The organism is Collinsella aerofaciens (assembly GCF_018785245.1).
GTDB lineage: Bacteria > Actinomycetota > Coriobacteriia > Coriobacteriales > Coriobacteriaceae > Collinsella > Collinsella aerofaciens_AD.
This window is the reverse complement of record NZ_WQPL01000033.1, coordinates 92,228-147,917: the sequence shown is the minus strand read 5'-3', so window position 1 is coordinate 147,917 and position 55,690 is coordinate 92,228. Positions and strand designations below refer to the sequence as shown.

Genomic DNA, 55,690 nt, shown 5'->3' with positions numbered 1-55,690 from the left:
TTCAGATTCGACAAGGGGCGACCATTGTGCAATCGCAAGAAGATGACGGGGCGGAATGTCAATCCTGGTCTAACAGAGCCATCGACAATCGCCTGCTTCACGGCATCATCGTGACGCAGTGGGCCCCGGTGTCGGGCGCGACCCGAGTCATGGTCATCGACGACAAGGTCGCCGGCGACGAGGTCCTGAAGTCCACCATGAGGATGGCGCGCCCCGCGGGCATGGCCGTCTCGATCATCTCCGAGCAGACCGCGCTCAAGAACTTCGCGGCGGGCAAGTACGACCGCGAGAAGGTCTTTGTCATCGCCAAGGAGCCCGAGACGATCCTTCACCTGGTCGAGTCGGGCATCGAGCTCCCGTCGCTGATCGTCGGCGGCTCTCTTGTCAAGGAGGGCGGCGTCCAGCTCACCCAGCGCGCCTATGCCTCCGCCGAGAACGTCCAGAGCTACAAGGCGCTCATCGCCCGCGGCGTCAAGGTGACGGCACAGTTCGTGCCCGCCGACAAGCCCGTCTCCGTCGCCGACCTCATCTAAGGAGGGATCATGGTCAACTTCACTATCCTGCAGGTCGTCCTTTTGACCCTGCTGGCCTTCATCAAGCACGTGGACTACTACGGCATCCCGATGATCTTCGTCAACTATGCCGTCTTCTGGGGCCTCATCACCGGCGTCGTCATGGGCGACTGGAGGACCGGCCTTGTCATCGGCGGTACCATTCAGCTCATGCAGCTCGGCGTCGCGGGCTTCGGCGGCTCGTCGATTCCCGACTACGGCACGATGGCCATCATCGCCACCGCCTACGGCGTGACCCTGGGCGCGGACACGGGCCTCGCCATCGGCCTGCCGGTCGGCATGCTCGGCATCCAGCTCGACGTCATCGTCAAGATCCTCAACGGCTTCGTCGTCGAGAAGTCCCAGAAGTTCTGCGACGAGGGCAAGTTCAAGCAGATGAACGCCATCCTGTGGGTCTGCCCCGTGCTCTTCGGCCTGTGCGCCGCCCTGCCCGTCTTTGTCTCCGTGACCCTCGGCCAGCCCGCCGTCAACTGGCTCCTCGAGGTTATGCCCCAGTGGTTCCTTTCCGGTCTCACCCTCGCCGGCAAGATGCTCCCGGCCGTCGGCATCGCGATGCTGCTGCGTTACATGCCCACTGGCAAGTACTTCCAGTACCTGCTCGCCGGTTTCTTCCTCTCGGCCTTCCTGAACGTGCCCATCATCGGCGCCGCCATCGTCGGCGTTGCCCTCGCGATCGCGTTCTACCAGCGTGCCGAGAGGGACACCGAGCTCGCCGCCCACGCTTCCGCAGACGCCTTCATCGGAGAGGATGAGTAACCATGGAAAACGAGAACATCACCGCCGTCGCCGAGGGCAAGCCCTCCGGCTACAAGGTCACCAAGAAGGACCTGCGCAACGCGAACTGGCGCTGGCTCATGAGCGTGTGCACCTTCAACTACCAGACCCAGCAGGGCGCCTCAGTCGCCTACGCCCTCTCGCCGGTCCTGAGGAAGATCTACACGAACGACGAGGACTATAAGCAAGCGCTCAACAACCACTTCCGCTACTACAACACCCAGCCTTGGCTCGCCGCCATCATCCTCGGCGCCTGCGTGGCCATGGAGGAGCGTGACGGCCTCGCGGCGGCGGACGCCGTCCAAGACCTGAAGATCGGCACCATGGGACCGCTCGCCGGCGTCGGCGACTCCCTGCTCATGACCATGATCCCGACCATCATGGGCTCCATCGCCGCCTATATGGCCATCGAGGGCAACCCCGTGGGAGCCGGCATCTGGTTCGCGCTTATCCTGGCCATCTTCTGGGTCCGCATGCACGCCCTCGAGTTCGGCTACAAGCAGGGTGTGAAGCTCGTCACCGACTTCAGCGAGAAGCTTCCCAACCTCACTGCCGCCGCCTCCGTGCTCGGCCTCACCGTGGTCGGCTGCCTCATCGCCTCGGTCATCGGCGTTACCTGCCCGATTAGCTTCAGCTTCGGCGACGTCTCGATGGAGATTCAGCCGCTGCTCGACAAGATCCTGCCTGCCATGATCCCCGCCGCCATCACGGGAAGCGCGTACTACCTTCTTACCAAGAAGAATGCGAGCATGACGGCCCTCATCCTCGTGGTGATCGTCCTCGCGATGGTCGCCTCCGCCGCCGGCATCCTTGCCTAGCTTCGACCCAAGAGATTGGTGAATCAATGAGAAAGATAGTTGTGGCGAGCCATTCCCTTCTCGCCCAGGGCTTCAAGGACACCCTCGAGTTCCTTACGGGTAAGAGCGACGCCGTCAACGCCGTGTGCGCCTACGTGAACGACAACGGCGAGGGGCTCGACGCGGCGGTCGAGGCGGCTCTTTCGGGCACTGACGAGGTCGTCGTCCTCACCGACGCGCTCGGCGGCAGCGTGAACCAGCGCTTCTCCCGCTTCGCCTCCGACCGGATCCACGTGATTGCGGGTGTCAACCTCCCGCTCGCCATGACGGTCGTGCTCGCGCGCCCCGACGAGAAACTCGACTTCGACGCCCTCGTCAACGAGGCGCGCCAGCAGATCGTCTACGTGAACGGTGCCAGTTCCGCCGAGTGCGAAGACGACGAATAGAGGAGGTCGACGATGAGAGAGTTCCTTAAGGACGTGTGGATGCACGGCGGTGAGGAAAGCCGCGCCATCACCCCCGAGAACATCACAGGCGAGAAGGGCCGCGCCGCCATGTCGGCCAGCCACCTCGGCGTCGGCCGCAAGGGCTCGTGCTGCGTGCCCCTTGAGTCCGGCGAGACCATCACGCTCGCGGACATCGAGGGCCCCGGCATCATCCGCCACATCTGGATGACCGTCCCCGACAAGACCGCCGCCGGCAGCTTCGTCATGCGCGACCTTGTGCTGCGCTTCTACTGGGACGACGAGGAGACCCCCTCGGTCGAGTGCCCTGTCGGCGACTTCTTCTGCAACGGCTTCGGTGAGCGCGCCATCGTCAACTCGATGCCCATCTGCGTGAACCCGACGGGCGGCATGAACTGCTACTTCGAGATGCCCTTCAGGAAGCACGCCAAGGTCACGCTTACGAGCGAGCACCCCGGGTTCATTAAGTACATCTTCTACACGTTCAACTACGCGCTCACCGACGTGCCGGACGACGCCATGTACTTCCACGCCCGCTTTAACCGCGAGCGCAGCACTCGCAGGGGCGTCGACTACACCGTGCTCGACGGCGTGCGCGGCAAGGGCTACTACGTCGGCACCTACATGGCCCTGTGCGCCCTGGAGCGCTATTGGTGGGGCGAGGGCGAGATGAAGTTCTTCCTCGACGGCGACGAGGAGTTCCCCACGGTCACCTCGACGGGAGCCGAGGACTACTTCGGCGGTGCCTGGGCCTTCCTCGACAGGCCGCCCCACGCGCTGCCCGAGGCGCAGTGCTTCAACACGCTGTTCGCCGGCTACCCGTACCGCTCGACGCGCGACGCCACGCGCGACCGCTTCAGCGCGGGCAAGCCGAACCCGAACCCGATGCTCGCGACCAACGACGACGCGCTGCCCAGGCACGGCCTCTACAGGTGGCACCTTCCCGACCCGATCTCGTTCAAGGAGGACCTGCGCGTGACGTTCCAGGACCTCGGCAACGACGACATCAAGCTCTACGAGCGCGAGGACGACATCTCCACCGTCGCCTACTGGTACCAAAGCGAGCCGCACGCCGTGCTCGCCCCGTTTGCCGCAAGGCAGGACCGCGTGCCCAGGTAGGGTCGCCTCGAAACAAGCCAACGTTATGGGCGCCCGCGGTTGACCATGACTGCGGGCGTCCCTTTGTAAGGAGGATCACATGAGCGAAAAGCAAATGAGGCTCGGCGCCCTCGAGGCCGGCGGGACCAAGATGGTCTGTGCCGTGGTGTCCGGCGACGGCGAGGTCCTCGACCGTATGGAGACCCCGACGCTTACGCCCGCCGAGACCGTCCCGCAGATGATCGAGTGGTTCACCGTCCGTGATGTGGACGCGTTGGGTATCGGCGCCTTCGGCCCGACCTGCGTCGACCCCAACGACGAGCGCTACGGCTCCATCCTCCAGACGCCCAAGCTCGCGTGGCGAGGCCATGGTCTTCGCGCCGCGTTCGCCGACGCCCTCGGGATTCCGGTGGCCTACGACACGGACGTGAACGTTGCCTGCCTCGGCGAAGTGGTCTTCGGCTGCTGCAAGGGGCTCGAGGACGCCGTCTACGTGACCATCGGCACCGGCGTGGGCGCGGGCGTCATGTGCGCGGGCAGGCTCCTTCACGGCATGCTGCACCCCGAGGCCGGCCACATGCTGGTAAGGACCCGTCCCACCGAGGAGGGACGCTGCGTCTGCCCGAGCCACGCGAGCTGTCTCGAGGGCCTCGCCTCCGGCCCCGCCATTGCCGCGCGCTGGGGAAAGCCCGCGGCCGAGCTCGCGGACAACGATGAGGTGTGGGCGCTCGAGGGGGATTATCTGGGGCAGATGTGCGCGAACCTCGTGCTCATGTACTCGCCTCGCCGCATCGTCCTCGGCGGCGGCGTGATGCACCAGGAGCAGCTCTACGGCATCGTCCGCAAGAAAACCCTCGAATATCTGGGTGGCTACATCCAGACCGCCGAGCTTAAGGACATGGAGCGCTACATCTGCGCCCCGGGCTGCGGCGGCGACCAAGGAATCCTCGGCGCGGCCGAGCTGGCAAGCAGGGCGCTCGCGTAACTTGCGCTCTCTCCGCCATACAACGCGTTAAGAAAAGACGAGCGCTTCTTGCCAATTGGGCGGCAAGAAGCGCTCGTCTTTTGCATTTTTGTCTCTCAAAATCTTATTTTCACGATTTGCATTTTCATCCCGTTGTCACCGACCCTTGCGAGAAACCGGAAAAAGCCGCTGACAGAAGGGTCTCTCAAATCGTTATAACCCAGCATATAGCCGCGACTTGTGACCTGCAGACGGCTGTCCCACGTGCCGATTTCCTTGGCGGCATCCGAAACCGCAAAATATGCCCCCACATCCTTGATTTTTGCAGTCTTAAGCCATGTTTTTGCGATCATCTTTACTGCTGTCCGATTGGCAGCATCAAAGACCAGCACACCGCCGGGGAAAGCGTCCGCCATCTCCCGCACCAGTTCCCGGACCTGCTGGGTCAGAAAGTAATAGAACACCCCGGAGGCAAAGAACACCGCCCCGCCGGAGGCATCGATTTTGCTAAACCATGTGGTGTCTTTCAGGTCGCAGGGGATATTTTGTTCTCGATCCCCGGCGGGCAGTAGCTGCTGTCGCAAGGCAATCACATCCGGGAAGTCCAGATTGTAAATCTTGCATCTTCCGTTGTCGCAGGTTCTGCCGGTGTTGTCCAGTCCGCAGCCCAGATTGACCACCGCCGCATTGGGGTGGCCTTTCAGGTAATCCTGTACCTCGAAAGCAAGATCACCCTGCCGCATGGCCACCTCCAGCGCACCAAAACGCTGCATCAGGCTGCGGGAGCTTTTCGCTGCCTCTGAAAAGTCGTAGTCGATTTGGTCGAGCAGACGAACCGCTGTTTCATCCCTATAAAGGTTCGGGTACAGCTCCGTACACAGCTTCCGGGAATACAGCGGGAGGATCAGCGTCTCCTGAACGGTGTTTTTCTCAATTTTACATTTCATAGGTTTCTTCCTCAGTGAATAAAAACTGTCATAATTGCCGCCAGCACAGCCGCTATGACCGTCATGCCTATCGCCATGTGCAGGATGGATGCAAAAACACCCGTGCTTGATGCCCTTACTTCCGCGCCGTGACGCAGAGCCACTTTTTCTTTTTGCGTATCTGCACCTCGTGAAAACCCGCCTGCTCCAGACAAGCTTTTAATTCAATGTCCTTGTAGATGGTCATGCCGCCGATGATCTGCGTCCACCTCTCGTCCTTGTCCGTATCGCCATTGCTCTCGTTGCAGATAAGAATTGTCCCGCCTGGCTTCAGCGTCCGCCAGACCTCACGGAAGCATCGGGGCAAATCGGGCCAATAATAGACGGTCTCAAAGGCCGTGACTGCATCGAAGTAGCTATCCTCAAACGCCATATCCGCCACACTGCCTTGCAGAACGGCGCAACGCCCCTCCTGAATTGCAGTTCGGTTGAGCTTTCTGGCCTTCTCCACGCTGACGGGCGAATAGTCGATGCCCTTGACGACGCCATGCGGGCATTTTTTCAGCAGCCGTTTTATGCCCGCCCCGCCGCCGCAGCCGCAATCCAGCACCTTGGCATTTGGTGCAAGTCGTAGAAATCGAAGTCCCCACCGCGCCACAGGGCTGTGGCCCAGATTCATCATGGCAACCATTAGTTTTCCGCTGAGGCCCACGGGCTTGCGGGTGTTTTCAAAGAACGACATCTGGCCCCTCCGATTTCGTGCATTCCGCATAGGTCAACGGGAACGAGGCCTTCAGCACCGCGCTTTTCCGCACCGCCCAGCCGTTTTGATGCAGGAAACGTAGGTATTCCTCGCTTGTCCACTTGCTGTGGAGGGGGAATCCTGCAATACTCATGAAAAAGGCTTTTGCCTTGCCGGAAACCGAGCTCCCCGCGTGGGTGAAGGTTGGCGCGATGAGCACGCCGTCGTCCTTCAGCACCCGCCTGATTTCTTGCAGGGCCTTTTCCGGATGCGGCACTATGTGAAGCGCGTTGGACGCGATCACCACATCAAAGGACTTCTGTGCATAGGGCAGGCGGAACATATCTTGTACGGAAAAGTGCAGCTTTGCGGATTTATTGTCCCGCTTTGCTTCAAGGATCATCTTTGCAGAAGCGTCCGTAGCCTCGATGTGCGCCGCCGCATTTACGATGCTCTTTGCGATAAGCCCCGTGCCGGTAGCAACTTCCAGTACGGTTTTTGCTTTCACCACCGGCCAGATCAGCTCATACATCTTCTCATACGCCGTCCGGTCCTTTCGCATGAAACGGTCGTACCGACCGGCATTCTTGTCCCAGAAGCCCTTGCGTTCGTGCATTGCTATCGCCCCCAAATAGTTAGAGACATCTAACTATAACATACGAATCATGCAGTAAGTCCTTGTGTCCGTTCATGAGGGGCTCGGAGTGGAACGGGATGTTGGGGAGGTCAGCCCTGGCAAGCTTGACCTCATAGCCCTTGACCGCTTCGGCGATGCTGTCTGCCTGGTCGTGGAAGACGAGTGTGAGCAGGTAGTAGCGAGCCTTGCCGCCGCCGAATAACGCGTTGGTCGATGCGATGGGCCTCACCTGGCTCCTGCTAATGCTTTTGGTCATGGTCGTCCTCGAGCTCCTCTCGTCTCGAGGTTCCCTCGCGTGCCCGGCCGCGGGCGGCTCCCGGGGCGGTCGCCGCCGTCATTTCCTCCCGCTCCTCGACTCGATGTAGGCGTCCACTGACGCCCTCGAAACCAGGAGCTTCCTTCCGAGCCTGTACGAGTTGATCTCGCCCGACCAGATGAGGTTGTATGCCTTGTTTCGGCTCGCCCTCATGTACTCCTGCATCTCGATCACCGTCATCCATTCGTCCCGATCTTGGCTTCCCTCGGGCGCGGCGCATTCGGCTGTGCATGCCATGGTTCCTCCAATCTTCCCGTGCGGCACCGCGCGAGGACACCGCACGACACCGTGTGCCTTTTCGTCTGCGCGACGATTGAACCGCCTGATGGCGATTAGTGAGCACGGCGCGAGTGGAGATGGGTCGAGGTGGGTCGAGCTGGCCGGGCCTTCACGAAACGGCCATGAGCCGCACGCCTTAGCAGGCAGCTAAGTCCCTGAAAAGTAAAAGGCGCCCATGCGGGCGCCTGCCTAGTAGCTGGAGTTGTTCGGTTGTGGTTGGAATGCTTCTCTTCCGCGGTGCTGTCGTCCAGGGTCCGGCATCTGTCGTTCGCCTCTTTTGTCGTGTTTGGTGTTGCGTGTTCTGCGAGTGGCTTTGCGCAGGTTTTTTCAGCCCGTTGTCCCAGGTGCACACGGGTAAATGGTACCCATCCGTTGGGACGCGGCCTATTGAAAGAGGTGATTGTGCGACAAGGAGATAGACGAGCGGCAGCTCGTCGGCTCCCGAGATAGGCCGCGAAACGTCTGTAGGAGTCCTCTGACAGGCAGTGCTCTATGCGGCAGGCCTCCGCCGAGGCGGTCTCGGCGTCCACGCCTGACTCGACGAGCAGCCGCTCGAAGAAGCGATGACGTTCGAGCGTCGCCGATGCGGCGCGCTCGCCCTCCTCTGTAAGGCGCACGTCATGGCCGAACATGCGGACGAGGACGGCAGCGCCGAGGTCCGAGAGCGCCTTGGTGACGCCCATACGCTCCGCGATGTCGACATTGCGGCAGAACCCGCGCTCGGTGCGGATGACGAGGATTGCCTCGTCATCCGCGTCTGCTCATCTGCCCGTCAGAACATTGTCGGCACCGCTCCCGTCGGCGGGAGCGGTCCACGACGAGCTTTCCTGCTGGAGCCTCCACAGCCTCGCGTACAGTCCGTCTTCGGCAAGCAGCGTCTTGTGGTTCCCCTCCTCCGCCACGCGCCCGTCGTCGAGAACGACGATCTTATCCGCATTGGCGACGGTTCTCATTCGATGGGCGATGACGACTACCGTTTTGCCTGCGCACAGGGTTCCGACCGCTCCCTGGATAAGCGTCTCGTTCTCGGGGTCGAGCGAGGCGGTCGCCTCGTCGAGGAGCACCACGGGCGCGTCTTTCAGAAGGGCCCTCGCAATGGAGAGGCGCTGACGCTCCCCGCCCGAGAGAGAGGCGCCGTTCTCGCCCAGCATCGTGTCGAACCCCTGGGGAAGCTTCTCGATGAACTCCAGGCAGTGCGCCGTCCTTGCAGCCTCGGCCACCTCTTCGTCAGAAGCTCCCTCGCGACCAATCCGGATGTTGTTCGCGACCGTGTCGTCGAAAAGAATCACGTCCTGGAAGACTATGGAGACGTGCGCGAGCCACGATTCCTCGGAGAACCCGGCGATGTCCTTGCCCGAGCAGAGGATCCTGCCGCTGTCAGGCTCCCAGAATTTCGCCGCCAGCTGGGCGCAGGTCGACTTGCCCGAGCCGCTCGGCCCGACAAGGGCGGTGACTTTTCCTTCCTGCGCGTCGAAGCTGATGCCGTGGAGGACTTCCTCGTCGCCGTACCCGAACCGGACGTTTTGGAAAGACAGGCTATGGCCGGAGACATCCGCCGGGGCAGAGCCCTTCGCTTCAGGCTCGTCCATGACCGCCTTGATCCGGGCTGTCTTGGTCGACAGGTTGAGAAGGTTAGGCAGCTGGGACACAAGGGCGAGAATGGGGCTGTACACACGCGAAACGATGAGCAGGAACATGAGCAGAACCATGAAGTCAACGCCGCCGGAAGCGAGAAGCATCGCGCCGGCGCAGGCGGTCAGCCCGACTCCAGAGCGAAGGATGGCGCTCGCAAGGGAGACGGAGACGTCGACGGCGAGCTCGACCCGCATCGTCACCCTCTTGAGCTCGAGCATCGCCTGCTCCATGGCGGCGGAGTCCTTGCCCACCGCCCTGCAGGCCCTTATGTCCTTGATGCCCTCGAGGTAGTCCTGCACGCGCGCCAGCGCATCCAGGCGGACGCGGTTCTGCCTTTCGAAAAGGCGCGACTGATGGCGTCGGCTCAAGGCGATGACCCCCGCCGAAAGCGGAAGCGTGACCATAACGCAGCAGGCGAGCCTCCAATCGAAGAATGCCAACATCACGCAGATGACCACGGTCGACACGATTCCAGCGATGAGCTGCGGGAGCGTCGAGGAGAGCATGGACTCCTGTGCCGTCACGTCCCCCATGATGCGGTCGGCAACGTCGGTCGTGTCCCGGCGGTTGAAGAAGCTCATGGGCAGCTTCCTCAGGTGGTCGGCGAGGCGCAAGCGGGTGCCTTCGGACTCGGTGTACGCGGCCACGTAGGTTTTCTCGTAGTCGTTTCTCGAAGCGACGAAGACCACCGCCATCCCCGCAAGCCCCACGGCGAAGATAGCCCAGAGCGTGGCGGCGTCGAACGGCTCGCCCGCAAGGGTCCCTACGAGAGCCGCGAACGCCGCGACCGTGCAGACGAAGGGGATCATGAGCGCCAGATCGCTCAAGGTGCACGCGAGGGCCGAGCGCTTGAGTCCGGCGTAGCCCTCGCCGGAAAGGTTGAACGCCCTCTGAAGCCATGGCGCCCTGCCGTTCGACGGCTTGCCGGATTTCTCCGCAGGGTCGTGCTCGCCGGCGGAAGCATCCTGCGCCACATGCGGGGCGGCCGCTTCGGAGGATTGGGCTTCGTCGCCGCCCGGAGCTGATTCGACGCCCCATTCGACCGCCTCAGTGTACTGGCTCCACATCTTCGCGTATGTCCCTGATGTGGCGAGGAGCTCTTCATGGGTGCCCTCCTCGACTTTGCGCCCGCCGTCAAGCACGACTATCTTGTCGGCGCCGACGACGGTGGAGAGCCTGTGGGCGATCATGATCACGGTCTTGCCGGCCATGAGCCTCTCGAATGCCTTCTGGATCAAATGCTCGTTCTCGGGGTCAGAGAACGCGGTCGCCTCGTCCAGCACCACGATGGGCGCGTCCGAGATGATCGAGCGCGCGATGGCTATCCGCTGCTGCTCTCCACCGGACAGGTGCACGCCCTCGGAGCCTATTACCGTGGCGTAGCCGTGGGGAAGGCTGTTGATGAACGCGTCCGCCTGGGCGGCCTTCGCGGCCTCGACCACCTCGTCGTCGGTCGCCCCCGGCTTGCCGCGCCTGATGTTGTCCGCGATGCTCTCGCGGAACAGGTGGGAATCCTGGAACACCAGGCTGAGGCTGCCCATCAATTCGTCCTGGCCCATCTCGCGGACGTTTACGCCGCCGACGAGAACCTGGCCCGAATCGACGTCCCAGAAGCGTGCAACGAGGTTCGCCAGCGTCGATTTGCCCGAGCCGCTCGGCCCCACGACCGCGCATACCGTGCCGGCGGGGATTTCCAGCGAGACGTCGCGCAACGCCGGCTCCGCTTCGTCCTCGTAGGAGAAAGTTACGCCCCGAAGGGACACCGAGGCGTCCTTCGGGGTTTTCGGCGCCTCGGGATAAGAGAGCTCCTCGATGCCGAGCACCGAGTCGATGCGGTCGATGTTCGCCTGGGCGAGCATCCCGTCCTCGCTCACGTAGAGAATCTTCGCGAACACGCTCGATATCGAATGCACGAACAGGAGGTAGAAGACGAGCGAGAGCACGAACGTCGGCCAGTCCTGCGCGCCCGGGGCGAGGAGTATGCCGACGGGCAGGACGAACAGGTACGCGTTGTTGATGATCGCCGTGAAGCCCGGCATGGAGTTCCGGAAGAAGAGCGTGACGTCGAGGGAAAGCCCCGTGTAGTCCTTGATCGCGTCTGCGAGCCGCTTGAACGATCTCGCCGTCTGGCCGAAGGCCTTCACGACGCGCATGCCGCGAACGTACTCAACAGCGGCGTTGCCCATCTGCTCTTTCACTTCCTGGTAGCGCCCCATGCTCGCCATGACGCGCTTGTCGGCGTAGCCGGAGAACTGAACGATGCATGCGACGGCGACCGCCGCCAACGTGGCGACGCCGAAGCGCCAGTCGAAGACGAAAAGCAGCGCCACCAAGACGACGGGCGCTGCAGCGGTGGCCGCCAGGTCCGGGACGGAGTGGCCGATGAACTGCTCGATTCCGCCGACGCTCTCGTCCATGACCTTCGAGATCCTGCCTGTGCCGAGCCTGGCGACGTGCCCGAGGGGGATTCGCCCGAGGTGGGCGGCGATCCCGAGCTTCGTGCGGTACTGCGCGTCGAATGCCGCGGCGTGGGAGCACAGAAGCGCGGCAAGATAGCACCCCACGTCAACGACTATGCCCGCCACCGCCAAGCCCGCGTAGCCTGTCATCGCCGAAACGTCGACGGCGGCCAGGTTCGGATAGACCCCGACCGCATCCCTGATCATGAAGTAGATCGCCACGTATGGGACGAAGGACGCCGCCGCGGATAGGACCGCCAGCGCCATGGAGGCGAACACGAGGGGCTTTCTTCTCCCCGCAAACTGCAGGCAGCGGGAAAGGGCCCCCGGCTTCCTTCCTTTGCTTTCCTTGCTCATCAAATACCTCTTCTCTCATATTACTTTGAAAAAGGGCGCTAGGCGATTCCCGCGCGCTCGAAGTGCTTCTTGAACACCGCCCGTCCGACCAGCGAGCCGATGATGCCGCCCGCGAAGGTCACGACCGCGATGATCGCGAACGTCTCGGGGGTCACCGTGGACAGAAGGGCTTCCATGTAGGCCGGGTCGATGCTGTTGGACCCCATCAGCTCGCGGTAGTAGTCCTGGGAGGCGAACATGGGGACGAAAAGGCCCGCCGCCCAGCAGGTCTCGAAAAGCGCGTATCCCACGGCGACGCCCGCGAACCTCCCGTACCCGAGCGCTTTCCGCACCAGCTCGGAGACGACGCCGCCGACGGCGAGGCCGAGCGCAACGGGCCACCCCGACCCGATGACGAAGACGATTACGGCGAAGACGAGGGCCATGATCAGCGAGGTTCCCGCGCGCGGCACGCGCGTATGCATGTAGACCCAGACGATCCCGGCGGGTATCGCTGCGATGGCGCAGCAGCCGCAGTACGCCACGACGCTCATGGAGGTGATTCCCACGACGAGCATGCTCACCACCATGAACAGCAGGGAGAAGACGCCGAGGGCTATGAGGTCCCTGGAGCTGAGGCTGCCGCTTTCCTTCCGTTTTACTTTTGCTGCCATTTCCAAATCCTTTCTTCCGTAGGAATCCCTTCTCAGCCTTTGCAGGCCGGCTCACTCGATGAGCACAATCTGGTCGCAGGCCTTTGACAGGAACTCCGTGTCGTGGCTGACGACCGCCACCGTCTTCCCGCGAGACGCCTCCTCGCGTAAGATGAGCGCGAGGCGTTCCATGTTCCGGAAATCCAGACCGCTCGTGGGCTCGTCGAGGAGAAGCGCCTGCGCGCCCGACTCCGACGCAATGGCGCAGACACACCTCTGCTTCTGCCCTCCCGAGAGCGATGTGGGATGGCGGTCGGCGACATCTCCCAGGCCAAACCTCTCCAAGACCGCTTCGAGACGAAGTTCGTCGACGTCGGAAGGAGACGGGGCCGCGGATGCCAACTCGTCGCGCACGCTCGGGCGAAAGAGCTGGTAGTCGGGGTCCTGCATGACCAGAAACACATGCTCGGGCCTTCTCTTGGGAGGGACCACCGAGCCTTGGAACCGGACATGCCCGAGCTCTTCTTTCTTGATCCCCGCCAGGCACTTGAGCAGGGTTGACTTGCCCGCCCCGTTTCGCCCGACCATACCGACGACCCTCCCGGGGTCGAACGAGACGGTAGTCCCATCGAGGACCGGTACGCCCTTCTCATACCCCGCATAGATCCCCCTCGCCTCGACGGCGGGAAAGGCGGAGACGGGACGGGAAAGGCGCTGCATCAGGTCGGCGAGCTTCGGCGGCTCGGAGGACCTGAGCCCGCAAGACTCTCGCTCGGAGTCGGGCAGCCCCAGGAATTGCTGCGCGTCCCATTCGGCGGCGACGGAACCGTCTTCGAAGAGCAGGTACCGGTCGGCGACGCCTGCGAGGTAGGAGAGCCTGTGCTCGGCGATGATCACGGCAGACCCGCTCGACTTGGCTTTCGAGATGAAGGAGGCGAGCTTCTCCATGGAGGGAGGATCCAGATTGCTCGACGGCTCGTCGAGGACGTAGACGCTCGGCCTGCAGGCCCATGCGCTCGCGAACGCCACCGATTGCATCTGGCCCCCGGAGAGCTCGAAGATGCCCCTGCCCATGAGCCTTTCCATGCCGAGCTCGCGCACGACGCCACGCATCCGTCTGTGCATCTCCTCCCTGGGAACGCCGAGGTTCTCCATGCCGAACGCGATTTCGCCGGTTGTGTCGAGGTTGAAGAACTGGGTGCGGGGGTTCTGGAAAACGCTGCCTGTCAAGGACGAGAGCTCCCAATCCTCCAGGTCGTCGATGTCCCTGCCTGCTACAAGGACCTTCCCCGTCCGGCTGCCCTCGTAGAACCCTCCCGCCAGCCCGTTGACGATCCGGGTCGCGGTGGTCTTCCCGCAGCCGGACTCCCCGCAGAGAACGACGCATTCGCCCGGCGCGACGGCGAAGCTCGCGTCGTCGATCGCCGGAGCGTCGAATCCCGCATACGTGAAGGAGACGTTTCTGAGCTCGACGGCGTTTTTCGTCACAGCAGCCCTCCGATCCCCTGGCTGGCCTTTGCGACCACAAGAAGCAGGCAGCAGACGACAAGAATCGAGAGAGGGAGGAAGTCGGCCCATCCAAACCGGGGCGCGTTGTAGGAGGTCTTCCTCCCGGGCCGGTCGATGCCGCGCGCGACCGCTGCGGCGGCGAGTTCGTCCGCGCTCTTGGCGCAGCGCAGCATCACAGGCACGATCGCGGATTCGAACATCAGCGCCGGCTTCGAAACGAGATTCTTAAGCGAAAGGGCGAGCCCCCTCACCCTCATCGCGTCCGCTACGGCAGAAGACTCCTCCTTGAGCGTCGGAAAGAACCGCACCGCTATCACCAGCGGAACGACAACCGCCTTCGGCAGCCTCATCCCGTAGAGGGCGGCCGTGAGGTCGCCAATCTTGGTGGTGGCCGCGAAGACCGCCGCGAACAGGCAGATGGGCATGCAGGTGCGGCAAGCCAGGGCGAACGAGCCGAGGGCTCCGGCGGCGTTCGGCGGAAGCATCGTCGTGACCCAGAAGATACCCATGAGAAAGAGGTAGGCGAAAGAGAAAGACGCTGCCATCCTTCCGCGCCCGATTGCGAAGGAGAGGAGGACGACGACGGCAAAGAGAACCGAGCCCAGAACGTAATCCTTCACGATGGCCCCGGTCGCTATGAGCACGACGAGCATGGCCACCTTCGTTCTGACGTCGATGTCCTCCGCGAGTGTTTTCCGTGTTCTTCTTCGCAAAACCAGAGAGCCTTTCTTGTGTCGCTAAAATTGACAAAAAGATGTTAACCTTGGTTAATTTGAATCAGGTTGCACCTGGAGGGAAAAGCCTGAGCGCGAAAGAATTGCGTCCGAACGCGAATAAAAGGATCGGAAGATGGACGACAAGGAAACGATGTTCTCCCACGCCGCCCAAGCCGCGGCGGAGACCTTTGCGGCCTCGCTTGAGCCCATCGGCCTCGTCTTGGCAGATGGATGGAACGGCGAGGGGTCCCTCTTCGAAGGCGACGGGCGCAGATGCGAGGGGTGGTACTGGGCATGGCAGGCGCGGCAGTTCTTCTCCGTCGTCTGCTGCGATTTCACTTTGAAAGAACGCCTGCCCTTCTGCTTCGATTCTGGCGGGTATTTTGCAGTCCGCCGCGAAAGGCATGGCCTCATGCCGCGATCAAGCGTTTCCGCCTTTCTGGAAGCAAAGCCCAAGACAAGCTCGGTCCTTCTACCAAAAGGAGCGAGATTCTCCTACACAGAGATCGAGTATTACGACGAATACTGCCGAAGCGTCTTCGGGGAAAGAATCGACAAGGCGCTGAAACCGCTGGCGACCAGTCTGAAGGGTCTGAGGAGCCAGGCTTCCTGGGATCCGGAAATAGCAGAGATGCTTGACGAGATAGCTCCAAGGGAGATCCCGGGGTCGGAAGCGGGCCTCCTATATTCCGGAATCGCGAACTTGGTGATGGCAAGGCTGCTCAGGATGGGAGAGAGCCTGTGTGGGGGAGTGGCCGAGCAGGACCGCCTTTCGATCGCGAGAGCCGTATCGTACATCGAGAGCAACCTAGGCGGTGCGATCGGGCAGAAGGACCTGCTCGAGGCAGCGAACATGGGGTCAACCAAGTTCAAGAAGACATTTAAGCAGGTGACGGGCTTGACGGTGACCGAGTTCGTCTCCTCGGAAAGAATCGAGCTGGCGAAAAGACTGCTCACCGACCATGATATGAGCATAGACGAAGTGGCGCATCGTTGCGGATACGCACGAGCAACAAGCTTCTCCACCCTCTTCACGAAATCGGTCGGCATATCTCCACGCAAGTGGAGATCGATCGCGAAGGTCGCCTTCGATGACGACCCTGAATCGAAAGTTCTGGACATTCTCGCAAGCGGACGATCCTGCGTCAGCGAGCTAGGATCTCATTCTTAGCCATCTTAGTTGCCCTGCCTCCCGGCAGGCGCGCAATTCCTTTAGTCGATTCGTCTCGAGGTGCGCTTTTTGCTCATCTTGTGGCCCAGAGTTATGATACTCCTAAAAGTGTAACCAGATTCGAGTTTTAGGAGCAGCTCTTGAAGTGCAGCAGGCTCAGGAACCGTGGCAGGTACCTCGAGGAGGCAATGCTCTTCCGTGACACCGACCTCATCAAGGTGATTACGGGCGTGCGCAGGTGTGGCAAGTCGAGCCTTCTCGACCTTATCAGGATAACCATCGAGTCCGAGGGGGTCGCTGGCCGCGGTTTTGTGAGCGTCAACCTGGAAAGCAAGGGTGCGGGCATCAAGACGGAAGACCAGCTTTACGATCGCATTCGCGGGTGCCTGTCGGACAAGGGGCGCACCTACGTCTTCATAGACGAGCCCCAGAGAATCGATGGCTGGCAGGATGCGGTCAATGCGATGAGGGTCGACTTCGATTGCGACATCTACCTCACGGGCTCGAACGCGTATCTTCTCTCGAGCGAGCTGGCCACCTATCTGTCCGGGCGCTACGTAGAGGTAAAGATGCTGCCCCTGTCCTTCTCCGAGTTCGCTGACTTCTGCGGGATCGAGTTTGCATCGGGAAGGTCGGTGGCTCTCACCCCTGAGGGGGACCCCGTTCTCTTTGACGATATGCTTACTCGTTACCTTGAGTACGGGGGCATGCCGGCCATTGCATCCCTATCGACGACCCAGGCGCAGCACTCGGCGTACATGTCCGGAGTCTACGAGGCTATCGCCGTGCGCGATATCGTCAACCGCGAGCGCGGGAAGGGCAAAAGCGCGGTGACCGACCCTTCTCTGCTGCGCTATGTGGCCGAATTCCTGGCGGACAACATCGGCAACGAGTGCTCGTCGAACCGAATCGCCGGCGCGTTAACTTCTGCGGGGTCGAAGACCACGAACAAGACCGTTTCCTCGTACGTGGGTGCGCTCGAGGAGGCCTTCCTGTTCTATCGTGCCACGCGTTACGATCTGCACGGCAAGGCGCTCCTCAAGACGAATCCGAAGGAGTACATCGTCGACACCGGCTTCAGGACCTGGATGGCCGGCTATAGGGTCACGGATACTGGGCGCCTGTTCGAGAACGCCGTGTATCTCCAGCTGCTCTACGAAGGGTGGAGCGTGCACGTGGGCAAGCTCTATGGCAAGGAAGTTGACTTCGTCGCGACGAAGGACGGGCGCGTGCTCTACGTGCAGGTGACTGACGAGATGTTCGCAAGCGAGACCAGGGAACGCGAGATCGCCCCTCTGAAGTCGATACGAGACAACCACGAGAAGATTGTGGTCGTGAGGCAGGGTTCCTACGACACGGACATCGATGGCATTCGCATCGTGGGCGCGAGGGACTTTTTCCTCTAGGGCCATGAAATTCATCGCGAAGCAATCAGGTCAAGTCGGGAACAATGTCTGACATCGTGTGGCGATAGCATCGTGCGCGCGATGTCAGTTTTGGCTTCAAGATGGGTAAAACCGCACGGCGCACTGGCTGCCACGTCGGTCACGGATGAACTCATGAGATAGCCACCTGGCACGATTCCTCCTTGCGATCAATAGTTGAAACTTATGACCTGCGGTTTTGCGAACGGCTCGAAAGTCACCCTCGTTAATTCACTTACGATTGCAGCTGGCGGCTTGCAAGCTAAAGGTCGGCTGAGTTTCAAAACGGGCATTTTCGGCGCTATCGAGCCTCCAAAGGCGGCCAATCGCGGCCTTTGGGACAAAAACAAAAACTCAACGTCCTGAGTTTGAAAATAGTTTTTGAAGTTGTCCCAGCTTTTGTCCCCGAGGCCGACGAAACGCGACATGGCGTTACCTGGCGGCACTCGGTTCGAGACGGCACCGAAAACTGGGCGCAACTGGAATGATGGGACGGCAGAACTGAAGCCATCGAGTGGGAATAAGCCGATAGGGTTCTGACCTGCACTTTTGAGTGCCGCACTGTGCCGCTGAGTTTCGTTTCGTACGAGAGTCACGGCAAAGCCGCCAGCGACATTGGTGAGTAAATTCGATAATCTGGCCTCCGTTCCCGCGTTGGGACGGAGGCTTTTTCTTTGCCGTTTTACTCCCTTTCACCTGCGATTTCGCCATTTACTTCCCGTGTTTCAAGATGGAAGCGTTTGATTGCGAGGCACGCCGGTGTGAGGGCCTGAGTCGTCAGGCCCTCACAGGGGGACCGCGATGGTGGCCACCGCGCCGCCCGAGGGGCTGTTGGCGAGCGAGACGGAGCCCCCGTGGGCGCTCGCGGCCTCGGAGGCGGCGTGGAGGCCGAGCCCGTAGTGGCGGCCTCCGTCGCGCGAGGAGCGGGAGGAGTCGTCTGTGAAGAGGCGCTCGCAGCCGCGTTCGAGGGCGGCGGGAGAGAAGCCCGGTCCGTCGTCGGCCACCTCGATGACGAGGTGCCCGCCCGCGACGTCGCAGGAGACCGCCACGCGCGAGCGCGCGTGCTCGGCGGCGTTGGCCACGAGGTTCGCGGCGGCTCGCGCCAGGGCGGTTCGGTCGAGCGGGGCCTCGGGCGCGCCCGCGACAGCAGGGCCCGTGGCCGCGTCGAGCGTCACGCCTCGCGCCCGGGCGATCTGGGCGGCCTCGGCGAGGACCTGCTCGCAGAGCTCGGCCGGCCGCATGGGGGCCCTCTCAGCCCCGCCGGACCCGCGCGAGGCCTCGATGAGCAGGCGCACGTAGCCGTCGAGCCTTTCGACACTGCCGGCTATGTCGCGCGCGGCGGCCGCGAGGTCGGCGTCTTTCTCGTCTTCCGGCTCCTCCGCCACGAAGTCGGCGTTGGCGCGCAGCACGGTGAGCGGCGTCTTGAGGTCGTGGGCGAGCGACGCCACCTGCTCGCGCTGCCCCCGCTCCGCGGCCCAGCGGGCCTCGAGCGACTCGGCGAGGGAGGTCCGCATGGCGTCCATCGCGGCGAGGACGTCGTTCACCTCGCGCACGTTGGTGCTGCCGACCGCGAAGTCGAGCTCCCCCGCGCCGACGCGCCCCGCCGCCTCCGCGAGCGGCGCCATCTTGCGCGAGATCACGCGGCTCGCGCGGCGCGCCACGAGCGCGAGCGCGAGCGCGCTTCCCGCAGCGGCGCCGACGAGCATGAGGTTCTGCGGGTTGGGAAGCAGGCCGGCGAGGTCGCGCGAGACCCACTGCGGCAGGTACTCGCTGACGAGTGCGCAGGCCCCGCCGCCCTTGAGCGGGAACGCGGCGTAGGTGAGGCCCGAGCCCCCGCCCTCGATCTCCACTGTGCCCGGATCCGCGGCGAGTGCCGCACGGGCCATTTCCGTCGCGCCCTCGAGCCGCGTGCCCTCGAGGTCTGTCATCAGCACGTGTCCGTCCTTGTTCAGGATGAGGTAGCGGTACGCCGTCGGCACGTCCTGCTGCCCGCAGACGCCGTCGCGTGCCAGGCCCTCCGCGACCTCGCGCGCATTGGCCGGCCCCCAGCTTGCCTCGTAGACGAAGCCCGCGTTGATCGCCGCGGAGAGCGCCATGAACGAGGCGAGCCACGCCGTGGCGACCGCCGCGAACGCATAGGCGAAGTAGCGCGCGATGACGAAGCAGAGCGGCATGCCCCCGCGACCTCGCGCCCCGGTCCTCAGAGCTGCCACTTGTACCCCATCCCCCAGACGGTCGCGATCGGATCGGCGCCGGCCTCGGAGAGTTTCCTCCGGGCGCGGCTGACCTGCATGGATATGGCCGCGTCGTCGGCGTCGCTCTCCCAGCCGAGCACCGCCTCGCGGATCTGCGCGCGGCTCATGACCTGCCCGGGGTGGCGGGCGAGGTACTCGCAGATGGCGTACTCGGTGGGCGTGAGCGGTACGGCCTCGCCGCCCACGGCGAGGCCGCGCGCCCCGAGGTCGATCCGCACCTCCCCGAAGGAGAGGGCGTGCGAGCGCGGCCGGCGCTCACGGCGTAGATGGGCCGCGACCTTGGCGCGCAGCTCCGCGGCCCCGAAGGGCTTGCGGACGTAGTCGTCGGCGCCCAGGCCGTAGCCGGCCACGGCGTCCTCCTCGGCCACGCGCGCGGTCAGGAATATGATGGGCCCGTCGAAGTCCGGGCGGATCTGCCGCACGAGCTCGAAGCCGTCGAGCCCCGGCATCATGACGTCGCAGAGCACGAGGTCGAAGCGCGAGAGGTCCATCCCCGGGACCGCCGTCGGGTCCGCTGCCTTGACGACCTCATGGCCGTCGCGGCCGAGGACGCGCGCGAGCGCGTCGAGGATGGCCCGCTCATCATCCACTGCCAGTATCCTAGCCATGTTCGACCTCCTGAAACTTCCGTTGCATTGTACTTGCGCCGCACTCAGCGGTCCAGAGCCCCGCGCGCAGCCGAGGGCGCCCACATGGTGATCTCAGGGTTGGGCAGCACGCGGTCGGCGATCGAGCGCAGCGCCGACCCCCAGCCGGCGTCGAGCAGGGCATTCCCGCCCAGGACGAGCGCTGCGGAGAGGAGGGCGAGCACGGCGGCGAGCGGCTTCCTACGCATCTGCCCTCCCGTCCTCGAAGTGGCAGAACCAGGCGATAAGGACGGCGGCGGCTGCCAGGGTGAGCACGAGGCCAGCGAGCGCAGTCGTGAGGAGAGGGCCCGCCGCGCGTGCGGCGTCGATGAAGGCCTCCACCCCGAGCGACCCTAGGCGCGCGGGCCAGGCGAGCGGCACCCAGCTCAGGGGCGTCGCCAGGGCACCGGTGAGCTCGCCGGTCATGAGGCCGTGCGCAAGTCCGCCCACTGAGAAGAACGCGAGGAGCATCCCCGCCGCGCCGGCGCCGATGGCGGCGTTGCGGCCGAGGCGCAGGGCCACGCCGAGCCCCAGCGCGTAGAGGGGCAGGCTGCCCAGCACGATGCCCGCCCAGGCGGCCGCAAGCGGAGCGGGCCCGAGCGGCAGGCGCCCGGCGACGGCGAGCACGGCCCCGAACACGCCGAGCGCCACGGCCAGCGCGCCCGCGCCGAGCGCCGCAAGGGCGAGTAGCTTCGCCGCGACGGCACGCCCGCGCGAGGGGACCGCCGTGAGGTTGGCGAGGCGCCCGGCAGCGCGCTCCTCGTCCACGGCGAGCCCGCAGACGATGGCGGACATGAGCGGCATGAGGGCGCCGAGGAACTGGGCGTAGGCGTCCGCGCCCAGCGCCGGGTCCCATCGGGTTATGGAGAAGTACTCGCCGCAGGCAAGACCGGCTGCCAGGCCGCAGACGAGGTGCACCACTGCGAGCGGGGAGCGCGCCAGGCGCAGGGCCTCGGAGAGCAGGGCCCGCGGGAGAGTCATGCGTGGCGTCGGGTCGGAGAGTCGTGTCACGGCCATCACCTCTCCTCGGAGCGCGCGAACCAGGCCGCGCCCGCCGCCGTGAGCGCGGCGAACGCGAGCGCGCAGACCGCAAGGCCCGCCAGCGTGAGCATGCCGTCCGCCGTGAGCGCCCCGCCGAGCGCCATGTCCGCCGCGAGTGGCTCGCCGCTCGGCAGCACGGGGATGAAGCTCGTGGGGATGACCATGCTCGCCGACGGCGGAAAGAGCTGCGGCAGCGGCACCAGCGACCAGGCGAACCCACCCACGAGCTGCGCGGCGAGCGGGCAGAAGATGCCCGCGAGCATGCCGAGCCGCGCCGTGAGGAAGAGCCCTGCGGGGATCATCCACGCCGCGGTCACCGTGTTGGCGAGCGCGCAGAGGAGCATCGTGAGCGTGCCCGCGGCCGTGAGGCCCTGCGAGGAGAACGCCGATCCCGCGAGGTAGACGCCGAAGACCACGAGGTTCGAGAGCGTGCAGAGCGCGAGGCACCAGAGCGCCTTGGCCCACCAGGCGCGCCTAAGCGGGAAGCCCAGGCCCAGAAGCCCCCGCATCCGCGTGCGCGCGTCCGCCCGCGCGACGCACGCCACCACGAGCGAGAGAGACACGGGCAGGAAGAGCGCGTACCAGTAGTTCCACGCGCTGAAGATCTGCACGCCCCGGTAGGGCATCGCGCCGAGCAGCGGCATCGGCAGCGCCATGAGCACGGCCAGGCGAACCGGTGCCGCGTGGCGCGACTTCAGGGCCTCGGCGCGCAGGCACGCGAGCAGGCCGCCTTTCTCGCCCGTCATGCCGCCACCTCCCCGCGTGCTCGTCGCCCTTCCCGGCAGAAGCTCATGAAGAGTTCCTCGAGGTCCTGCCCGGGCCGAAGCGCATCCTCGTAGGCGAGGCGCCCCCCGCAGATGATGCCGATGGTGTCCGCCATCTGCTGCACCTCGGGGAGGATGTGGCTCGAGACGATCACCGTCGTGCCCGCCGCCGCGAAGCCGCGGATCTGGTCGCGCAGCTCCTCGATGCCGATGGGGTCGAGGCCGTTGGTGGGCTCGTCGAGCACGAGCAGGCGTGGCCGGGCGATCAGCGCCAGCGCGAGCCCCAGGCGCTGCCGCATGCCCATCGAGAAGCGCCCGGCGCGCTTCTTCCCGGTGTCCGCGAGGCCCACGGCGGCGAGCACCTCATCTACGCGGCTCTCGGGAAGGCCCAGCAGCGTGGTGCGCACGCGCAGGTTCTCGCGCGCGGTGAGGTTGGGGTAGAGCGGCGCCTCCTCGATGAGGCTGCCGATTGCGTAGAGGTCCTCGCGGCGCCAGGCGTGCCCGGCAAAGAGGATCTCCCCGGCCGTCGGCCGCAGCATCCCGCAGATCATCTTGAGCGTTGTCGACTTGCCGGCGCCGTTGGGGCCGAGCAGCCCGTACACCTCGCCCTCGCGGATATGAAGGCTCACGTCGGCCACGGCGTCCTGCGCCTGGTCGCCGCGGCCGAAGCGCTTGGTGAGCCCGCGCGTCTCGAGCATGTAACCCATGGGTTCGTCCTTTCTCTTCCGGGCGCGCGGGCCGAGTCGCCGTGCCCGCGCGCCTTGCCTTTCGGGTTCACCATCCATGGTGGGGCGCGTTTCTAACGAAGCCGTAACGGCCGTTGGGCTCTTTTGGCGCCAGCCCTTCTCGACCCGCACGCCTCTCATGGTATTTTTCGTGATAATAAGGACGGAGGTGCCCGTGGCACGCAATAAGTACCCGGAGGAGGCGGTCGAGAAGATCAGGGGTGACGGCCCAGCGAGTGTTATTTTGCGAGCTAGGCGCATCGAAAGCGACCTTTCGTGGTATAAACTACTTGCCGGAAGCCGCGGCTTTCAGAGTACGGCTTACGTGTACGTTTAACCTCCGTGGGCGACGGGGTGCCGAAAGGCGTAGAATATCGCCCACCTGTAGGGGCCTGCAGCGATGCGGGCCCCGCTTCGTATGAAGGGGGCGCAACCGATGAAGATCGTATCCATCTCCCAGGACTTCTTCGACCTCGTCGATGGCGACCGCGAGCTCATGCTTAAGCACAATCGTCCCTGCATCGTGGTGGTGAAGCTGCGTTTCCGCGGGAAGCGCAGGGACTTTGCCGTGCCGCTGCGTTCCAACATCGCCCCTAACGTGCCCAAAGACCAGTACTTTGCGTTGCCACCCCGCCCCACGACGCGCCCCGGCTGCCGCCACGGCATCCACTACATCAAGATGTTTCCCATAACCAAGTCCTACCAGCGCCGCTTCAGGACCGAGGGCTCGGCCTACTACGAGACGCTCCAGCGCATCATCGACGGCAACACCAAGCGCATTGTCTCCGAGTGCCAGGCATACCTCGACCGCTACGAGCGCGAGGGAAGGCCTCGCTTTGCCGTCGACATCGACCGCATCGTGGGGCTGCTGGAAGGCGAGAAGTAGGGCACCTCGGCTCAGTCTCGAGCCATGCGGAGTCGCTCCGCATTTTTGAACGCCGCGTGTGCGTCCCAAATACTTGAGAAACAAGCTGTGAAGTGCGGTGGCGCGCCCGTGCATAGCCGTCACCATCAGCGTCTACGCGGCGTCGGCTTCAAGTGGAACTGACGCCGCTGCTGTATATGGTTTGCCTTGCTGCGAATGGCGATCAATGCCCGCGATGCTTCTGCTTGCGCTTCAGTTTCCTCTGCTCGTAGCGCGCATCAGCCTCTTCCACGTGGCGTCGGCTTCTTGCATGAGCTGACTCCTGCTTCATCGCTTCTTTCTGTGCCGCGAGCGCCTGCTGCGCCTTGGTGCTCATCGCCGGCTGCTTAAGTGCTTTCGCCGCCTCGCGAGCGCGTCGCTTGGGGTTCTTTGCGGGCTTGCTCGCCTCGGTCGAATCGTGATCGAAGAACGAGAGCTTCGCCCATTTGTTGACGACGAATCGCAGGATCTCCTCAGTGGACGGTTCTGCGCCGAAGACGATGCGGGCGACGCCGTATCTGCCGTCCTCGACATGCTCCGCCAGCCCGACCCAAAATTGGCCGTCGTGATATGACGATGAGCAGCAAGTCGCTGATAGCCGCCCTGCGAAGCTAGTTGCCTTGTTCGCAGTCGGGCCGCAGGCCGCACCTACGCTCGAGCTCTGCCATGAGGGCATCGTTGTCGGTCACCGAGACGATGGCGTCGCCGTCGTAGGGCGCCTTGATATAGACGCGGTCGAGCGAGTTGGCCGTCCCCGCCCAGAGCGTCCTGGTGCGCCGGACGCCCCGCACGTGGGCGTAGGGTATCACCGAACGCATCCCAGCGTACACGACGACGAGGCGGTCGCCGTAGAGCTCGAGGCGGTTGCTGCGGACGGGAAGGGCGGCCAGGGCCACGAGGGCCGGGACGGGCAGCAGCGCGAGCCAGCCCCATAGGAGCGCGGGACTCGAGCTCAGGAAACACGCGATACACGCCGCGGATAAACCGCCCGCCACAATCACCATGGCCGCTATGAACCACGGGTCTGTCCTGCCGGGAAACACCCGCTCCGGCCGCTCGCTCCTCTCACCCATTACGGCCTCCCTCCCGACGCCCTCCCTGGCGGAGCGTGGGGCCGGAGAGTGCCTTGAACCCGTCGCCGACCATCTCGCTCCCCGTTCCGTGGGCCATCTGTAGTGGTGTGTACCCCCGACTGTTCGACGGATGTCGTACTATTAGACCTTTTTCGAACTTTTTTAAGACGTGCACGGCAAGATCGAGCAGATTGTCCGCGCGAGAGGCTTCCCGCCGCAGCGCCCGGTCTCGGGTTCGATGCATCGACGTCCGTCTCAGGTAGTGTCTCCGCTGCGCGGCATTGCAGGGGGCAAAGTCGAGATGCCATGGGGCGCGCCGAGGCTTTGCCCGCGGGGCGAAGATTCTAGGGGTCCGACGTGGCCCGGAGGGGAGACGGACGTGTAAGCGCTTATGACCGAGGAGCTGGCCGAGTGCCTGCCGCCGCTGTACGCGACCGAGGGAGGGGCGCTCGCCCTCGACCTCGCAAGCCCGGAAGGCGAGGGCTACCTTGACCTCTGGTGCTCGCTCACCATCAACCTCTCGGGCGGCCCCTTCGCCTCCACGTGGCTCATTCACGCTTGTGCCCGGCATCATGGACATGGGCGTCGCTAAGTCGCCCACTGTGGCGCAAGCCCCTGTCGGCTCAACGTTCGACGAGATAAACCGCATGTTCTCAAAGCTCGGCTTTATCGATTACAATTCACGCCTCGCGCAAGGGCCGTTCTACTCCCCAAACCTAATCTGCCTGTCGCACGTCTCGAGGCGACGGGGCGGCGCCTTCTCGCGTGAGTCGATTCCCGTTTTACTGATGCGTCCCAACATGCCCTTACGCATGTTGGGACGCCGCTTTCGAAACTTCAAAACCATTCGATTTCCGAAACTGAGTGGGAATAAGTTATCGGTACGCTTTTTTATAAAATGTAAAAAAGCACCCCCATAACTGATGAAATGGACGCTGAGAAAAAGGGGTGCATCTTGCGTATATACCGACGTGAAGATCTACCTCTATCTTGCATCGCGCGGGTACGAGCTTTCTGTGGGCCGTATTGGGAAGCTCGAGTGTGACTTCATCGCTCGTAGGCGCAATGCTTACGCCTATATCCAGGTCTCTATGTCGATTGCCGACAGAGGCGTCGAGGAGCGCGAGTACAGGCCGCTCGGCCACATCAGGGATGGGTATCCGCGCTACTTGTTCACGCTTGATCCTCTATTGCAGGAGAGGGATGGCGTCAGGCACCTTAACATGGCGTCGTTTATGCAAGATGGCGGTGATCTTATTTGAGCGGCGGCCAGATTCTTTTGCTCCCTAGTGCGCAAACAGTGCGGGCATCAAATGGGGACCATTGCCTCACGTAGAATCGATAGATTGAAAACTTGTTTTGATGTTGACAGGCTTTTGACCAGTGGCTCCTATTACTAAGTGGGAGTAGCTGAAACGAGGCGACTGCATAGCTCCATCTGTTTTGGTTACAACAAAATGTGTGCCGCGCGCCTGCGGCATGAAGGGGGGAGATTTCTATGAATATCGTTGTATTGAGTGGTAGCCCGCGCAAGGGCGCCAATACCGACACCATGGTCGAGGCCTTTGCCGAGACTGCGCGTGAGGACGGCAATACGGTCGAGGTCGTCCGCGTTGCCAGTAAGAAAATCTCTGGCTGCCTGGGGTGTCAGTATTGCTTTACCCATGAGGGCACTTGCGTGCAGAAGGATGACATGGCCAACGTGATCGAGTCGCTGAAAGGCGCCGATATGGTTGTCTTCGCTTCGCCTATCTACTGGTTTGATATCACTGCGCAGGAGAAGGCCGCCATCGACCGCCTGTACGCCTTCGGTGCTACGGGCTTCCCGTTCACCAAGACGGCCCTTTTGCTCGATAGCCATAGCGAGGGCGTCTATGATGCGGCGATCGCTATGTATAAGTCAACCTGCGCGTACTGCAAGTGGGAGGATCAGGGCATTGTCACCATCAGCGGTATGACCGAGCGCGACAGCATGGTATCGTCGCCCAAGTTGAAAGAGGTGCGAGAGCTCGCTCGCAAGCTCGCCTAAGGACAAGAGGGGCGCATGGCAATCAGCACTAGCGGAAATGCTTGCTGCCCTTACCAGGAGGAATGCTGATTGCCATGCAACGATGCTCCCGCGGACAATTCCGGTGTGCTAAAACGCCTTCTCGTTCAAGAATTCTCTGAACGCGGGGATGTCGAAGCCGACGAGGCCACGCCCACGTTCCCCGATAACGCCGTCCTCGAGGAGGCGGCGTTTGTATTGGCTTGCGTAGTTGCTGGCGACGCCCATGCGTTTGGCTATCTCCGAGATCCTGCTGGGGCCAGAATCGGGCAGCATCGCGAGCAAAAACTCAATGTCTTTATCGGAAAGCTCTCGATAGGTCGTTTCGAGAGAAGCCCGATGCCATGCTTCTCGAGTTGCCTGAAGATGCCATTCATGCACGTGCGCCAGTTGCCCTGGGCTTCTTGAACATATGTCCAATCGATGCCCACTGGACCAATTTGAACGCCGTTCATGCGCGCGTGAGACTGTGAAAGGTAGCTATCTGCCGCTTCTTTGGTTCGCTCGATAATATCTTCGAGCATGCCTGGCATGGCGGAGCCATTTGCTGTACTCCATGGTGGCTCCTTTGCAAGTTTTGCTAATTTTTGCAACTTTTGCTAACTTTTGCGAGTTTTGCTAACGGCTTAGGACGGTGCGGGAAGCCCCCGTATCGTCGACATTTCCGAGGATGACCTCCGCAACGAGCGGGGCCCGGGGCGCGATATTGCTGCGCTCCGGGCCCCGCTGCTTTGTAAAACTATGGCGGTTCTGCCGTCGTCCTAGTCAAACAGGCTCGGCATGTCGTTTTCCTTCATGAGGGCACCGGCTGAGGGGAGGCTCTGCGCGGTGAACTTCTCGGCCGAGACGCCGGTGCCAAGGATTTCCTCGGTCGTGCCGACGGTGGTGACCGAGCGGCCCTTCTTGGCGGTAAAGGCCTGGACACCCTGCGTGTTGGTGGTCGTCTTGGTCTTGAGCAGCGACGTGTTGAAGTTCATCAAACGATAGTCGCTCGAGACCAGCGCGATGTCGCGATCTGTGTTGAGCACCTGGGCATACAGCAGCTTGCTGCCACCGTAGATGGCGTTCTTGAGGCGTTTGCGGTTGGTCTTGGTGACGTATCCAGAAAGCGCGACGCGCACCACGCGGCCGTTCTCAAAGACAAACAGCACGTCGGCCTTGTAGTCCTCGGGGTCGATGACCCAGATGACGCTCTCGTCGGGTTCCATCTCAAGATCGGTCGGCAGGTACGAGCCCAGCTGGGCCGACTTGGTGTCCTCAAACGCCGCAACCTTGCACTTGTACACCTGGCTCTTGTTGGTAAAGACCAGCAGCTCGTGGGTGTTGGAAGACGGGAACTCGATAAAGGGCTTGTCGCCGTCCTTGTATTTGAGCGTGGCAGCCTTTTTGAGCACGCGGTCCGTCATCTTCTTAAGGTAGCCATCGCGTGAGAGCATGATGGTGACCGGGTACTCCTCGACCTCGGGCTCCAGGCTTACCTCGATGACCTCATGGGGCTCGATCCTGCCCGTGCGGCGCGGCATCATGTACTTCTTGTTGACCGCGGCCAGCTCGTCGCTGATGACCTTCTTGATGTTGTCTTCGCTCGAGAGAATCTCCTCAAGCTCGGCAATCTCACCCTCGAGCTTAGCGATGTCCTTGGTGCGGTTGAGGATGTACTCCTCGTTGATGTTACGGAGCTTGAGCTCAGCAACAAACTCGGCCTGGGTCTCGTCGATGTCGAAGCCGCGCATGAGGTTGGGCACGACCTCGGCCTCGAGCTTGGTGCCGCGGATGATGGCGATGGCCTTGTCGATGTCGAGCAGAATCGCCTCGAGGCCGTGCAGCAGGTGCAGGCGCTCGGACTTTTTGCCCAGGTCAAAGTTAATGCGGCGACGCGTGGACTCAATACGCCACTTGACCCACTCGTGCAGGATCTGGCGCACGCCCATAACACGGGGATAGCCGTCGACGAGCACGTTGAAGTTGCACGAGAACGAGTCTTGCAGCGTGGTCGAGCGATAGAGCTTGGCCATGAGCTTGTCGGGGTCAACACCGCGCTTAAGGTCGATGGCGATGCGCAGACCCGACAGGTCGGTCTCGTCACGGATGTCAGCGATCTCCTTGACCTTGCCCTCTTTGGAAAGCTTGACGATGCGCTCGATGATGACATCGGTCTTGGTGGTGTAGGGGATCTCGTAGACCTCGATGATGCGCTCTTCGGGAATCCAACGCCAGCGGGAGCGGATCTGGAAGCTGCCAAGGCCGGTCTCGATGATCTTCTCCATCTCCTCGCGACGGTAGATGATCTCGCCGCCGGTCGAAAAATCGGGCATGGGCATGTACTCGAGCAGGTCGCAGTCGGGATCCTTGAGGTAGTGCATCGTGGCGGTGCAGACCTCGTTGAGGTTGAAGCCGCAGATGTCCGACGCCATGGCGACGCCGATGCCCTTATTGGCCGAGACAAGGATGTTGGGGAATGTGGTGGGCAACAGACGCGGCTCCTTCATGGCGCCGTCGTAGCTGTCGACGAAGTCGACCGGGTCCTTGTCGATGTCCTTGAAGATCTCGGCGCTGATGGGGGAGAGCTTGGCCTCGGTGTAACGCGAGGCGGCGTAGCTCAGGTCGCCCGAATAGTACTTGCCAAAGTTGCCCTTCGACTCAACGAACGGCGCGAGCAGCGCCTCGTTGCCGGTGGCCAGGCGCACCATCGTCTCGTAGATCGCGGCATCGCCATGCGGATTGAGCTTCATGGTCTGGCCCACGATGTTGGCGCTCTTCTGGCGTTCGCCCTTGAGCAGACCCATCTTGTACATGGTGTAGAGCAGCTTGCGATGCGAGGGCTTAAAGCCGTCAATCTCGGGGAATGCACGCGAGACGTTGACGCTCATAGCGTAGGGCATGTAGTTGACCTCGAGCGTCTGCGTGATCGGCTGATCGGTGACCTCGGAGTGCAGGCCGATGACGTTCTCGGCGTTGACCTGCTTTTTCTTTGGCTGGTTCTTCGTCTTCTTCTTTGCCACGATTTCCTCTTGAACTTCTTATGGGCCGTCGTTATCGATTTGCTGCTATTGCAGGTCCAGCTGATCCAGGTATTCCTTGCCGTGCTCGGAGATATGGCGCTTGCGGCCTGCCTCGTCATTGCCCAACAACAGGTTGAACATGGTCTCCATCTTGGTGACGTCCTCGGGCTCCACCTTAATCAGGCGGCGCGTCTCGGGGTTCATGGTGGTGAGCCACATCATGTCCGGATCGTTCTCACCAAGACCCTTCGAGCGGTTGATGGAGCACTTCTGGTTGCCGATTTCCTTGAGGATGCCGTTCTTTTCGAGCTCGGTGTAGGCAAAGTAGGTCTTCTCTTTGCAGTTGATCTCGTAGAGCGGCGACTCGGCGATATACACGTAGCCCTCGTCGATAAGTGTGGGCACCAGTCGATAGAGCATGGTGAGCACGAGCGTGCGGATGTGATAACCGTCGACGTCGGCGTCCGTACAGATGATGACCTTGTTCCAGTTGAGGTTGTCGAGGTCAAAGGCGCCGAGGTTCTTGATGCGCTTGTCCTTGATCTCCACGCCGCAGCCCAGCACGCGCATGAGGTCCATGATGATGTCGGACTTAAAGATGCGCGGATAGTCCTCCTTTAGGCAGTTGAGGATTTTGCCGCGGACGGGCATAACACCCTGGAACTCGGCATCGCGCGAGGTGCGAATGGCGCCTGCTGCCGAGTCGCCCTCTACGATGTAGATCTCGCGGCGGCTCTTGTCTTTGGAACGGCAGTCGATGAACTTCTGCACGCGGTTGGCCATGTCGGTCTTCTGCTGCAGGTTGGTTTTGATGCTCTGGCGCGTCTTCTCGGCGTTCTCGCGCGAACGCTTGTTGATGAGCACCTGCTCCATGATCTTGTTGGCAGCGTCTTTGTTCTCGATCAGATAGGTCGAGAGGCGCTCCTTAAAGAATGCCGTCATGGCCTGCTGGATAAAGCGGTTATTGATGGCCTTCTTGGTCTGGTTCTCGTAGGACGTTTGGGTGGAGAAGCAGTTGGTCACCAGCACCAGACAGTCCTGGACGTCCTGCCACTTAATGCCGCTCTCGTTTTTGTTGTATTTGCCCTGTTGCTTAATGTAGGCATCGATGGCGCTGGTGAGGGCGCTGCGGGCAGCCTTCTCGGGCGAGCCGCCGTTCTCGAGCCACGATGAGTTGTGGTAGTACTCCTGCATCGTGAAGGTGCGCGAGAAGCACATGCACGCGGTGATCTTTACGTTGTAATCGGGCAGGTCCTCGCGATCGCGACCGCGACGGTCAGCCTCGATAAAGAAGGGCTCGGTGAGGTAGTCGGTACCGACCTTCTCGAGCACGTAGTCTTCGATGCCCTTGGGATAGCAAAAGTCCTCTTCGGAAAACTCGCCATCGTCGCCCTCAATGCGCAGGCGGAAGGTCACGTTGGCGTTGACCACGGCCTGGCGGCGCATGGTCTCGCGATACCAATCGTGGGGGATGCTGATGGAGGTAAAGACCTCAAGATCGGGGCGCCATTTGATGGTGGTGCCGGTACGGTCCTCGTCGCTGGGCTCAATCTCGAGTGCCTTCTTTTTGGCGCCAACGACCTTGCCCTTTTTAAAGTGCAGGGAGTACTTGTTGCCGTCGCGCCAAACCGTGACGTCCATGTATTCGGAGGCGTACTGGGTCGCGCACGAGCCCAGGCCGTTGGTACCGAGCGAGAAGTCGTAGTCGCCGCCCTGGTTGTTGTTGTATTTGCCACCTGCGTAGAGCTCGCAAAAGACGAGCTCCCAGTTAAAGCGCTTCTCGGAGGGGTTCCAGTCGAGCGGGCAGCCGCGGCCGTTGTCCTCTACCTGAATGGAACCATCGCGAAAGGCGGTAAGGGTGATGAGCTTGCCGTAGCCCTGGCGCGCCTCGTCAACGGCGTTGGACAGGATCTCGAAGGCGGCATGCGCGCAGCCGTCGAGTCCGTCCGAGCCAAAGATGACGGCGGGGCGCAGGCGTACGCGCTCCTCGTCCTTGAGCTGGCGGATACTGTCGTTACCATAGTTTGCGGTGTTTTTTGCCATACTCGCTCTCTCGGTGCTCCTTTGCTGCGTTTAAGTCATATAGATAGTCAAGGTAGCATAGCCCAGCCCACAGACGATTCCAACCAACACGAAATCCATCGAACAACCGTTCGATTAGATAATGAATGCTTGGAATGCGGGAGGGACCTGTCCTGTCCTATCCAAACATCTGCGGCAGGTCGATGAAGACGGTTCGATCGCTTTCGCCAGCTTCGAAGCCCGAACGGGAGAAGAATCCATAGCGATGGCACTTGAGTCCCGTTGCCTCGACTTGGGCGATTTCCTCGTCGACCATTTTTTGCGTGATGGGGGATTTGCGGAACTTTGCTTCGTAGAATGCGTAGCCCTCGGGGTCTTGCGTTACCACATCGAATTCGCCGCTCGTTTTGTTTGCGGGGTCGTCGTACCAGTACTTGCCTATGGCGTCGAAAGCCGGTTCGATCTTGCCGGTCCTGTTCTGCCGCACGAGGTATTGACGGCAGATCTCCTCGAACATATGAGGAACGTAGTTTTCCTCGAAGTCTTGGAAGACGTGACGATCATAGAAGACTTCCGGGTCGAGCAGCTGACGCGCTGAGGCATTGCGGAAAACATAGCGATAGTAAAAGAGCGAAAGCGGATCCACTACAAAGTAGCCAGACTTGCGCTTGTTCGTAGGGTCGTTGATGGGTGCACGCTTTTGGACGATTTCGAGTGACATGAGCTTGTCGAGCACGTCTGCCATGGCCGGACCGCTCGAGACGTGCGACTGTGCCAGCACGTCCCCCCAACGGGAGTAGCCTTGTGCGAGAGCCCCGAAAACTTCGTTGGCGTTGGTCATCTTCGAGATCTCGGCGTTGAGATAGGACGGCACCTCGCTTTCTAAGCGGGCGCCAGGTTCCGTGACGAGCTCGATGATGTTGTCGCGTACGCTTTGGGATTGATCGATGAGGCGATTGTAAAAGGGGATACCGCCAAAAACGCTATAGAGCCGCACCTTGTCCTCGGGCGAGAACGCGGGATAGAACTTCGCAGCGTCAAAGTAATCCATGGGCTTAAGCTCAAGCGCGAGATCAATTCGCCCGTAGAGGGGGCTTTCATGCTCGATGAGGGATTTCATAATCTCAACGTAGGAGCCGCACAGGACAATGTTTAAACGTGAGTCTTCCCTGTGGGCGTCGATTGAGGTCTGAAGAATGCTGTCTAAGCCTTTAACCGCATCTCTCAAGTAGGGGTATTCGTCGAGAACGAGGGTAATGTTCTTGTCTTTAGCTTGGGCAAACAGAAATTCGATGAGCTCGCGGATGCCTGTGAAGGCGAGCGGAGGAAAGCTCAGCGCTTCAGCAACAAGGACGGACAGACTCTCGAGGTTGTCTGCCTCGGAGGTTTGGCGGCACTCGTAATAGACCGTTGCGACGTCCGACAAATCGGTTAGCGCCTGCTTGATGAGCTCACTTTTTCCGACGCGACGCCTGCCGTAAATGAGAACATTGCGCTGCTCGGGTGCTTTGAGCGTTTTCTTAATACGGGCGAGCTCACGCTCCCTGCCAATAAATTCCACTTACTCGGTTCCTTCCGACTCGGTTTTGTCCGAGTTAATTGTATCGCATGGATCAGTTTATGCTCGAGTTTACTCGGACAAAACCGAGTCGGTTCTGCCCGAGTAAATTTGAAGGCGGCCGAATGCGTCTTGCTGCGTTTGCGGTTGGATACGTTGTCGAAAACGTGTCGTGCGGATTGTTGGATCGAATCGAACATTGGGACAGACGTCTCGTTTTATGGGCCGGGGGCGTGCATGTGCGAGTTCTTTTGGCCCATAAGGAACGCTGGTGGGTCGTTATTTGGGCCACGGGTCACTTCGCCGGCGCCGTGTTTCGTCATACGCTCATAGTGGAAGCCGATGCCACGGGGTCGACTTGGGACTCGGGCAATGGATGAGCTGCAAGCCGAAAGGAGCGGTGAGAATGATGAGGCCCATGACAAAGAAACTGCTGTTAGGAATTCCCACCGTGACGCTTTCGGCCGTGCTGGCGTGTACAGTGGCCGGCTGTGGCGGTAGTGCTCCGAGCGGCTCGCCTGGCGGTTCGGGCGGCAGCGCGCCTGTGCAGGAAAAGCCCAGGGCCTATGATTCGCAGACGGTCGAGGTGGCAGGCATTACCTATGAGTCGGTGGCTCACGGTACGTTCTATCGCGGCGATGCCAAGCTGCAGGACGGCTTTTACCTGCACATCAAGATCACCAACAACAACACAAAGAACAGGACGTTCAGTTCCTTTAACGTGCATGCTGCCCAGGGCGATCTTGAGGCAGGCGACCCGTTGTTTACTTCCGGCAAGGCGGCCGTGCTCGACTACGTTGCAAGCGAGGCTCCCGATGAGCTGCACGAGGGCATCGACCTTTCCGAGAGGCCAGGTATCGGCCCGGGCGAGACCGTTGAGTACGTGTATTTCTGGGCGCCCAAGACGGCGTACTACGGGCCCATCACTGTCGAGTTCGTAGACGCTTATGCCCCCGCCAAGAATCATGAGGCCATGCACTTTGACACCACGGGATGCGAGACCAAGGAGTTCAAGGCGGCCGGCGGCGTGGCCGATTCTGGCGAGAAGACAGATTTAACGGGCATCGACTGCGCATCGTACAGCATCGAGGCCGCCGATGGGTACACGCTGGATTCGTCCGACGAAGAGCGCGAAAAGGCAAACTTCTTCCACGACGAGACTGGAGGACGCCTGAACATCAGCATCTTCCCGCGCTCGCCGGAGGAAGAGGTTGCAAGCCTAGAGCAGGTCTACGAAGGCAAGGAGACAACAACCGACCAGGTCGAGTACAACGGCATAACGTGGCTGCGCTTTACCGGTCCCGACAACGGCCATACGCTGTTTGCGACGGCTCCCGCGACGGGCGAGACCGTCCGCGTGTCGATTGGCTGGAAGATCGATTGGGACGCCGCCGCGCCCATGATGGAGGCATTGAAGCTCAAGTAGCGGGTTGCGATTCCCATGTCAGGCGACTCAGGGCTGGCTCCGAGTTATCGGGGCCAGCCCCTTTTGGTGTTCGATGAGCCGAGTCGGCGTCTCTCACAAAAGTAACTAGGAGCTAGCGAGACCTATCCGAATTGACCTCATTGGCGGTGTCTTTTTCGAGCGCCGTGCGGCGGGCGCTGTAGGCGATGAGGCCGGCGCCTGCCGCGGCGAGTGCTGTAGCGGCTGCCGTAAGGGGAGCATTGACATCGCCCGTGCCAGCGAGCGCGCCCGCTTTTCCGGAGCGCTTGTTATTGCTGTGGTCCTTGCCACTGCCGGAGCTCCTTCCGCCGGAGCCGCCGCCCTTGTCAGTACCGCCGCCACTCGAGCCGCCACTGCCGTCCGCCGTCATCGGTGCATCGTGAAGCCCCGTCGTATCCGCGTTGTCGCATACGCCGACCTGAACTTCTGAGCGTTCGCATGCCGCGTCGGGCACATGAAGCTCGTGCAGCACGGCACCCAGCGCCGAGTTTGCGCCCGGTCGAATTTCCTCGAGCGTTACGGGATCGAGCGCCACCAGATTACGCGCCTTCGCATATAGCGTTACACGTTTGCCTACTTCGTCGCTCCAACTTTCGGGGATGGCGAAGCTCATGCGGAACTGTGCCGTGCAACCCGGTGCCAGCACGGCGTTGCCGTTGTCGGCTACCAGCGGGTGCGTTGCAAAACGCGCGCCCAGCGTCTCGAGCGCGTACTTCACATGTGCCATGTCGTTGGCCGAAGCGTCCTCGGCAAGCTCTGGATCGTAGATCGAAGCCATGCGTGCGTTCACTCCGAATCCGATGGATGCGCTGGAGAACGGCTGGCTGGAGCCCTCTCGGTATAGATCGATCGTGCCGGCGGTCAGCAAGGTGTTGCCGTCGTTTCGCACCGTGACCATGAAGGATTCGCCTGCCGCTCCGGGCACCACCGCGCCCGAGGTGGCTACCGCGCCCGTCGGCGTCGCGCATGCCACCAGAGGCACTTCGATACCGTGTAGCTCTGCCTCGCTCTTCTCTGCACTCACAATGTGCGTGGCGAGCGCCGAGAGCATGCCGCCCGACGTTAAAAATGTCGTTATCTGATCGACGGGATGGTCCAGCTCGCACATCACGAACGGCTCCGTGAACAGATCGCCAGCCAAGGTGCTGGCGAAGATGCGGAAGTGCTTGCCCATCACTGCTACCGGGTTGCCTTCTTCGTCGTAGGTTTGTCCCACCTTGCCATCGGTGTTCTCTACATAGAGCACGCACCTGCCGTTGTTGCTTACGCTAAACGATGCCGGGCCACAGCCTGCGGCACCCACGGGCTGCGTTGCAAATGCCGATGCGCCTCGCGTCCAAGCAATATGCTGCAGTTGCTCGTTGACGGTTGCCAAAAAGCCCGTGTGCTGCGGCCACGGCATCGCGTGGGGTACTGTGGCATCTGGCGACATAACGCCCCAACCCGCGATGGACTGGCCGATCACGGCGTACGACGCGCAGCCACAACCGCCTGCAGTCTCGTATGCAACGGGCACCACCATTTTGCCGTTGATATTCTCGGGCGCGCCCAGCTCGATGCTCGATGGTGCCTGCGGAAAGTGGAGGACCTGACGGAACGTGAGACTGTCGCCCAAATTATCCGACCACAGGGTAAAGCATTCCAGCGCAACCTCGGCCTCGCTGCCGAGCGCCTTCTCTGCGGTGGTTCCGCGGCGGTGGAGGTAGGCGCCCGACAGGCGCCCGTCGACCAGCGTCTTGCCCACCGTGATACGCGGGCACTGCAGGCAATGGTAGCCATCCTCCTGAAGGCGGCCGCGAGAGATGCTGCGCCACGACGTGTGCGATACCACGCGAACTCCGTCGTTGCTTATGCGCAGGCGCACAACGGACAGTATGCCGGCTGTGCTTGCCATATCGAAAAGGGTGTCGTCGCCGGCGGGGCGCTCGCCCGAGACCAGCAGCACGTAGGCGTCCTGGTTTCCCCTCCCGTCTGTATATTCCACCACGTCGAAGTCGTAATCGAATATGCCGTTGCGCTCCACATCGCCCTCGCCAAACCCAAGGGGGAAGTCCACGGGCGTGGGAGCGGACCACGTGCCGTTCGTCTTTGTATGCACCACCAGGCGCGAACGACCATTCTCGCCGTAGCGCACCGAGGCGATACGGAATAGGCACTCCACGCCGGCAATCATTGCCAGCTTCATGTGAGCTTCGCTGAGCACGCCAGCAAACAGCACGTTGTCGCTCGAGGGCTTGATGCCGCCACGCTCGTCTTCCGACACGCCGGTAGAATTGGCGTTCGGGTCAGCAACGGCGTTCGTTGCCTGACCGATGTAGGTGTACTCATACATCGGCGCGGCGTTTTCGTCGTTCTCTATCAGTGCATGGACGAAATGTTCGACCTGTCCCGTGTCGTCGCTTTCTGCATCCGCCTCGAGCTCAATGCGCGTGACCGCTTGATTCCAATCGCGTACGACAGAAGCGACGTTTACGGCAGTGGCCTTAACCTCGGCGCGTGCGAGCAGCTCGGCGTTGGTGACGATGGTGGCCGATGCGATAAATTGCGGAACGCCGCCCGCCTCGATGTTGCCGGGCGTGTCGAAGCGGGCGTCCAGCGTGTAAGGCGTATCTCCACCCAATGCGAGCTCAGAGCGCTGGAGCGCATACTGGTCGCCATTGTTCACCGACATATTCCACGAATCGATGAGTGTGGGCCACGACCCCGACCAAGCCTTGGTGGTCCACTTGAACATTACGAACTGGAGTATCACATCGACATCGACGTCTGCGCCTACGCGCAGTCGCGGAAGCTGGTGTCCATCCGCCTTCTCGTACCCAATGAACAGCGTGAGGGATGCGGCGCCGCGCACGGCAGACGAAGCGACGCCTGCAACGCCGGCGCCAAAGGTGACGGCGAGCCCGATCTGGATGGTGAACGAGCCCGACGTGTTCGAATAGTCGAGCGAAATGTTTTTAAAAAACGCCGCGCCGCTGCCGTGCGTGTGGGCACCCACGGCGAGCGCCAGCTTTGCCAGCACCCAGGGGTTGACGTTTAGGAAAAACGGCACCGGTCCTAGGGTAAACTGCTCGGTCCAATTGAGGTCGGTTCTTACCTGGAAGAGGGCCTTAATATTGCCGTATGCGGGGTCGTTGTTGTTACCCCAGGTTTTGCCCACCCAATCGTAGGCGAGCGAGCCGTACAGCTGTGTGGCGATATCCATCGTGAACAGCGGCGTGCAATGGTGACGAAGGAGCTTGGTGTTTCTTGGATCGGTGCCCGAACCGGCACTCATGCTCTTGTACTGGTTCCACTTCCCCTCCATCTCGTCGAGGTAGCGGTTTGCCTGCTTGGCGCCCGACTCACGCGGCGATTTCTTCCAGTATTCCGGATCAGGGTTGCCCGAATCGTTCATATAGCTGGCTGGTTTGTATCCTCCGCCAAACAGCACGTATCCAGCAAACGAGAAATCGAAGAGGATCGGAAATGTGGGCATCCAACACGTGAACTTATTGCCGCCGATGCCGGGAAACGCCGCGGGGAAATCAAACGGAGTGATCTCTTGGTCCATGGTGGTGGGGACGATAGTGGTCGATCCGGATTCCGCCTTTGCCGCCGGCGCGGTGACAACGGCCATGGGGGATGAGAGCGTGTAGGTTTTGCCCTGATAGTCGAGCGCAAAGCGCAGCTTGCACCCTTCTTCCAGAAGGCCCGATGCCGCATCGAGGAACTTGTCTTCGAGTGTGAACGTCGCCAGATTATCCGAACCCGATGCGCTGGCCTTGACTTGGCCAATCTGCGTGACGGTTTCGGATGAGCTGCCCGCAGCGGGCATCACTTTATTGATATGCAACGTTGCCTGCCCGCCCTGCGGCAGATGGGACTGCACGGTAAAAGCGTGCGTGTTGGGCTGGTCGTTTGCTGCTTCGTTCGCTGGCATTGCCATAAACGTGGCGTCGGCGTACTGGATGTCCCATTCGTCGAATGTGAGCTGGCGGAAGTACGGCTCGCCGTCGGAAAGCGGACGCGTGGGCGCGGTTATAGCGGTGCCGCCTTGGACGCGCGCGAGGGGAATCTCGACATCGCGGTAGCCCGCCATGCTAATGGAGATGCCGCCGTTAAAGTCGTACGCGTCGAGAAGCGTTGCCTCGTCCACGTAGCCTTCTGAAAGAGGGGCGACCTCAAAGATGGCCGTGCCTTCGTCATCGGTCGTGGCGGTGAGCTGCTTGCCTGCGGCATAGCGCGATATGAGCGTGACCTGGGCACCCGTGATGGGCGTATTCTTGTTGGCGACGTCGACCACGACCACACCAAACATGGTGCGCGAGAGTACCAAGACCTTGAAGGGATCATCTTCGTCGGCGTATGCTTCGGTGGGTGCGAACGGCAATATGAAGGCGTTTTCGCTTCCCGGCACGCGCGGCAACATAATGCTCGCTAACGAGGACGCTCCGGCGACAAGTAACGAACGGCGATCAAGCATCTTTGGCTCCCATCCCGCAGGTATCGGTGGAAATAATCCAATTTTGCGAGAAGGCGCCCCGTGGCGGTAGTGCCGTTCAAGGGTCAAAATGTCCAAATTGATCGAGCGAAGCGCCGGGTTCCGGAACGCGTTCGATGCGCTTGGTAGTCCGCTCGCTAACGCAACATATGCGCGACCAGCTCGGCGCGTGTGCCGATGCCAAGCTTTGCGTATACGCCGGATAGGCGGTTTTTGACGGTGCCCGGCGATACTCCCATATGGCGTGCGATTTCGGCGTTGGTCCACCCACGACAGGCGAGCATGGCCATGGTGAATTCCGTGGTCGTTAGATCGTCGGCAACGTCCTCGCCCGAATCGGGGTTGTGGATGCGCCGCCAGCCGTAGCTGAAGCGATACGTGATCTCGATGATGCGCGCGAAGTCGTCAGGGTATTGCGTTTTTAGGCATGCCTCGATAAGCCCCTGTAAAAGGCCGTGATGCTCGCCAATGAGCTCAATAAGGCCGTCGGGACGCGCAATGTTCCAAGCAACTCCGAAGTGCGTTTTTGCGGCGTCGATGTCCTTGAGGCTCATGCATGCCATGGAAGCTGCCAGGTGCAGGAACAGTTCCGAGATCGGATAGCTCCCCTGTTTCATGATCAGGGCGTTTTCCGCCATGCCCAGACTGCGGCCATATTCGCCGCGCAGGTACAGGGCATGCGCCATCACGTAGCTGGCGAAAAGGCGCAGGCCTTCGGGCAGATGCGCCGCAAGCGGATAAAACTCTTCGGCGGAATACGGGGAAGGCAAGTGCAGCAGGACGCTCGCGGCCGAGGCGAACAGGATATGTGTGGCGTGGACGGCGGGCGACCCCTCGTCAGCCGGCGTATCGAGGATGCCAGCAAGGCACCGGCGGGCGTCGGCGATACGGTTGAGCGACAGGCTGGCATATCCGCAGATAAAGCATGCGGAATAGCGCAGCGCGGGATCGGTGGCGTCAAGATAGGGGCGCGCCGTCTTGGCAGCGAGGGCGGCCTGTCCGCGAAAGTACAGCGCTTCTGCCGTGGCAATGGCGCGCGAATCGGGGTCGGAAATGCCTGCAACCGCAGCGTCAATCTGCCCCGGCACAAAGGCGGTGCACATCAACGGCATGGGAACGCGTGGGTAGCCATCGCAGTCCATCTTCCATCTCCCATCAGGTGGCAACAATGCAGCAATTGTACTCCTGTTGCTCGGGACCCCTTTCGTTTTACTGTTCGGTTAACGCTGCGGATCGTTTTGGAAGGCTTACGAGCATGGTAGTACCGTTCTCGGAACTTTCTTCGACCTCTACTGTGCCACCGTGAAGCGCTGCAATCTCCCAAACGAGCGCTAGTCCGAGTCCTGCGCCGCCATATGCCCTGCTGCGGGATTTATCCAGGCGAAAGAACGGTTGGAAGATGCTCTCACGGTACTGCTTGGGTATTCCCGGGCCCTGGTCTTCGACTCGCAGGAACACGTGGCTGTCGTTGTCGCAGATGGAGACGTTGACAGTCGAGCTGGGGTGGCTGTAACGGATGGCATTTTCGACCAGGTTAAACACCAGCCGATAGAGGAGCGTGTCGCTCCCGATTACTAAAGCGTCTCCAGCACAATTGAGGGCTATGCCCTTATTTTCGGCAAGTGGCGCAAGATCGGTGAGGACCTCTTCGGACAGGGGGCCGAGTTCAACAGCGTCCCCGCAAGGGACACTGCGGAGCTCACTCATCTCGAGCAATACCTTGGTCATTCGAGACATGCGCTCAGTTTGTTCTTGTAGCAGGCCGAGCAGCTCGGCTGTTTCGGGTTGCAAACCGGAGTGCTCGGAGATGAATAGTTCAATCTGTGCTTGCATAAGGGCGAGCGGGGTGCGCAGCTCGTGTGCGGCGTTGCCGGTAAACTGACGCTGTGCAGAGAACCCTTCGCCAAGACGGGAGATCATGTCGTTGAAAGAGGCGCTGCATCGTTGTAGCTCGGTGGGCACATCTTCACTGAGTCTGATTTCGCTTAGGTTGTCAGGCTGCACGCGCTCAACCTGGGCTGCAAAAGCCCGTAGCGGTTTGAGTGCACGGCCGCTCACAAAGTATGCCAGCGCGCCGCCAAGGAGTGTGACTCCAGCCGTGATGCACCAGATTGTCGTGCCAAAAGACTCTTGTGCGTCGTTTACGACGATTGTGACCTTGTCATCGAGGGCCGTTTTCGTTGGGTCGAACACCTGGGGCGAATCCGCGCCGGCAGCGTTAAAGGCCGAGATGTCACTGCCGATGGCATCCATATAGCGCATGCCCGTATAGCCGACCAGGCAGTTCGTCAGCACGCACGCCGCACACGTCAGCAGCGCCGTCATGATCGTTATGCGCCATTGCAGCGAAAGCCTTTTCATTCGCTATCCTCCATAACGTAGCCCTCTCCAATCCGATTGCGAATCGGGTCGTATCCCAAAGCGCTGCGCAACTTTTTTCGGAGCGACGAGATGTGAACGCGGGTTGCGTTGCTAAAGCTGTTTACGCTGCTATCCCAAACGTGCTCGATAAGCTCCTCTTGGCTTACCGGTCGCCCCTGATTAAGCATCAGGTATTCCAAGATTCCCGTTTCCTTGCGTGTAAGAGATAGGGCCTCGCTGTCTACGGAAGCGATGCGCGCCTTGGTGTCAAAGCGGAGCTTTCCACAGGTTAATACTATGTCGCTTTGTGCAAAGCGCCTGAGGGTAAGGCTGCGGATCCTTGCCGCAAGCTCGTCAAGATGAAACGGCTTGGTAAGGTAATCGTTGGCGCCGGCATCGAGTCCGTCGACCTTATCGGATACTTCGCCACGCGCGGACAGAATCAGCACCTTGGTCTCGCAGTCGGTTTTCCTAAGTTCCCTGAGTACGGTCATGCCGTCGATACGGGGAAGGTTGAGGTCGAGTACCACGAGGTCAAAGACTTCGACGCCCAGCAGGTCGAGCGCCTCCCGTCCGTCGTGACAGCAGTCGACGCTGTATGTCAGGTTTCGCAAGCTGCGCGCGATTGCGTCACACAGCGCCCGCTCGTCCTCGACGATCAAAATACGCATAACAGTCTCCTTGCACATTTCAAATCGCGCTTAACACGGATTTTATAGTCGATATGGTCCAATGGTCGCGTAACGAAAGGAGTGGTCGAGTTGTTCAAAGCGGTAAAACCCATGGTACAGGTCGCTTTGTTGATCGTCGGAATTGCCATGGTGTGCTTTGGTGTTATGCGTGGCGAGGCGGATGCCGTGCTGGCCAAAGCGATTAGGCTGTGCTTGGAGTGTATCGGAATTGGATAAAAGAGAAAACACTGCGTCGCATGTTTTGGCCCGATTTCGCGGATTCATTCAGGCGGCGGCAACACTTATTACCAACATTCACCTGCCAAACTTTGCCAAAGGCGGCATCTATCAGGGCGCGGGAAAAACAGTCTGCGTACCTGGACTTAATTGCTATTCGTGCCCCGCGGCATCGGGTGCGTGCCCCATCGGGTCGTTCCAGTCGGTGGTAGGTTCATCCAAGTTCAACTTTTCTTACTATGTTACCGGTACGCTCATTTTGCTCGGCGTGCTGTTGGGACGCTTTGTATGCGGCTTTCTGTGCCCGTTTGGCTGGCTTCAGGAGCTACTTCACAAGATTCCCGGCAAAAAGTTCTCCACGAAAAAGCTTAAGCCGCTCACGTACATCAAGTACGTCGTGCTGCTGCTTGCCGTGGTGCTGCTGCCCGTCTTGGTGGTTAACGACGTGGGCATGGGCGACCCGTTCTTTTGTAAGTACATCTGTCCGCAGGGTGTGCTCGAGGGCGCCATTCCGCTGGCCATTGCCAATGCCGGCATTCGATCTGCGTTGGGACAGCTCTTTACTTGGAAACTTGTCGTTCTCATTGCCGTGGTAGTGCTGAGCGTTTTGTTCTATCGCCCCTTCTGCAAATGGATTTGCCCGCTCGGCGCATTCTATGCGCTCATGAATAAGGTGTCCTTGTTGGGGATTCAGGTCGACGCGTGCAAATGCGTCTCGTGCGGCAAGTGTTCAAGGGTTTGTCAGATGGACGTTGATGTGGTCCGGGCGCCCAATCATGCCGAATGTATCCGGTGCGGAAAGTGCATCGGGGCCTGTCCCGTCGATGCCATCAGCTATCGCTATGGCCTAGATGTGTCGGCGGAAAAGCTCCCCTTGACCGCCGATAAAAAGTAAACAAGCTTCGACAAAACGGAGGAATGACCATGAAGCTTTCTAAGATTGCGGCCTTGTTTATGGTGCCGGTGCTGGCCTTGTGTCTTGTGGCGTGTTCGTCACCCGGTGGCAATGCGAGCGAATCTGCGGGCTCCGATCCTAAGATTGCAGAACTCACTGCGCAGAAGCCGACCAATGCCGACGAGGCCGCCGAGCTGTATGCGAAGCTCATGCAGAAGGAGAACGAGATCTTTTCGAGTGATAACGCGCTGTGGGAAAAGGTATTCAATGCGGCAAATAAAGACTCGACAATGATTGAGGACGGCAGCAATTACGGCGATTTCCTGCTCAAGACCATCGACGGCGCCAAGGATAAGTTTACGGCGGATGAGCTTAAGACGCTCAAGGCCGGTGCGCAGCAGATCAAGGAGATCGAGGACAAGCTCGAGAGCTTGGAGAAGGAGTTCCCCGGCTGTGGAAGCACGCCGAGCGAAGGCGAGAGCGTCGACGCTTCGGCCGCTGGCATGACGGCTGGTGCCAATGCTTCGAACGAGGCGACGAAGTTCCCCAGCTTTACGGGCAAAGACCTGGATGGCAACGACGTGAGCAGCGACGAGCTGTTCGCTAAGAACAAGGTCACCGTCATGAACTTCTGGTTCACCACTTGCAAGCCGTGCGTGGGCGAGCTGGGCGATCTTGAGAAACTGAATCAGGAGCTTGCCAAGAAGGGCGGCCAGGTCGTGGGCGTCAATTCCTTTACGCTCGATGGCAACAAGGGCGAGATTGCAGATGCCAAGGACGTGCTGAGCAAGAAGGGCGTGACATATAAGAACATCTGGTTCAAGTCGGATAGCGAGGCCGGTAAGTTTACGTCAAATTTGTTCTCGTTCCCGACAACGTATGTCATCGATCAGAATGGCAATATCGTAGGGGAGCCCATCGTGGGAGCCATCAGCTCCGCCGAGCAGCGCGCAGCACTCGACAAACTTATCGACCAGGCGATTGCGAATAGCGAGCAGTAGAAAACGCGTAAAGCATAGCGAGGATCGTGTGTCGCTGTGCGAAGTAGTCCGCTACCTTTCAAGATAAACTCCACCATATAGAGGTCCCGCTCGGGACCTCTTCTTTTGGATGCCGTCCCGTTCGTTTTTTGGCGCGGTTCCCTACATTCCTCACTGGCGTCGGCAAAAAATGGGGATAGAGTAGGACAAACGCGTCGAATACGAACGGCGGGGGAGAGCGGGCAGGGTGCCTGCGCGGGAGAGGTTGCCGTCCATGCTGGAGCTCAAAGGAATTTGCAAAAGGTACGTTACGCAGTCGTTTACGCAGGTGGCGCTCGACAACGTAAGCCTGTCTTTTCGCGATAACGAGTTCGTGGCCATTCTGGGTCCCTCGGGGTCAGGTAAAACTACGATGCTCAACGTTATTGGTGGACTTGATCACTTTGATTCTGGCGACCTGCTCATCGATGGCATTTCGACCAAGGACTTCCGTGATCGCGATTGGGATGCTTATCGCAACAACCGCATCGGCTTTGTGTTCCAGAGCTATAACCTCATTCCGCATCAGACCATCTTGGAAAACGTGGAGCTGGCGCTTACGCTCACGGGTGTGGGGCATGCCGAGCGCCGCCAGCGTGCGCGCGAGGCGTTGGAGAAAGTTGGCCTTGGCGAGCATGTTAACAAGCGCCCGAGTCAGCTTTCGGGCGGACAGATGCAGCGCGTGGCCATCGCCCGCGCCCTGATTAATGATCCCGAGATTGTGCTGGCAGACGAGCCGACCGGCGCCCTGGACTCCACAATGTCCGTGCAGGTCATGGACTTGCTCAAGGACGTCGCACGTGACCGTCTGGTTATTATGGTCACGCATAATCCCGAGCTGGCGTACCAGTACGCCACGCGCATCGTCAACCTGGCGGACGGCAAGATCACCGACGATTCCGATCCCTTCGATGTCGCCGACGCCACGCGCCGCGAGGCCAAGCCTACGCGCAAAACCTCGATGAGCTTTGTGACGGCGCTGGGGCTTTCTGCCCGAAACCTCATGACCAAGAAGGGCCGTACGGCCATGACTGCCTTTGCGGGCTCGATTGGCATTATCGGTATCGCGGCGATTCTGGCGCTGTCCAACGGCGTAAACGGCTACATCAAAAAGGTCGAGGAGGATACGCTTTCGAGCTACCCACTCACCATTTCCAAGCAGGACTACGATCTGTCGTCCATGATGGGCGGGCAGGGGGCCACGGATGATGGCTCGCCTGAAAACGTGGATTCGTCCGACGACAGTGCCGGCGGCAAGGCTAAGGGAACCGATAAGATTCCCGTGGTCACGGCCGTAAAGGATATGTTTGCGAGCGTTAAGTCCAACGACATGACGAGCTTTAAGGCATGGCTCGATGCCGGTGGCGACGGCATCGATAAAGAGGTCAACGCCATTCAGTACGGCTACGGTGTATCGCCGGTTGTCTATCGTGCCGGTAAGGGCGATGAGAAGCCTGTCCGGCTGGTGCCCAACGCCATGACCGAGGCCATGAGCGGAGGCGCGAGCTCGGCGGCAACGATGAGCATGGAATCCATGGGAACCTCGGTCTTTAACGAGATGATTGACGACCAGAGTCTGCTCGACAGCCAGTACGATGTCGTCGCCGGCCATTGGCCTACGTCTGCTAACGAAGCCGTGATGGTGCTTTCGAGCCGTGGCACGGTGGGCGACTATACGCTCTACAGCATCGGTGCGCTGGATATCGATGAGCTCAACGACCTGGTTAACAGTGCTATGACGGCTGACGGTGGGGTCGAAACGCCCGAGACCGGCACCGACTTTACCTACGACGATGCGCTGTCCACGACGTTTAAGGTGCTGTCGCCGGCCGATGCGTATCGCAAAAACGAAGAGACCGGCATGTGGACCGATATGTCTGGCGAAACCGACTTTATGGCCGCCAAGGTTGCCGACGGTATCGACGTGCACATTGTGGGCGTGGTGCGACCCAACGAGACCGCCAACGCGAACGCGTTGTCCCCGGGCATTGCCTACACGCATGCGCTGACTCGCCAGCTTATGGAGCGCGCCGCTGATTCGCAGATTGTGCAGGAGCAACTCGCCCGCCCCGAGACGGATGTCTTTACGGGCAAAACCTTCGACGAACTGCAGGGCGAGGCCAAGCAAGGTGTGGATCTGGGCAGCATGTTCAGTGTGGACGAGGCGGCGCTCAAGAGCGCGTTCTCGTTCGATACGTCTGCACTTTCGGGTGCGGCCGGCGGTATGGACCTGTCGGGTCTTGACTTGTCCGGGTTGGATATCGACCTTTCGGGTGTTGGGAAGGACATCGACTTTGGCGACATCATGGCCAAAGCGCCAACCCCAGATTTCTCGGGCATCTTCGATGGCTTGGAACTCACGCCCGAGCAGATGCAGCAGGTAGGCACGCTCGCCAATCAGCTGTTCACGGGCTTTATACAGTCTGATCAGTTTAAGGCGTTGTCACCCGAAGACCTTAAGGACGCGTCAAAGCTTGCTGCCGCATTTTCGGCGTATCTTGAGCATGATGCCGCAGCCCAGCAATGCCTGGCTCAATTGAAGGCGCTCGGTGGCGATGCTCTGGCCGAGCGCCTGCAACAGACGATGACCGACTATGTGCAAAAGCAGCTGGCTCCGTATCTGCAGCAGGCTATGGACCAGGTGACCAAGACAATCAGCGAGCAGATTGCGACGACGGTATCGTCCCAGCTCAAGGCGGGCGCAGCAGGACTCATGGACCAGATGGCGACGCAGATGTCTTCGAGTTTTGCTAACCTAGCGAGCGCCATGCACGTGGATGCGAGTGCCTTTGCTCGTGCTATCCATTTCAACATGGACGCCGAGGACCTGAGTTCGCTCATGATGAGCTATGCCAAGGCTTCGAAGCTCACCTACGACAACAATCTGACCACGTTGGGCTATGCGGATGAGGCAGACCCCATCTCGGTTAAGATTTTCCCGCGCGACTTTGAGGCCAAGGAGCGCGTGCTCGATCACATCGATGCGTACAACAAGCAGGTCAAAGCCGCCGGCCACGATGAGCAGGCAATCTCGTACACCGACTACATGGGCATCATCATGGGTTCGGTGACCGATATCGTGAATACCATCAGCTTGGTGCTCATCGCGTTCGTGAGTATCAGCCTGGTGGTGAGCTCCATCATGATCGGCATCATCACCTACATCAGCGTACTGGAGCGCAAAAAGGAGATTGGCATCCTACGCGCAATTGGTGCGTCGAAGCGCAACGTGGCCAACGTATTCAATGCCGAGACCTTTATCGAGGGCCTCATCGCCGGTGTCTTTGCCATTGTCGTTGTGGTGGCCGTGAGCTTCCCGGTTAATACCTGGGCGCTTGCGGCCAAACAGGTGCCCAATCTGATGAGCCTGCCCGTGCAGGATGCGCTGGTGCTCATTGCGATTTCGGTGCTGCTGACGGTCGTTGCCGGCCTGCTGCCGGCCCGTAGCGCATCCAAAAAGGACCCCGTGGAGGCCCTTCGTTCCGAATAATGTGACAAAGGGACAACCCTTTTGTCACGGCTAAAAGCAAGGAAGTCGCAAGGGTTGGGGCGGGGTTGTCGGCGAGTGCCCTCGGATACAATCGAAGCCGTGCTAGAAAGAGGCTTCGATGATTAGAAAATCGTTCTTTAATCCGTTCTCGTCGCTGCTGCTTGCGCTTGCCGGGCTGGCTTTTTTGGTCGATGTCCTGCCGCAGGTGGAAGGCCAGACGGGCGTGTTCGCGCCAGCTGTGCTCTTTTTGATGTGGCTGGTGGGCGGCCTGGTGCGCCTGTTTTACGAAAATGAGGCCAAGCGCAGCTTTGATCGCCATATGTTTAAAGCGAACCACGCGGCCGTTTGGAAACGCGTCGATGCGTGTTGGATTCAAGTTGATGCCGACCGGCTTGTGCCCGGCGACGTCGTCCGCCTATATGCCGGCATGCTCTGCCCGGTCGACGTGACCCTTGCCAAGGGCGACCAGGTCCTTGTCTCGGAATCGTCGCTTACAGGCGAGAGCGGTCAGACCGCCAAGCGGGAAGGGGAGACCGTTCGCGCGGGAACGACCATTGTCGACGGCAAGGCGTCGGCAACCGTCCTCGCCCGCATTGCCGATGAGCAGCCCGTTTTGCGCCGTCGCGCTCGAATGGGCACACAGTTTGGTGCCGGCGCCAAGAGCATCTGCGCCGCCCTGGTAAGATGCATGCTCATCGTACTGCCGTTTGTCATTATGATTCGAGGCTTTGTGCTGGGCGACTGGGCGCAGGCACTGCTGTTTGCCCTGGGCACGGCCGTGGGCCTGGTTCCCGAAATGCTGCCGGTTGTCACGAGCGTTTGCCTTTCGGGCAGTGCCCATCGACTAAAAAACAAGCAGGTCATCGTTAAGAACGTTGACGCCATGGAGTCACTGGGCTCCATGGACGTGGTGTGCGTTGACAAGACAGGCACGCTCACCGAAGATGCCGCGGTGCTCGAGTACTACACCGATATCCTGGGCAACGAAAGCGAGCAGACGCTCAACCTGGCGTATCTGGAGAGCACGAGCCAGGGGGCCGCTGCCAATCAGCTCAATCGGGCCATTGCCGATGCGTGCGCGGCACCCGAGCTGCACCTTGCCGCGAAAGACCTTGGCCACGCCTTTGCACTGCATGCCTCTGACCCCTTCGACCACGTCACCAAGGCTTCGGGTGTCAAGCTCGACGCCACGCCCGGGGCGCTTGGTTGTTTGGGGCTACAGGTTCGCCCCGGCAATCATCTGACCATCGTAAAGGGCGAGGTTGAAAGCGTGTGCACACGCTGCGCCTGGGCAAACTTTAAGGGCGAGCTGGTGCCCATGGATGCCGATGGCCGTCAGAGCGCCTACGAGGTTGCCGAGGACATGCGCGCCGATGGCATCAAAGTGCTCGCCGTCGCCTATAGCACGACGTCGGCGGACTGGGATGACCTGGTGCTGTGCGGCTTTTTGGGCTTTTTCGATCGGCCCAAGGCGAGCGCTCGTGCCGCCGTGCAGGCGCTGTCTAACCTTTCCGTCGAGGTGCGCGTGCTCACGGGTGATTCGGCTTCGGTCGCTCGCTCAACATGCTCGCGCCTGGGCATTCCCGCCGATAGCGTTATCACCGGCAGCATGCTTCAGGCCATGGAGGAATCCGAAGCGCTGATCCGGGTGGGGAAGGCTCGCGTGTTTGCCGAGCTTACGCCCGCACAGAAGGCGCAGATCGTTAGCCTGATTCGCCTCTCCGGCCACATCGTCGGCTATATCGGAGACGGCGTGAACGACGTGCCGGCGCTCACATCGGCAGACGTCGGCATTGTCGTGGACTCGGCTGCGGCCGAATCCAAAAAGGTGGCCGACCTGGTGCTGCTCGAGCGCGACTTGGGTGTTGTCGCCGAGGGCGTCAGCGAGGGCAGGACTTCGTTCGCCAATGCCTCCAAGTACATCCGTATCGCATCGAGCTCCAACTTTGGCAATATCTGTTCGGTTGCCGCCTCGAGCATTTTCCTGCCCTTTGTGCCGGCAACCGCTACACAGCTGCTCTTGCTCAATCTGTGCTACGACGCCACCTGCCTGGCGCTTTCGTGGGATAACGTTGACGATGCAGAGATTGCCCGCCCCAGGGCCTGGTCGGGTAAGGGGCTCGGCAGCTTTATGCTTCATTTTGGCTTTGCGAGCTCGGCCTTCGACATCATTACGTTTGCCATTCTGTTCTTGGGCGTATGCCCCGCCGTCTGCGGCGCGCCCTTTGCCGCGCTCGACGCGGCGGGTCGAGCGGCCTTTATCGCGACCTTCCAAGCCGGCTGGCTGCTGGAATGCGCATGGACCGAATCGCTCGTGCTCCTGGTGTTGCGAACGCGCAGTGTCCGCGACGGGGATCGTCCTTGCACACCGCTCGTGGTGATGGTTGCCGTCATGCTCGTTGTCACGGCGCTCCTTGCGCTCAGTCCGGTGGCGCAGCTGTTTGGGCTCGCCACGCTGCCTGTATGGTATCTGGGCATCGTTGCGCTGCTGAGCGTGTTGTATCTTGTTGTTGCTTCGACGATCAAGCGGGTCTATCTGGCCCGCTCGAGCAGCTTGTTCTAGGGCGGTTCTATGCGTACCAACAGAACCAACATCGCGATTACGCCGGCCGAGGCCGCCGAGCTCAGCAGCGCGCTGTTCTCGTCTGGCAGCGCTGCCGCCCTGGAGCTCGCGCCCGTGTTTGCCGATATCGCATCGGGCAAGCTGACTGCTATCGAGCTGGCGGTTGCCGGCTCGCAGGCAAGTGCCGCCACTGGACCCATCGTTATCGGCGAGCTTTCGATCGACCTGGTCTCGCGCACCGTCAAGGTGTCGGACGCGCCGGTCTCGCTCACGCCCAAGGAGTTCGACATCCTTGCCTTTTTGGCGAGCAACCGGGGTACGGTCTTTAGCAAAGAGGAAATCTACCGGGCGGTGTGGCAAAACGAGTATCTGCTCGATGACAGCAACATCATGGCCTTCGTCCGCAAAATTCGAAAGAAGATTGAGCCCGAACCAGACAACCCCCACTACCTGCTGACTGTATGGGGCGTGGGCTACAAAATGGCCGAGTAACGCTTCGGGTATTCGCTCCCATCGATCCAAATAGTCACTTTGACAATCCTTGCCAAATCGCAAGAAAGCCGCAAGAAACCAGCCATGTGCTCGGTCTTGCGGCTTTTCTATTCTGTAGACAGTCGCGGACGCGAAAGAGAGGTGAGGACCGTGAGCGGCAGTGACAGTACCAGTAACGCAGGACGAAGTTGCCGGCGCGGGTCCACTTTGATGGGGGCGCGCGGCTGATTCGCCCTGCGTCCGATCGATAGAACGGAGCGAGGCAATTGAAGAAGATGACTATGCGCCATACGCCGTCTGCGGTTCAGGCGCAAAACGAACTGATGAGGCATCGCGCGGAGGGTCGCATCCAGTATGCGGCGACCATTCCGCTGACGGAGGCCCTATCCTGGGTCGGCTCGAATCTCGGCGGCCTTAATCGCGACGAGGTCGCGCACAGCGAAGCCGACAACGGGCGTAACGTGGTCACGCGTGGCAAGAAGAAGTCGATTGCCCGCAAGCTTGCGGACGCGTTCGTCAATCCCTTCACGGCGATTCTGTTTTTCCTGGCCATCATTTCGGCAGCGACCGACATGGTGTTTCCAGCGTTGTCGATGATGGGCAGCACGCCCGAAGACTTTGACCCGCTGACGGTGATCATCATCACCACGATGGTCGTGCTCTCGGGCACGCTGCGCTATATCCAGGAAGCGCGCAGCGGCAACGCGGCCGAAAAGCTGCTCGATATGATTACGACCACCGTGACAGTCACCCGCGAGGATGCCCCTAGGACCGAGATTCCCATCGACGACGTGGTGGTTGGTGACATCGTGCACCTGTCCGCCGGTGACATGATTCCCGCCGATGTGAGAATCATTGAGGCTAAGGACCTCTTTGTGAGCCAGGCAAGCCTGACGGGCGAGAGCGAGCCGGTCGAGAAGGTTCCCGCGACGTGCACCGAGTCCGATTCGGCAACGTCGTTCGAGAACATCGCCCTCATGGGCAGCAGTGTGATCTCGGGCAGCGCGACGGCGCTCGCCTTTAGCGTGGGCGAGCAGACCTTGTTTGGCTCTATGGCATCGAGCCTGTCCGAGGATGCCGTAGAGACGAGCTTTTCCAAAGGCGTCAATAGCGTCTCGTGGGTGCTCATCCGCTTTATGATGGTGATGGTTCCGTTTGTCTTTATGATTAACGGCGTCACCAAGGGCGATTGGCTTAATGCTGGCCTGTTTGCCATCAGCATCGCCGTGGGCCTGACACCCGAGATGCTGCCCATGATCGTTACCACGTGCCTTGCCAAGGGCGCCGTGGCTATGAGCAAAAAGCAGACCATCGTTAAGAACCTCAACTCGATTCAAAACTTTGGCGCGATGGACGTGCTGTGCACGGACAAGACTGGCACGCTGACGCAGGACCAGGTGGTGCTGGAGTATCACTGGAACATCGATGGCCAGGAGGATTCGCGCGTTCTGCGCCATGCCTACCTCAACAGCTATTTCCAGACGGGCTACAAGAATCTGATGGATCTGGCGATCATCAAATGCACCGAGGAAGAGGAGCAAAACGACCCGAGTCTCACCGACCTTTCCGAGGCCTATGTGAAGGTCGACGAGGTGCCGTTTGACTTTACGCGCCGTCGCCTTACCACCGTGGTGCGCGATCGAAGCGGCAAAACCCAGATGGTCACCAAGGGTGCAGTCGAGGAGATGCTGTCGGTGTGCTCGCATGCCGAGATTAACGGCGGCGTTCACGTGCTGGACGACGAGGTGCGCGAGCGCATTTTGGCAACGGTCGCCGACCTTAACGACGACGGCTTCCGCGTGTTGGCAATCGCTCAAAAGTCCAACCCGTCGCCTGTCGGTGCCTTTAGCGCCGATGATGAGCGCGACATGGTGCTGATCGGCTACCTGGCGTTTTTGGATCCGCCCAAAGAGTCCACGGCCGATGCTATCGAGGCGCTGCGCAACCACGGTGTAGCCACCAAGATCTTGACCGGCGACAATGAGAAGGTCACGCGCACCATCTGCAAGCAGGTGGGACTCGAGGTCAACAACATGCTGCTCGGCAGCGATATCGCCGCAATGGACGACGCCGAGCTCGCTCGTCGCGCCGAGGACGTGCAGGTCTTTGCCAAGCTTACGCCCGATCAAAAAGCGCGCGTCGTGTCCGTGCTGCGTGCAAACGGTCATGTGGTGGGCTACATGGGCGACGGCATCAACGACGCCTCGGCCATGAAGTCGTCCGACATCGGCATCTCGGTCGATACTGCGGTCGACGTGGCCAAGGAGTCGGCCGATATCATCTTGCTCGAGAAGGATTTGATGGTGCTCGAGGAGGGCATCATCGAGGGGCGCAAGACCTACGCCAACATGATCAAGTACATCAAGATGACCGCAAGCTCCAACTTCGGCAATATGTTCAGCGTGCTTGCCGCATCCGCCCTGCTGCCGTTTTTGCCGATGATGAGCATCCAGCTGATCCTGCTCAACCTGATCTATGACTGCAGCTGCCTGGCGATTCCCTGGGACAACGTGGACGAGGAGTTCCTGCGCGTGCCGCGTACCTGGGACGCTTCGAGTGTTGGCAGGTTCATGATCTGGATCGGGCCCACCAGCTCCATCTTCGACTTTATGACCTATATCTTTATGTACTTCGTTTTCTGCCCCCTGTTCGTGAGCCATGGCGTGCTGTTCAACGACCTGGCGAGCGTCTACTCGGGCGCCGCGCTGGAGCAGATGCAGCTGGCCTACATCGCGCTGTTCCAGGCTGGATGGTTCGTCGAGTCTATGTGGAGCCAGACGCTGGTCATCCACATGATCCGTACGCCTAAGTTGCCGTTTATCCAGAGCCGTGCCTCGGCTCCGGTGATGCTGCTCACGATGACGGGCATCGCGCTGCTCACGCTGATCCCGTTTAGCCCGCTTGGCCCCACGCTGGGTCTGGGCGCCCTGGCTGTCGAGTACTTCTTGTTCCTGATTCCGTGCATCTTGCTGTACATGGCGCTGGCGACAAGCCTTAAGAAGGCCTACGTCAAGCGCTACGGCGAGCTGCTGTAGTGGGGGATTGATGCAGAAAGGAGCGTTTGCATGAACTGGACGCAGATTTGGATGGACTTGTTTGGCACCACGGAGTGGCTCGGCCTTAACATGGGCTTTTGGGTGGCCAACGGCGTGGTGTTGGTGGTTGTCGTGATTATGAACGTTGTCTTTTGGAGCATGAAACCGCTGCCGAGGGATGAATAACAAGCGAGGGGGCCGCCTGCCGGGCGACCCCCTCGCTGTTTATAAGCACCAGTAAATCGAAGGTGAATGGTTTCCCGAGAAGTGAACGACCTAATTTGGACCCCTGAAGCACCCACGTTTTTCGACGCTAAAACCGCAGGATTTGAGTGATAAAACCGCAGGAATTGGCCTTCCCAAAGTGTCGATGCATCGAGGGTCCGATTTCACCCGTTCACTTCGCGGAAAAGCATTCACCTTCGTTGCGTAAGGCGACGGATGGAAGGGTGATTATCGTCAAGCAGCTACCTCTGCCTTGTGAATCATCTGAAGCACAAGGCATAATGCATGTGACAAAGGGGCAGTCCCTTTGCCGCATTGATCTGAGAGTAGATGTTGATGATTCTATCGTTGGCCCCTATGGAGGGGATTACCGGGCATGTGTTCCGTCGCGTGCATGCGGAGTGCTTCGGCGCGCTCGATTGCTATTACACACCGTTTTTGCCGCCGCCGCGGGTGGGAAACCGCTTTGGCGGCAAGGCGTTTAAGGAGATCGATCCTGCCAATAACCAGGGCCTCAACGTAGTGCCTCAACTGATGTCCAAGAACGCGGACGAATTTGTGTGGGCGGCACAGGTGCTCGCCGACATGGGCTACCGCGAGGTCAATCTCAACTTGGGTTGCCCCTCGGGTACGGTTGTCGCCAAGGGCAAGGGCTCGGGTTTCTTGCGCAATCTCGACGAGCTCGAGGTGTTCTTAAGCGATGTGTGCGAGCGGTCGCCGTTGCCGGTATCGGTAAAGACCAGGCTGGGGTTGGAGCGCGATGACGAGTATGAGCGTGTGCTCGATCTGTATTGCCGCATGCCGCTGGCAGAGCTGATCGTGCATCCGCGCGTACAAAAGGACCGCTATACGGGCTCGCCGCGCAAGGAGTTTTATGGCGAGACGCTGGAGCGTGCGCCGTTTCCGGTGGCATACAACGGCGACATTTTTGATCTTGAGGATATGGGTGCGCTGGTGGAGGCCTATCCCGGCACGCGCCATGTAATGCTGGGACGCGGCTTGCTCGCGAACCCCGCGCTGGCTCGCATGGTTAAGGGCGGCCCTGCTGCCACGGCAGCCGAGCTGCAGCGCTTCCACGACACGCTGTTTGCGGCATATGCAGAAGAGATTGGCGGTAACGCGGTCTTTCGCATGAAGGAGTGGTGGTTCTACGTCAAATGCGCCTTCGCCGACCCCACTACCGTTCACAAACTCGTGCGTAAGACCAAAAAGGTCGACGAATACCGAGCCACCGTCGAGCGCGTCTTTCGCGAGCAGCCACTTGCACCCATAGCCCGCTTCCACGGCTA

Annotated in this window: 47 protein-coding genes; 21 read left to right on the top strand and 26 right to left on the bottom strand. The window is 60.8% G+C overall.

Going from position 1 to position 55,690, the window contains the following annotated elements; genetic code table 11:
• The 6 genes from GPK39_RS07975 to GPK39_RS07950 form a co-directional block, all read left to right on the top strand.
• Nucleotides 1–533: PTS sugar transporter subunit IIB (locus GPK39_RS07975; RefSeq protein WP_215674877.1), on the top strand; the 533-nt coding region annotated here is incomplete at its 5' end.
• A 9-nt stretch (nt 534–542) separates the two neighbouring features.
• The gene (locus GPK39_RS07970; protein ID WP_195361405.1) at nt 543–1,328 is read left to right on the top strand and encodes a PTS mannose/fructose/sorbose/N-acetylgalactosamine transporter subunit IIC; all 786 of its coding nucleotides are present in this window, start codon (nt 543–545) and stop codon (nt 1,326–1,328) included.
• Nucleotides 1,329–1,330: 2 nt separating this feature from the next.
• On the top strand, nt 1,331–2,164 hold the full coding sequence (locus tag GPK39_RS07965) for a PTS system mannose/fructose/sorbose family transporter subunit IID (protein ID WP_117680463.1): 834 nt from the start codon (nt 1,331–1,333) through the stop codon (nt 2,162–2,164).
• A 26-nt stretch (nt 2,165–2,190) separates the two neighbouring features.
• A complete protein-coding gene (locus GPK39_RS07960) occupies nt 2,191–2,589 on the top strand; it encodes a PTS sugar transporter subunit IIA (RefSeq protein WP_215674875.1) in 399 nt (132 codons plus the stop codon).
• A 12-nt stretch (nt 2,590–2,601) separates the two neighbouring features.
• The gene (locus GPK39_RS07955) at nt 2,602–3,726 is read left to right on the top strand and encodes a glycoside hydrolase family 172 protein (protein ID WP_172676343.1); all 1,125 of its coding nucleotides are present in this window, start codon (nt 2,602–2,604) and stop codon (nt 3,724–3,726) included.
• Between the two features lie 79 nt (nt 3,727–3,805).
• Entirely contained in the window at nt 3,806–4,690 is an 885-nt protein-coding gene (locus tag GPK39_RS07950) for an ROK family protein (RefSeq protein WP_215674873.1), read from the top strand.
• A 95-nt stretch (nt 4,691–4,785) separates the two neighbouring features.
• On the opposite strand, the gene GPK39_RS07945 is transcribed toward GPK39_RS07950, so the two are convergent.
• From GPK39_RS07945 to GPK39_RS07900, 10 genes are all read right to left on the bottom strand, one after another.
• Nucleotides 4,786–5,616, bottom strand: a complete 831-nt coding sequence (locus GPK39_RS07945) for a class I SAM-dependent methyltransferase (RefSeq protein ID WP_215674871.1) — start codon at nt 5,614–5,616, stop codon at nt 4,786–4,788.
• Nucleotides 5,617–5,731: 115 nt separating this feature from the next.
• A complete protein-coding gene (locus GPK39_RS07940; protein ID WP_215674869.1) occupies nt 5,732–6,337 on the bottom strand; it encodes a class I SAM-dependent methyltransferase in 606 nt (201 codons plus the stop codon).
• Nucleotides 6,324–6,953 (bottom strand): class I SAM-dependent methyltransferase, encoded by a 630-nt coding sequence (locus GPK39_RS07935; RefSeq protein WP_215674867.1) that lies wholly within the window; start codon nt 6,951–6,953, stop codon nt 6,324–6,326. Before GPK39_RS07935 ends, GPK39_RS07940 begins: the two co-directional genes overlap by 14 nt.
• Nucleotides 6,954–6,972: 19 nt before the next feature.
• Nucleotides 6,973–7,203: a hypothetical protein gene (locus GPK39_RS07930; protein WP_215674865.1), complete on the bottom strand. Its 231-nt coding sequence runs from the start codon at nt 7,201–7,203 to the stop codon at nt 6,973–6,975.
• Between the two features lie 105 nt (nt 7,204–7,308).
• Entirely contained in the window at nt 7,309–7,470 is a 162-nt protein-coding gene (locus GPK39_RS07925) for a helix-turn-helix domain-containing protein (protein WP_252204807.1), read from the bottom strand.
• A 152-nt stretch (nt 7,471–7,622) separates the two neighbouring features.
• A complete protein-coding gene (locus GPK39_RS09830) occupies nt 7,623–8,201 on the bottom strand; it encodes a metal-dependent transcriptional regulator (RefSeq protein ID WP_423237418.1) in 579 nt (192 codons plus the stop codon).
• A 129-nt stretch (nt 8,202–8,330) separates the two neighbouring features.
• The gene (locus GPK39_RS07915; protein ID WP_215674859.1) at nt 8,331–12,020 is read right to left on the bottom strand and encodes an ABC transporter ATP-binding protein; all 3,690 of its coding nucleotides are present in this window, start codon (nt 12,018–12,020) and stop codon (nt 8,331–8,333) included.
• Nucleotides 12,021–12,058: 38 nt separating this feature from the next.
• Nucleotides 12,059–12,673 (bottom strand): MptD family putative ECF transporter S component, encoded by a 615-nt coding sequence (locus tag GPK39_RS07910; protein ID WP_215674857.1) that lies wholly within the window; start codon nt 12,671–12,673, stop codon nt 12,059–12,061.
• A gap of 51 nt (nt 12,674–12,724) precedes the next feature.
• Entirely contained in the window at nt 12,725–14,140 is a 1,416-nt protein-coding gene (locus tag GPK39_RS07905) for an ABC transporter ATP-binding protein (RefSeq protein ID WP_338404408.1), read from the bottom strand.
• On the bottom strand, nt 14,137–14,814 hold the full coding sequence (locus GPK39_RS07900; RefSeq protein WP_215674853.1) for an energy-coupling factor transporter transmembrane component T: 678 nt from the start codon (nt 14,812–14,814) through the stop codon (nt 14,137–14,139). Before GPK39_RS07900 ends, GPK39_RS07905 begins: the two co-directional genes overlap by 4 nt.
• Before the next feature lie 196 nt (nt 14,815–15,010).
• On the opposite strand from GPK39_RS07900, the gene GPK39_RS07895 reads away from it, so the two are divergent.
• Both GPK39_RS07895 and GPK39_RS07890 read left to right on the top strand, forming a co-directional pair.
• Nucleotides 15,011–16,048 carry a helix-turn-helix domain-containing protein gene (locus GPK39_RS07895; protein ID WP_215674851.1) on the top strand — a complete coding sequence of 346 codons (1,038 nt, stop codon included), beginning with the start codon at nt 15,011–15,013 and terminating at the stop codon, nt 16,046–16,048.
• Between the two features lie 188 nt (nt 16,049–16,236).
• A complete protein-coding gene (locus GPK39_RS07890; protein ID WP_195361435.1) occupies nt 16,237–17,454 on the top strand; it encodes an ATP-binding protein in 1,218 nt (405 codons plus the stop codon).
• A gap of 803 nt (nt 17,455–18,257) precedes the next feature.
• Here the strand turns inward: GPK39_RS07890 and GPK39_RS07885 are convergent.
• The 6 genes from GPK39_RS07885 to GPK39_RS07860 are packed head-to-tail and all read right to left on the bottom strand — an operon-like array spanning nt 18,258 to nt 22,865.
• Entirely contained in the window at nt 18,258–19,646 is a 1,389-nt protein-coding gene (locus tag GPK39_RS07885; protein WP_215674848.1) for a sensor histidine kinase, read from the bottom strand.
• A 26-nt stretch (nt 19,647–19,672) separates the two neighbouring features.
• The gene (locus tag GPK39_RS07880; protein WP_195448542.1) at nt 19,673–20,335 is read right to left on the bottom strand and encodes a response regulator transcription factor; all 663 of its coding nucleotides are present in this window, start codon (nt 20,333–20,335) and stop codon (nt 19,673–19,675) included.
• Nucleotides 20,336–20,379: 44 nt separating this feature from the next.
• The gene (locus GPK39_RS07875) at nt 20,380–20,562 is read right to left on the bottom strand and encodes a hypothetical protein (RefSeq protein ID WP_215674846.1); all 183 of its coding nucleotides are present in this window, start codon (nt 20,560–20,562) and stop codon (nt 20,380–20,382) included.
• Entirely contained in the window at nt 20,555–21,370 is an 816-nt protein-coding gene (locus GPK39_RS07870; protein WP_215674844.1) for an ABC-2 family transporter permease, read from the bottom strand. The genes GPK39_RS07875 and GPK39_RS07870 overlap by 8 nt, the downstream gene beginning before the upstream one ends.
• The gene (locus GPK39_RS07865; RefSeq protein ID WP_215674842.1) at nt 21,370–22,140 is read right to left on the bottom strand and encodes an ABC-2 family transporter permease; all 771 of its coding nucleotides are present in this window, start codon (nt 22,138–22,140) and stop codon (nt 21,370–21,372) included. The genes GPK39_RS07870 and GPK39_RS07865 overlap by 1 nt, the downstream gene beginning before the upstream one ends.
• Nucleotides 22,137–22,865, bottom strand: coding sequence for a lantibiotic protection ABC transporter ATP-binding protein (locus tag GPK39_RS07860; RefSeq protein WP_215674840.1), 729 nt, complete (start codon nt 22,863–22,865; stop codon nt 22,137–22,139). Before GPK39_RS07860 ends, GPK39_RS07865 begins: the two co-directional genes overlap by 4 nt.
• Before the next feature lie 454 nt (nt 22,866–23,319).
• Here GPK39_RS07860 and GPK39_RS07855 point away from each other — a divergent pair, with 454 nt between their 5' ends.
• Complete coding sequence (locus GPK39_RS07855; protein ID WP_215674838.1) at nt 23,320–23,769, top strand: hypothetical protein; 450 nt, start codon at nt 23,320–23,322, stop codon at nt 23,767–23,769.
• Between the two features lie 202 nt (nt 23,770–23,971).
• On the opposite strand, the gene GPK39_RS07850 is transcribed toward GPK39_RS07855, so the two are convergent.
• Together GPK39_RS07850 and GPK39_RS09765 are read right to left on the bottom strand one after the other, a co-directional pair.
• Nucleotides 23,972–24,463, bottom strand: coding sequence for a YjdF family protein (locus tag GPK39_RS07850; protein ID WP_215674836.1), 492 nt, complete (start codon nt 24,461–24,463; stop codon nt 23,972–23,974).
• The gene (locus GPK39_RS09765) at nt 24,399–24,782 is read right to left on the bottom strand and encodes a PH domain-containing protein (RefSeq protein WP_215674834.1); all 384 of its coding nucleotides are present in this window, start codon (nt 24,780–24,782) and stop codon (nt 24,399–24,401) included. Before GPK39_RS09765 ends, GPK39_RS07850 begins: the two co-directional genes overlap by 65 nt.
• Nucleotides 24,783–25,251: 469 nt before the next feature.
• Between GPK39_RS09765 and GPK39_RS07840 the strand changes: the two genes are divergently transcribed.
• Together GPK39_RS07840 and GPK39_RS07835 are read left to right on the top strand one after the other, a co-directional pair.
• Nucleotides 25,252–25,452, top strand: a complete 201-nt coding sequence (locus GPK39_RS07840) for a hypothetical protein (protein ID WP_215674832.1) — start codon at nt 25,252–25,254, stop codon at nt 25,450–25,452.
• A gap of 906 nt (nt 25,453–26,358) precedes the next feature.
• Entirely contained in the window at nt 26,359–26,889 is a 531-nt protein-coding gene (locus GPK39_RS07835) for a flavodoxin family protein (RefSeq protein WP_215674830.1), read from the top strand.
• Between the two features lie 108 nt (nt 26,890–26,997).
• Here the strand turns inward: GPK39_RS07835 and GPK39_RS07830 are convergent, their stop codons facing one another.
• The 4 genes from GPK39_RS07830 to GPK39_RS09760 form a co-directional block, all read right to left on the bottom strand.
• Complete coding sequence (locus tag GPK39_RS07830; protein WP_147330594.1) at nt 26,998–27,288, bottom strand: hypothetical protein; 291 nt, start codon at nt 27,286–27,288, stop codon at nt 26,998–27,000.
• A 380-nt stretch (nt 27,289–27,668) separates the two neighbouring features.
• Complete coding sequence (locus GPK39_RS07825) at nt 27,669–29,909, bottom strand: DNA gyrase subunit A (RefSeq protein WP_215674829.1); 2,241 nt, start codon at nt 29,907–29,909, stop codon at nt 27,669–27,671.
• Between the two features lie 45 nt (nt 29,910–29,954).
• Entirely contained in the window at nt 29,955–31,952 is a 1,998-nt protein-coding gene (locus tag GPK39_RS07820) for a DNA gyrase/topoisomerase IV subunit B (RefSeq protein WP_215674827.1), read from the bottom strand.
• A 157-nt stretch (nt 31,953–32,109) separates the two neighbouring features.
• Nucleotides 32,110–33,492, bottom strand: coding sequence for an ATP-binding protein (locus GPK39_RS09760; RefSeq protein ID WP_040358713.1), 1,383 nt, complete (start codon nt 33,490–33,492; stop codon nt 32,110–32,112).
• 406 nt (nt 33,493–33,898) lie between these two features.
• Here GPK39_RS09760 and GPK39_RS07810 point away from each other — a divergent pair, with 406 nt between their 5' ends.
• Nucleotides 33,899–34,915, top strand: a complete 1,017-nt coding sequence (locus GPK39_RS07810; RefSeq protein ID WP_215674825.1) for a hypothetical protein — start codon at nt 33,899–33,901, stop codon at nt 34,913–34,915.
• 112 nt (nt 34,916–35,027) lie between these two features.
• Here the strand turns inward: GPK39_RS07810 and GPK39_RS07805 are convergent, their stop codons facing one another.
• From GPK39_RS07805 to GPK39_RS07790, 4 genes are all read right to left on the bottom strand, one after another.
• A complete protein-coding gene (locus tag GPK39_RS07805) occupies nt 35,028–39,395 on the bottom strand; it encodes a hypothetical protein (RefSeq protein WP_215674823.1) in 4,368 nt (1,455 codons plus the stop codon).
• Nucleotides 39,396–39,550: 155 nt separating this feature from the next.
• On the bottom strand, nt 39,551–40,555 hold the full coding sequence (locus tag GPK39_RS07800; protein ID WP_215674822.1) for a helix-turn-helix domain-containing protein: 1,005 nt from the start codon (nt 40,553–40,555) through the stop codon (nt 39,551–39,553).
• Nucleotides 40,556–40,622: 67 nt separating this feature from the next.
• The gene (locus GPK39_RS07795) at nt 40,623–41,774 is read right to left on the bottom strand and encodes a HAMP domain-containing sensor histidine kinase (protein ID WP_215674820.1); all 1,152 of its coding nucleotides are present in this window, start codon (nt 41,772–41,774) and stop codon (nt 40,623–40,625) included.
• On the bottom strand, nt 41,771–42,463 hold the full coding sequence (locus tag GPK39_RS07790) for a response regulator transcription factor (RefSeq protein WP_215674818.1): 693 nt from the start codon (nt 42,461–42,463) through the stop codon (nt 41,771–41,773). The genes GPK39_RS07795 and GPK39_RS07790 overlap by 4 nt, the downstream gene beginning before the upstream one ends.
• 93 nt (nt 42,464–42,556) lie before the next feature.
• On the opposite strand from GPK39_RS07790, the gene GPK39_RS09825 reads away from it, so the two are divergent.
• The 9 genes from GPK39_RS09825 to GPK39_RS07750 form a co-directional block, all read left to right on the top strand.
• The gene (locus GPK39_RS09825; RefSeq protein ID WP_035586275.1) at nt 42,557–42,682 is read left to right on the top strand and encodes a CD1871A family CXXC motif-containing protein; all 126 of its coding nucleotides are present in this window, start codon (nt 42,557–42,559) and stop codon (nt 42,680–42,682) included.
• 205 nt (nt 42,683–42,887) lie between these two features.
• The gene (locus tag GPK39_RS07785) at nt 42,888–43,577 is read left to right on the top strand and encodes a 4Fe-4S binding protein (protein WP_338404407.1); all 690 of its coding nucleotides are present in this window, start codon (nt 42,888–42,890) and stop codon (nt 43,575–43,577) included.
• A 29-nt stretch (nt 43,578–43,606) separates the two neighbouring features.
• Nucleotides 43,607–44,578: a TlpA family protein disulfide reductase gene (locus GPK39_RS07780; protein WP_252204805.1), complete on the top strand. Its 972-nt coding sequence runs from the start codon at nt 43,607–43,609 to the stop codon at nt 44,576–44,578.
• 253 nt (nt 44,579–44,831) lie between these two features.
• Complete coding sequence (locus tag GPK39_RS07775) at nt 44,832–48,086, top strand: ABC transporter ATP-binding protein/permease (RefSeq protein ID WP_215674814.1); 3,255 nt, start codon at nt 44,832–44,834, stop codon at nt 48,084–48,086.
• A gap of 118 nt (nt 48,087–48,204) precedes the next feature.
• Nucleotides 48,205–50,649 carry an HAD-IC family P-type ATPase gene (locus GPK39_RS07770; protein ID WP_195503692.1) on the top strand — a complete coding sequence of 815 codons (2,445 nt, stop codon included), beginning with the start codon at nt 48,205–48,207 and terminating at the stop codon, nt 50,647–50,649.
• 9 nt (nt 50,650–50,658) lie between these two features.
• The gene (locus GPK39_RS07765) at nt 50,659–51,141 is read left to right on the top strand and encodes a winged helix-turn-helix domain-containing protein (RefSeq protein WP_215674812.1); all 483 of its coding nucleotides are present in this window, start codon (nt 50,659–50,661) and stop codon (nt 51,139–51,141) included.
• Nucleotides 51,142–51,416: 275 nt separating this feature from the next.
• Nucleotides 51,417–54,176, top strand: a complete 2,760-nt coding sequence (gene mgtA, locus GPK39_RS07760) for a magnesium-translocating P-type ATPase (RefSeq protein WP_215674889.1) — start codon at nt 51,417–51,419, stop codon at nt 54,174–54,176.
• Nucleotides 54,177–54,206: 30 nt separating this feature from the next.
• Entirely contained in the window at nt 54,207–54,362 is a 156-nt protein-coding gene (locus tag GPK39_RS07755; RefSeq protein ID WP_117746131.1) for a hypothetical protein, read from the top strand.
• Between the two features lie 375 nt (nt 54,363–54,737).
• The coding region (locus GPK39_RS07750) for a tRNA dihydrouridine synthase (RefSeq protein WP_215674810.1) at nt 54,738–55,690 on the top strand (953 nt) is incomplete at its 3' end.

Excerpts from the sequence above, each read along its gene's own strand:
- GPK39_RS07970 (WP_195361405.1), top strand. The coding sequence starts at position 543 with ATGGTCAACTTCACTATCCTGCAGGTCGTCCTTTTGACCCTGCTGGCC.
- GPK39_RS07965 (WP_117680463.1), top strand. The coding sequence starts at position 1,331 with ATGGAAAACGAGAACATCACCGCCGTCGCCGAGGGCAAGCCCTCCGGC.
- GPK39_RS07960 (WP_215674875.1), top strand. The coding sequence starts at position 2,191 with ATGAGAAAGATAGTTGTGGCGAGCCATTCCCTTCTCGCCCAGGGCTTC.
- GPK39_RS07955 (WP_172676343.1), top strand. The coding sequence starts at position 2,602 with ATGAGAGAGTTCCTTAAGGACGTGTGGATGCACGGCGGTGAGGAAAGC.
- GPK39_RS07950 (WP_215674873.1), top strand. The coding sequence starts at position 3,806 with ATGAGCGAAAAGCAAATGAGGCTCGGCGCCCTCGAGGCCGGCGGGACC.
- GPK39_RS07945 (WP_215674871.1), bottom strand. The coding sequence starts at position 5,616 with ATGAAATGTAAAATTGAGAAAAACACCGTTCAGGAGACGCTGATCCTC.
- GPK39_RS07940 (WP_215674869.1), bottom strand. The coding sequence starts at position 6,337 with ATGTCGTTCTTTGAAAACACCCGCAAGCCCGTGGGCCTCAGCGGAAAA.
- GPK39_RS07935 (WP_215674867.1), bottom strand. The coding sequence starts at position 6,953 with ATGCACGAACGCAAGGGCTTCTGGGACAAGAATGCCGGTCGGTACGAC.
- GPK39_RS07925 (WP_252204807.1), bottom strand. The coding sequence starts at position 7,470 with ATGACGGTGATCGAGATGCAGGAGTACATGAGGGCGAGCCGAAACAAG.
- GPK39_RS09830 (WP_423237418.1), bottom strand. The coding sequence starts at position 8,201 with ATGTTCGGCCATGACGTGCGCCTTACAGAGGAGGGCGAGCGCGCCGCA.
- GPK39_RS07915 (WP_215674859.1), bottom strand. The coding sequence starts at position 12,020 with ATGAGCAAGGAAAGCAAAGGAAGGAAGCCGGGGGCCCTTTCCCGCTGC.
- GPK39_RS07910 (WP_215674857.1), bottom strand. The coding sequence starts at position 12,673 with ATGGCAGCAAAAGTAAAACGGAAGGAAAGCGGCAGCCTCAGCTCCAGG.
- GPK39_RS07900 (WP_215674853.1), bottom strand. The coding sequence starts at position 14,814 with ATGCTCGTCGTGCTCATAGCGACCGGGGCCATCGTGAAGGATTACGTT.
- GPK39_RS07895 (WP_215674851.1), top strand. The coding sequence starts at position 15,011 with ATGGACGACAAGGAAACGATGTTCTCCCACGCCGCCCAAGCCGCGGCG.
- GPK39_RS07890 (WP_195361435.1), top strand. The coding sequence starts at position 16,237 with ATGCTCTTCCGTGACACCGACCTCATCAAGGTGATTACGGGCGTGCGC.
- GPK39_RS07885 (WP_215674848.1), bottom strand. The coding sequence starts at position 19,646 with ATGCCGCTCTGCTTCGTCATCGCGCGCTACTTCGCCTATGCGTTCGCG.
- GPK39_RS07880 (WP_195448542.1), bottom strand. The coding sequence starts at position 20,335 with ATGGCTAGGATACTGGCAGTGGATGATGAGCGGGCCATCCTCGACGCG.
- GPK39_RS07875 (WP_215674846.1), bottom strand. The coding sequence starts at position 20,562 with ATGCGTAGGAAGCCGCTCGCCGCCGTGCTCGCCCTCCTCTCCGCAGCG.
- GPK39_RS07870 (WP_215674844.1), bottom strand. The coding sequence starts at position 21,370 with ATGGCCGTGACACGACTCTCCGACCCGACGCCACGCATGACTCTCCCG.
- GPK39_RS07865 (WP_215674842.1), bottom strand. The coding sequence starts at position 22,140 with ATGACGGGCGAGAAAGGCGGCCTGCTCGCGTGCCTGCGCGCCGAGGCC.
- GPK39_RS07860 (WP_215674840.1), bottom strand. The coding sequence starts at position 22,865 with ATGGGTTACATGCTCGAGACGCGCGGGCTCACCAAGCGCTTCGGCCGC.
- GPK39_RS07855 (WP_215674838.1), top strand. The coding sequence starts at position 23,320 with ATGAAGATCGTATCCATCTCCCAGGACTTCTTCGACCTCGTCGATGGC.
- GPK39_RS07850 (WP_215674836.1), bottom strand. The coding sequence starts at position 24,463 with ATGCCCTCATGGCAGAGCTCGAGCGTAGGTGCGGCCTGCGGCCCGACT.
- GPK39_RS07840 (WP_215674832.1), top strand. The coding sequence starts at position 25,252 with ATGACCGAGGAGCTGGCCGAGTGCCTGCCGCCGCTGTACGCGACCGAG.
- GPK39_RS07835 (WP_215674830.1), top strand. The coding sequence starts at position 26,359 with ATGAATATCGTTGTATTGAGTGGTAGCCCGCGCAAGGGCGCCAATACC.
- GPK39_RS07820 (WP_215674827.1), bottom strand. The coding sequence starts at position 31,952 with ATGGCAAAAAACACCGCAAACTATGGTAACGACAGTATCCGCCAGCTC.
- GPK39_RS07810 (WP_215674825.1), top strand. The coding sequence starts at position 33,899 with ATGAGGCCCATGACAAAGAAACTGCTGTTAGGAATTCCCACCGTGACG.
- GPK39_RS07805 (WP_215674823.1), bottom strand. The coding sequence starts at position 39,395 with ATGCTTGATCGCCGTTCGTTACTTGTCGCCGGAGCGTCCTCGTTAGCG.
- GPK39_RS07800 (WP_215674822.1), bottom strand. The coding sequence starts at position 40,555 with ATGGACTGCGATGGCTACCCACGCGTTCCCATGCCGTTGATGTGCACC.
- GPK39_RS07795 (WP_215674820.1), bottom strand. The coding sequence starts at position 41,774 with ATGAAAAGGCTTTCGCTGCAATGGCGCATAACGATCATGACGGCGCTG.
- GPK39_RS07790 (WP_215674818.1), bottom strand. The coding sequence starts at position 42,463 with ATGTGCAAGGAGACTGTTATGCGTATTTTGATCGTCGAGGACGAGCGG.
- GPK39_RS09825 (WP_035586275.1), top strand. The coding sequence starts at position 42,557 with ATGGTACAGGTCGCTTTGTTGATCGTCGGAATTGCCATGGTGTGCTTT.
- GPK39_RS07780 (WP_252204805.1), top strand. The coding sequence starts at position 43,607 with ATGAAGCTTTCTAAGATTGCGGCCTTGTTTATGGTGCCGGTGCTGGCC.
- GPK39_RS07775 (WP_215674814.1), top strand. The coding sequence starts at position 44,832 with ATGCTGGAGCTCAAAGGAATTTGCAAAAGGTACGTTACGCAGTCGTTT.
- GPK39_RS07770 (WP_195503692.1), top strand. The coding sequence starts at position 48,205 with ATGATTAGAAAATCGTTCTTTAATCCGTTCTCGTCGCTGCTGCTTGCG.
- GPK39_RS07765 (WP_215674812.1), top strand. The coding sequence starts at position 50,659 with ATGCGTACCAACAGAACCAACATCGCGATTACGCCGGCCGAGGCCGCC.
- mgtA (WP_215674889.1), top strand. The coding sequence starts at position 51,417 with ATGACTATGCGCCATACGCCGTCTGCGGTTCAGGCGCAAAACGAACTG.
- GPK39_RS07755 (WP_117746131.1), top strand. The coding sequence starts at position 54,207 with ATGAACTGGACGCAGATTTGGATGGACTTGTTTGGCACCACGGAGTGG.